At 55.2% G+C, this 46530-nt stretch carries 33 protein-coding genes and 3 tRNA genes (1 of these 36 cut by a window edge); 25 read left to right on the top strand and 11 right to left on the bottom strand.

The features are described from left to right. Window positions 1-405: 405 nt before the first annotated feature. Window positions 406-478 (bottom strand) — tRNA-Ala (locus tag C5Y96_RS11755). 48 nt (window positions 479-526) lie between these two features. Continuing rightward, a tRNA-Ile gene (locus C5Y96_RS11750) sits at window positions 527-600 on the bottom strand. 299 nt (window positions 601-899) lie between these two features. Here C5Y96_RS11750 and C5Y96_RS11745 point away from each other — a divergent pair. Both C5Y96_RS11745 and C5Y96_RS11740 read left to right on the top strand, forming a co-directional pair. Then, complete coding sequence (locus C5Y96_RS11745; RefSeq protein ID WP_233198926.1) at window positions 900-2807, top strand: redoxin family protein; 1908 nt, start codon at window positions 900-902, stop codon at window positions 2805-2807. Between the two features lie 168 nt (window positions 2808-2975). Then, a complete protein-coding gene (locus C5Y96_RS11740) occupies window positions 2976-3257 on the top strand; it encodes a hypothetical protein (RefSeq protein WP_105353328.1) in 282 nt (93 codons plus the stop codon). Window positions 3258-3275: 18 nt separating this feature from the next. On the opposite strand, the gene C5Y96_RS11735 is transcribed toward C5Y96_RS11740, so the two are convergent. Continuing rightward, window positions 3276-5213: a PQQ-binding-like beta-propeller repeat protein gene (locus C5Y96_RS11735; protein WP_105353326.1), complete on the bottom strand. Its 1938-nt coding sequence runs from the start codon at window positions 5211-5213 to the stop codon at window positions 3276-3278. A gap of 357 nt (window positions 5214-5570) precedes the next feature. On the opposite strand from C5Y96_RS11735, the gene C5Y96_RS11730 reads away from it, so the two are divergent. From C5Y96_RS11730 to C5Y96_RS11675, 12 genes are all read left to right on the top strand, one after another. After that, window positions 5571-6002: a hypothetical protein gene (locus tag C5Y96_RS11730; RefSeq protein ID WP_105353324.1), complete on the top strand. Its 432-nt coding sequence runs from the start codon at window positions 5571-5573 to the stop codon at window positions 6000-6002. 318 nt (window positions 6003-6320) lie between these two features. Continuing rightward, window positions 6321-7289, top strand: a complete 969-nt coding sequence (locus C5Y96_RS11725; RefSeq protein ID WP_158261194.1) for a BON domain-containing protein — start codon at window positions 6321-6323, stop codon at window positions 7287-7289. 319 nt (window positions 7290-7608) lie between these two features. Then, the gene (locus C5Y96_RS11720; RefSeq protein WP_233198925.1) at window positions 7609-8211 is read left to right on the top strand and encodes a hypothetical protein; all 603 of its coding nucleotides are present in this window, start codon (window positions 7609-7611) and stop codon (window positions 8209-8211) included. Window positions 8212-8474: 263 nt separating this feature from the next. Further along, window positions 8475-9260 (top strand): AraC family transcriptional regulator, encoded by a 786-nt coding sequence (locus C5Y96_RS11715; protein ID WP_158261193.1) that lies wholly within the window; start codon window positions 8475-8477, stop codon window positions 9258-9260. 158 nt (window positions 9261-9418) lie between these two features. Continuing rightward, window positions 9419-10084 carry a DUF1080 domain-containing protein gene (locus C5Y96_RS11710; RefSeq protein ID WP_105353317.1) on the top strand — a complete coding sequence of 222 codons (666 nt, stop codon included), beginning with the start codon at window positions 9419-9421 and terminating at the stop codon, window positions 10082-10084. A 356-nt stretch (window positions 10085-10440) separates the two neighbouring features. Then, on the top strand, window positions 10441-13392 hold the full coding sequence (locus C5Y96_RS11705; RefSeq protein WP_158261192.1) for a tetratricopeptide repeat protein: 2952 nt from the start codon (window positions 10441-10443) through the stop codon (window positions 13390-13392). 24 nt (window positions 13393-13416) lie between these two features. Beyond that, window positions 13417-14259, top strand: a complete 843-nt coding sequence (locus C5Y96_RS11700) for a MotA/TolQ/ExbB proton channel family protein (protein ID WP_105353386.1) — start codon at window positions 13417-13419, stop codon at window positions 14257-14259. Window positions 14260-14283: 24 nt separating this feature from the next. After that, window positions 14284-14703 (top strand): ExbD/TolR family protein, encoded by a 420-nt coding sequence (locus tag C5Y96_RS11695; RefSeq protein ID WP_105353313.1) that lies wholly within the window; start codon window positions 14284-14286, stop codon window positions 14701-14703. Between the two features lie 3 nt (window positions 14704-14706). Next, window positions 14707-16815, top strand: a complete 2109-nt coding sequence (locus C5Y96_RS11690) for a prenyltransferase/squalene oxidase repeat-containing protein (protein ID WP_105353311.1) — start codon at window positions 14707-14709, stop codon at window positions 16813-16815. 205 nt (window positions 16816-17020) lie between these two features. After that, the gene (gene tatA / locus C5Y96_RS11685; protein WP_233198924.1) at window positions 17021-17239 is read left to right on the top strand and encodes a twin-arginine translocase TatA/TatE family subunit; all 219 of its coding nucleotides are present in this window, start codon (window positions 17021-17023) and stop codon (window positions 17237-17239) included. A 92-nt stretch (window positions 17240-17331) separates the two neighbouring features. Beyond that, the gene (locus tag C5Y96_RS11680; protein WP_233198923.1) at window positions 17332-17682 is read left to right on the top strand and encodes a twin-arginine translocase TatA/TatE family subunit; all 351 of its coding nucleotides are present in this window, start codon (window positions 17332-17334) and stop codon (window positions 17680-17682) included. Window positions 17683-17746: 64 nt separating this feature from the next. Further along, window positions 17747-17820: transfer RNA gene (locus tag C5Y96_RS11675), tRNA-Val, on the top strand. Between the two features lie 120 nt (window positions 17821-17940). Here C5Y96_RS11675 and C5Y96_RS11670 read toward each other — a convergent pair. Both C5Y96_RS11670 and C5Y96_RS11665 read right to left on the bottom strand, forming a co-directional pair. Continuing rightward, window positions 17941-19239 carry a DUF4910 domain-containing protein gene (locus tag C5Y96_RS11670; RefSeq protein WP_105353306.1) on the bottom strand — a complete coding sequence of 433 codons (1299 nt, stop codon included), beginning with the start codon at window positions 19237-19239 and terminating at the stop codon, window positions 17941-17943. A gap of 11 nt (window positions 19240-19250) precedes the next feature. Then, complete coding sequence (locus tag C5Y96_RS11665) at window positions 19251-20081, bottom strand: AAC(3) family N-acetyltransferase (protein WP_105353305.1); 831 nt, start codon at window positions 20079-20081, stop codon at window positions 19251-19253. 322 nt (window positions 20082-20403) lie between these two features. On the opposite strand from C5Y96_RS11665, the gene C5Y96_RS11660 reads away from it, so the two are divergent. Both C5Y96_RS11660 and C5Y96_RS11655 read left to right on the top strand, forming a co-directional pair. Then, on the top strand, window positions 20404-21420 hold the full coding sequence (locus tag C5Y96_RS11660; RefSeq protein ID WP_105353304.1) for an alpha/beta hydrolase: 1017 nt from the start codon (window positions 20404-20406) through the stop codon (window positions 21418-21420). Between the two features lie 281 nt (window positions 21421-21701). Beyond that, window positions 21702-27764, top strand: a complete 6063-nt coding sequence (locus C5Y96_RS11655; RefSeq protein ID WP_146115631.1) for a hypothetical protein — start codon at window positions 21702-21704, stop codon at window positions 27762-27764. On the opposite strand, the gene C5Y96_RS11650 is transcribed toward C5Y96_RS11655, so the two are convergent. From C5Y96_RS11650 to C5Y96_RS11640, 3 genes are all read right to left on the bottom strand, one after another. Continuing rightward, window positions 27761-28621 (bottom strand): transporter, encoded by an 861-nt coding sequence (locus tag C5Y96_RS11650; RefSeq protein WP_105353292.1) that lies wholly within the window; start codon window positions 28619-28621, stop codon window positions 27761-27763. The genes C5Y96_RS11655 and C5Y96_RS11650 overlap by 4 nt on opposite strands. 148 nt (window positions 28622-28769) lie before the next feature. Further along, the gene (locus C5Y96_RS11645; RefSeq protein WP_105353290.1) at window positions 28770-30146 is read right to left on the bottom strand and encodes a DUF1552 domain-containing protein; all 1377 of its coding nucleotides are present in this window, start codon (window positions 30144-30146) and stop codon (window positions 28770-28772) included. Window positions 30147-30184: 38 nt separating this feature from the next. Then, window positions 30185-32443 (bottom strand): DUF1592 domain-containing protein, encoded by a 2259-nt coding sequence (locus C5Y96_RS11640; RefSeq protein ID WP_158261191.1) that lies wholly within the window; start codon window positions 32441-32443, stop codon window positions 30185-30187. A gap of 835 nt (window positions 32444-33278) precedes the next feature. On the opposite strand from C5Y96_RS11640, the gene C5Y96_RS11635 reads away from it, so the two are divergent. The 7 genes from C5Y96_RS11635 (at window position 33279) to C5Y96_RS11610 (ending at window position 42366) form a co-directional block, all read left to right on the top strand. Then, window positions 33279-36206 (top strand): ribonucleoside-diphosphate reductase subunit alpha, encoded by a 2928-nt coding sequence (locus C5Y96_RS11635; protein ID WP_105353286.1) that lies wholly within the window; start codon window positions 33279-33281, stop codon window positions 36204-36206. A 130-nt stretch (window positions 36207-36336) separates the two neighbouring features. Then, window positions 36337-37398 carry a ribonucleotide-diphosphate reductase subunit beta gene (locus C5Y96_RS11630; protein ID WP_105353283.1) on the top strand — a complete coding sequence of 354 codons (1062 nt, stop codon included), beginning with the start codon at window positions 36337-36339 and terminating at the stop codon, window positions 37396-37398. Between the two features lie 108 nt (window positions 37399-37506). Continuing rightward, the gene (locus C5Y96_RS27345) at window positions 37507-37644 is read left to right on the top strand and encodes a hypothetical protein (protein ID WP_158261190.1); all 138 of its coding nucleotides are present in this window, start codon (window positions 37507-37509) and stop codon (window positions 37642-37644) included. Further along, on the top strand, window positions 37641-38243 hold the full coding sequence (locus C5Y96_RS11625; RefSeq protein ID WP_105353281.1) for a hypothetical protein: 603 nt from the start codon (window positions 37641-37643) through the stop codon (window positions 38241-38243). Before C5Y96_RS27345 ends, C5Y96_RS11625 begins: the two co-directional genes overlap by 4 nt. Window positions 38244-38300: 57 nt before the next feature. Continuing rightward, window positions 38301-39902 (top strand): hypothetical protein, encoded by a 1602-nt coding sequence (locus C5Y96_RS11620; protein ID WP_105353279.1) that lies wholly within the window; start codon window positions 38301-38303, stop codon window positions 39900-39902. A gap of 199 nt (window positions 39903-40101) precedes the next feature. Beyond that, window positions 40102-40623 carry a hypothetical protein gene (locus C5Y96_RS11615; protein WP_105353277.1) on the top strand — a complete coding sequence of 174 codons (522 nt, stop codon included), beginning with the start codon at window positions 40102-40104 and terminating at the stop codon, window positions 40621-40623. Between the two features lie 90 nt (window positions 40624-40713). Next, on the top strand, window positions 40714-42366 hold the full coding sequence (locus C5Y96_RS11610; protein ID WP_105353275.1) for a leucine-rich repeat domain-containing protein: 1653 nt from the start codon (window positions 40714-40716) through the stop codon (window positions 42364-42366). Window positions 42367-42408: 42 nt separating this feature from the next. Here C5Y96_RS11610 and C5Y96_RS11605 read toward each other — a convergent pair whose 3' ends face one another. Then, window positions 42409-43584 (bottom strand): serine/threonine protein phosphatase, encoded by a 1176-nt coding sequence (locus C5Y96_RS11605; protein ID WP_105353273.1) that lies wholly within the window; start codon window positions 43582-43584, stop codon window positions 42409-42411. 194 nt (window positions 43585-43778) lie between these two features. Between C5Y96_RS11605 and C5Y96_RS11600 the strand changes: the two genes are divergently transcribed. Next, window positions 43779-45230: a neutral/alkaline non-lysosomal ceramidase N-terminal domain-containing protein gene (locus C5Y96_RS11600; RefSeq protein WP_105353271.1), complete on the top strand. Its 1452-nt coding sequence runs from the start codon at window positions 43779-43781 to the stop codon at window positions 45228-45230. A gap of 34 nt (window positions 45231-45264) precedes the next feature. Continuing rightward, window positions 45265-45663: a hypothetical protein gene (locus tag C5Y96_RS11595; RefSeq protein WP_105353269.1), complete on the top strand. Its 399-nt coding sequence runs from the start codon at window positions 45265-45267 to the stop codon at window positions 45661-45663. Window positions 45664-45712: 49 nt separating this feature from the next. Here the strand turns inward: C5Y96_RS11595 and C5Y96_RS11590 are convergent, their stop codons facing one another. Both C5Y96_RS11590 and C5Y96_RS11585 read right to left on the bottom strand, forming a co-directional pair. Further along, window positions 45713-46105 (bottom strand): hypothetical protein, encoded by a 393-nt coding sequence (locus C5Y96_RS11590; RefSeq protein ID WP_105353267.1) that lies wholly within the window; start codon window positions 46103-46105, stop codon window positions 45713-45715. Between the two features lie 77 nt (window positions 46106-46182). After that, window positions 46183-46530, bottom strand: the 3' portion of a protein-coding gene (locus tag C5Y96_RS11585) for a hypothetical protein (protein WP_105353265.1). 222 nt of this gene lie beyond the right edge of the window; 348 of the gene's 570 nt are visible here — the last part of the coding sequence; the start codon falls outside the window, past its right edge; the stop codon is at window positions 46183-46185.

The raw sequence follows: 46530 nt of genomic DNA, 5'->3' as shown, positions 1-46530 counted from the left end.
GGCACTGCTTTAGATCTCAGCGAACTGAGAATCGTAAGTAGCACACTTTGGTAATAACCATAACTCTATGAAATTGCATCGTTTGTGTCGCAACAAAGCTTCCATCGAACTCTCAATCTGCCAGTGGCAAATTGAAAATCGAGATCCACTTTGCTACGCAAAATGCCATCTACCAACCAAATTGTCAAAGATCATTTCGACTCGGCTTGAAGGCCTTGTCGTCTTCCGCTGAGCGGAATGAAAAAGAGTTCAATGAACTCCGTTTCATTGCGGTCAGCTGAAGATGTTTCCCACTGGGGAAGCGTCAAAGTTTACTCAGCAAGTTTGCTTTGTAAAGGGCCCCGCGAAAAGTTTCGCGAGATTTTTTCGAGGCCGCAAATCGTGTCGATTATTGGCCTTGAACAGTGGAGCTGACAGGGATCGAACCTGCGACCCTCTGCTTGCAAAGCAGATGCTCTCCCAACTGAGCTACAGCCCCTTTTTCTTGGGATCGACTACTCTAGGATAACTTCCTGGAGTCGTCTAGTGGGCGTACCAAGATTCGAACTTGGGACCTCGTCGTTATCAGCGACGCGCTCTAACCAACTGAGCTATACGCCCTATCGAGGCAAACGCCCCGAGTGGGAAGTAGCAAATTCTATCGGGCGATTAGGATCTGTCAAACCGGGGTGGCCGCTTTTTGGCAGGAACCGTCCAAATATCATCTGCGTATAGAGAGAACTTCATTGTTCAGGACCCCTGCGACAGGGAAATGTTCGGGGAAAGAACGCCTGTGGGCAGCAAAAAACTGATGGTGATTCCATTGCCGGTTTTGTGGATAATCATCCGCAGCTATCGCAAGCAATGAAGAGTTGCTGCCACAAGCATTTGCTGCATTTTTTGAGACAAGGATGGTTGGAATGAAGAGTCATAAGGCTCGTTGGGCGATGGCCCTGGGTGTAGGCATGGTTTGTGGGTCGTCGGTACTCGCTGCCGGACCTACCGCAGAACAGGCTTTGCAGTTGAAGCCGATTCAGGAAAACGTCGAATATCAGACGCCTGATGCGAATCAAATTCCCAAGTGCAATATCGAGGCGGAAAAGGTCGGCCAGGCTACCGGCTGGGTCGTTACCGGACCTAATGGAGAGCGTCTGCGGGTATTTCTCGATACCAACGACGACAAAAAGGTCGATTTCTGGGCCTACTATAAGGATGGCGTCGAGGTCTACCGCGACATTGATACTGATTTCAACGGCAAAGCAGACCAGTATCGCTGGCTCGGTATGGCAGGTACCCGATGGGGCCTCGACAAAGATGAAGACGGCCTGGTTGATCAGTGGAAGGTGATTTCCGCCGAAGAGGTCTCGGCTGAACTGGTCGAAGCCGCCAAAACGGGCGATGCCGATCGCTTCGCTGCCCTTTTACCCAATGATGCTGAGTTCGCGTCTCTGGGGCTAACTGGGGATCGTGCTGAAGAAGTTGCCGACAAGATCGACAACGGAGCCGATCAATTCGTCGCTTGGGCTCGTCAGCAGAAATTGATCGATAAAGGCACCAAGTGGGTGCATTTTGGTGCGACCCGGCCTGGGATTGTCCCTGCAGGGACCGATGGTGTGACGAAAGATCTTGTCGTCTACGAAAATGCCATCGCCATGCTAGATAAAGGGGGCGAACACGGTCAGCTCGAGCTCGGTACGCTCGTACGGATTGGTGATGCTTGGCGTTTGATCGGTGCTCCAGTTGGTGAGCCCGGGGCAGCCGATGTGGCCGCCAACCCGCAAGGCTACTTCTTCTCGGTCAGTTACAGTGGCAATTCCGCTGCTGGTCAGTCCGGAATGGTTGCCGGGGGCGAGATTCAGGCAATTCTGACTTCGCTGGAAGAACTCGATCAGAAGATGGCCCAGGCCGCTTCGGCAGATCAGCGCGAAAAGATTGCGATGGAGCGTGTCGAGGTCATCAAGAAGGTGATCGCCGCCGCCAACGACGACGAAATGCGTGAGAATTGGATCAAACAGCTTGCCGACGCTTTGAGCGGCGGGATTCAAACCGGCGAACTGAGCCAAGGTCTCGATCAGCTTCAATCTTTGGCCGATCAGGTCGAAAAGCGAGCTCCGAAGAGCGATTTGGCTGCCTATGTTCGCTTCCGCGAAATGTCGGCTGGTTACACCCAGCAGTTCCAGGATCCGAAGGCCGATTACGCCAAGATTCAGGAAGCCTGGTTGGCTAAGCTCGAAGGCTTCATCGACACTTACCCGAAGAGCCCGGACGCTGCCGAGGCCATGATGCAGTTGGCCATTGCCCATGAATTTGCTGGAGAAGAAGAGGACGCGAAGAAGTGGTATGCCCGCATTCGCACCGATTTCTCAGGCACCATCCTGGGTGACAAGGCCAATGGAGCGATCCGCCGTCTGGATGCCGTCGGTCAGCCATTTGTTATCCGCGGCACGACGGTTGACGGAAAGAAGCTCGATTCCTCAGGTGCCAAGGGGAGTGCCCTACTGGTCCATTACTGGGCTACCTGGTGCGAACCGTGCAAGGAAGACATGGACGTCATTCGCCAGATGCAGGCGAAATATGGTGCCCGTGGGTTTCAAGTGGTTGGCGTTAGTCTAGATGCGAGCCAAGACGACGTGAAGCAGTTCCTCGGAGCCAAGCGTCTGGCATGGCCACAGCTCTACGAAGAGGGCGGTCTTGATAGTCGCTACGCCCTGGAAATGGGTGTCCTGACGCTGCCGACCATGATCCTGGTTGGCCCAGACGGCAAGGTCATCAGCCGCAGTCTCCATATCTCGCAGCTCGATACCGAGTTGGGTAAGTTGATCAAATAGTTTTGGTCGATGGATGACGATAACAAGCAAGGGCACGTCACGTGGTTCGTGACGTGCCTTTTTTTATCGATGTGCGACCGGATTCGTATTTGGGAAATGGCCGAGCTTTAGTAAAACTTGGCCTTCTCGAAAAGAATTCGAAGAATGCTTCCAAGGATTGGATCGCGGATGTTTCCCTTTCATATGCCATCGCAGGTTTGGTGGTTCGCCGCCCTGCTCTACCTATGTGCCATGCTCAGCGTGGTCTGGGTTCGCTTTGCTCGCGAGTCCGCAAACGTACAACTGGCACAGTTTACCTCGGTGACGTGCTTCCTTGTGCTGACGGTGCACCTGGTTCACGAGATCACCAGCGGCTCAGGCTTTTGGCTCGGTGGTAGCATTGTCTACGTTGTTCTGGCCGTGACCTGTGTATTCGAGCCTAGTGCTACCAAGCCAACACGGCAGATCTGATCCGGCTTCGGTGCAGGCTCAGCTTGCGACCCGGATCCATCCCTTCATCAAAATGACACTCGCCCAATAGAAAACGGTGAACGACACCAGGTGCGAAGTGATTCTTGCTGCGGCTGGGTATCTTACCAGCTGACCCTGCTTGCCTCCCCACGCGAGAGCCATGGCCAATGGAACCGCGGCGACCGGCCCTGCCAGAAAAGCCCATTCGGTAGCCATGCCGAGCATTCGGCAGCAATGAAAGTAGATGCCCCCCACGGCGACGAAGATGATGAGCATCCCCCGTGCTCGCCAGGGAGACGGCCTTTCGGAGCGATCATTGGGGGCAACGACGTACAGTTCGGCGGTTCTCTGCATGGCAGCCCATACCGCGAGTGGCCAAGTGAATAAGAAGCCACTGATCAGCGGGTTGATGATCCCGCTGGTCACAGCTCCGGCGATGATTAAGGCAAGCCAATATCCGATCGTCGTCCAGTCTCCCTGGCCGTCGAACCTTCGCAGCACGGCGAAAACGCCAGCAACGACGATCAGCAGGGTCATATTCGCCAGATACCATAGCTGAAGTTCCTGCCAAGAAGGCGTCGCGGCGGGAAACTCCCGTTCGCCACCCAGCAGGACGGTCGGATTGAAGCGTCCTGGACCGCGGATTGAAGCCAGTGTTGCGGTCGATTCGTTGGGCACCGGCGAGTTGGGGGACGTTTCCGAGGTACCAACTTGAATGCAGACGGCCTGTTGATGGGTACGCAGGAAAACACGCCCATTGGAAAGCGCTGGAGGTGTCCAGCAGACGTCATCCGGGAAAACGCTGCAGCGAGCCAATTCCTCATACCGATCAGGCGTCGCGCGACATAGGAGTAGTTCTCCGCGATCGTTGAACATCAAGAGTTTGCCACCGGCGGCGATGATGTTGGCGTGACCCGGTTCCTGGGAATTCCAGGCCTCGCTGCCATCTTGCCAACTCAGGCAGCGGAAGTGCCCGCGGCTAGGGCGATGCAGTCGAGACTGTGGTTCACGAAGGTCAAACCCGTACAGGTGGTCGTCCACCAGCACACTGGACGCGATGTCGTTCGACATCTCCTTCGCGAACCACTCGATCTTCATGCCCAGCTTTGCCCCGTCTTCGACCGGGGAAAGCTGGTACTGCGTGCCACCGCTGCGAAATGGGCCCGAGGTAAATAGCAGCGGCTCGCGGTAGATCGGCGCGGAGGAATGCTCGTCGTAGCCGGACGAAAGGTCCTGCTCCATCAACTTGTGTCCGGTCTTGGCGTCGGCCAGAAGCAGCGAGTTTTCTAACGGGGCAACCACGATGTGGCGGTCCCCAAGCGGAACAATGATCGGCGTGGCATAGCTGGCAGGCTGGCTGCCGCACTTCCAGACGACATCACCCGTTGCGGCATCGACGGCAATCAAGCTCGCCTCTTGTCCGCCCACCGGTAGGATGACCATCGACTGCCAAACGACAGGAGAAGCCGAGACACCAAAGTCGGTTCCTTTGCCGTCGAATTCTTCCTTGTAATTCCGTGACCAGATTAGCGTGCCGGTCGCGACAGAAACGCAGCCGACCAGACCATTGGGCCCCATAAAATAGACGCGGTCTCCGTCGACCGTAGGCGTCGCGCGCGGGCCTGGGTATAGCCCACCACCTTCGTGAGGCCAGCCGTAACGATAGCTCCACAGCGTCTTGCCGGTGTCGGTATCCACGCAGATCAGTGCCTGGTGGTAGAGGGTCTGCTCCTGGGTGAATGCTCGATTGCCAACGACGACAAAGCCGGAGTAGCCTTGTCCGATCGAACGCGACCAGACGACCGCCGGACCAGCTTCCGGCCAGCTATCCACCAGCGTCTCGCCAACTGCCAGTCCGTCATGCGTCGGGCCACGGAAGTTGGGCCAATCCCCTGCGTCCGTAGACGTAATGGCCGTGAACATCAGCAAGATGAGGAGAGGTACAGATCGTTGCATTAGGGTTGGGGCCCGTAGAGTATTGGCTGCTGAAAGCACACCCTAGACGGTGCGTAATCGGCATGCAAGCGAAATGCGTGCTTGCGCTGGCATGTGCTGATGGCCAGTGATTAGCCAATGAAAAAAGATACTCGTTCGAGATGCTGTTCCTGCCGGACCTTTCCCTCAGTAATTGCCCTACAACTGTCAGAATTGGAAAATTTCCTACTTCTAGACGCGGCGTTCTGCCGAAACACCCTCTAGGTCAATTTATGTCTATGACCCGAGCGATGGTGTGTTGCTAGCCGAATCGGCGGTATGTGCTCCTAAAACGCTCGGTATCGCGCAAACATTGCCGCGCACTATCGGGAGAATGCGATGCGTTTGTCGGTCTTACAATTAGCGTTGGTGCTAGGTGCCTTCGCGTTGCCTGCGACGGCCATGTCGCAAGAAGCCATGCCGCAGGCCGCCGGCCCGCAGGCCATGCCAGTTAATTATGGCCAAGCCATGCCGCATCATGCGTACGCACCAGCTGCTTATGGCCAGGCTTACTGCCCACCGGGCTATGGTCACCACGGAATGCATCACCAGCCACGGCTGCCCGGCTATCAAGGTCCGGTCGCCGGAGGCAACCCACACTTTGGTGCAGTCGATTATCCGAAGACCAATGCCCCAGCAGTTTGGCCATACACCGGGATGTACTATCCCTATCCACAGATTCCGCCAGGCTGGAAGCATGTCGCCCTGGAATGGGATGACGGCTACTGGTACCTCGACTTCAAGTCGGCCAAGAGACCAAAGCACCACTAAGCTTTGGTGGATCCGCAAAACCGAGAAGCCTGCACCCATAAGTGCAGGCTTTTTTAATGCGCTGGTGGTAACGGTTAGGTAAGCTTTGGGATCGAGATTCGGGCCTTTTAACTCGCAAAATCGAAAAAACACTGCCTTTTGGGCCAACCGTTAGCCGAATGAAGGGAAGGCAGAACCGTTGTGAACGGTATCTGCGCTACTACAAGTAGATCCCGTAGATTGAAAACAGATTCCAGCTTCGGCCGCTTCCCGTTGCGGAACCAATCGCTGGATAGCAGTAATCAACGCGTGAAGATGAATTTCCTAGGAGGGGGGACGATGTCACGTCTAATTCATTTGGCGATCATTGCGGCTTTTATGGCCGTGCCTGCGATCGCGATGGGTGGGGATACCGAAATTGCCCAGTCCATCGTTAAGCAGCTGCAAGCCAAGAAGTCCGAAGGGAGCCTGAAGGGCTTCAACATTGGTTTGCGAGTGGAAGAAGGGGTCGTCTGGCTGGAAGGCCACGTATCGAACCCTGAGCAGCATGATCTTGCGATCGATATCGCTCGTCGTGTTTCTGGTGTTGAACGCGTTGTCGATGGTGTCCGCATCGAAGGCAACGTGGTCGCTCAGCCGGAAGCTACCGAGCCGGTTTCCGCTCCGCGTGATTTGGCTGCTGGCGACCTGAGCAAGCCTGCTCCACAGTTGCAGGCCGCACCGATGATTCAGGAAGTTGCTCAGCAGGTTCCTGCCGTCCCGCAGATCATGGAAGAGCCTATGCTCGAGCCACAAGGCGGATTCAGCTTCTCGCCGGTCCAGCCGGTCAATGCTGAGGCACCTAGCGAAGACCAAAGCGTTTTGGCCAACCAGCCAACGCCAGCCGCTCCGCTTCGTCAGCTGAAACCAGTTCCGGCTGGTCAGCCACGCCCGATCCCAGCTCAGACGCCTGCTTACCAGGTTGCTGCGAACAACAATGCTGCCGCAGCCAACACCCATATGGCTCAGCAGCCGATGGCGGCTGTTGCTCCGCCGGCATACTACCCAGCACAGTACGGATACGGTTACTACCGACCAGCTCGGTACGACCACCCGCACATGCCTGGCTACGCTTGGCCTGCCTACGCGGCTCACCCAAACTACGCGGCTGTTGTTTATCCGCGTCAGTACTCGCCGCAAGCCTGGCCATACATCGGCCCATTCTATCCTTACCCGCAAGTTCCACTGGGATGGCGTAAGGTCGAAATGGAATGGAAAGATGGTTGGTGGACGCTGGACTTCAAGGCCCGCCGTCACAGCTCCTTCTAAAGAAGATGTCTGTCACGCTCGCAGCTCTGCGGGCGTGGCATGACCTTCGAGGACCCCCTCAAGCCTTCGCAACTTCGGCGGAGGCTTTTTTTATGCACTGCCTGCATTGCTCGCCGATCGCGCAATTTGCGAATTGGGTGTGCTAGCGGCCGCATTGCTTGAATTTTCGAGCTAGGCGGAAAAAGCCGCAAGTTTGTTACAGCTTCACACGATAACTAGTTACAGATAAGCGCCCACTTCATGGAAGAAGTGGTTATCCGGTGGGTCGGATTGATAGGGGCCCAGCCCTATATCGCCCTGGAAGGCATTGAGGAAAACGATGAAACGAAGCATTCTTAAGCTCAGCTTGATCTTGGGTGTGGGGTTGTCAGCATTGAGCAGCACCGGTTGTACGACCCAGGGCCCCTACTTGGGCCCACTGCTGTTCCCGATTCCTGTGTCCCCATACTACATGGACGCCAAGGAAGACGAGTTCCACGATCACGAACGTTATGAGCGGGCTCCAATCCTGCCGCCGATTCCTCCGGGAGCTCCGCATGTTGCTCTGGATCCGCCAAGCGACGACGAAGTGATGCAGGCCCTGGAACGTGCTCGCCCAGTTGAAGGTGGCCTGCCGTTCCTGCACGAAGTTCAACGCAACAACGTGCGTATCACAAAGCAAAAGATCGCCGACTACGTCGATCCTCCACGAGTCATGCCGCTTGTTGGCCCAGTTCAACTGCACCATGCTCACTACAAGTGCACGATCTACTACACCGAAGTGAAGCGAATTGGTTGGCCGATTCCACACACCCTGCGAGATGAAGACACTCGCGAAGTGATCTACATCGACCACAACCACCTGCACCGTGTGGGTAACATCCAGGAGGACCTGCCGGGTCCGGTTGGGCCAACGCCTCACGCACCGCAAACGCCGCTGTAAGCCGCAGCAGGCCTCTAGCGAACGCTAACTAAGCGTCGGATCCTTCCCGGGTCCGACGCTTTTTTTCGTACACTCAGAGATTTATCTTGATGTTTTCGTCTGCCCGATGTTTCACCTATCGCCGAATCTGGGTTATAGTAATGCCGATTTGAGTTAGGTTAGGGAGCGTTTCTCCCCTTCGAGCCAACCTTGGGCCCATGTTGAATTTGACGCCTTCACTGACAAATCGCGCCTTGGAAGAGACCCTGCCTTCGTGGGGGGTCTTGATACTCGAAAGTCACCACGGCCCCGACTTCGAGATGGAGTTTCGCGTCCACGACTTTGTGAAGGTGCTTTACGTTATCTCGGGTAGCGGTCACGTGCATGTCGCGGAAGATCGCTACGAGGTCGGCTCACGTGATATGGTCGTGGTGCTGCCTGGTCGTAAGAATCGCGTCGAAGACTCCCCTAACTCGCCGATTTCCTGCTATGTGCTGTGTGTGCATCGCTCGCTCCTTTCGTTCGACCCGCAGGCCGTCTCGGCTTTGCCACTGGGACTACTGCCGCGTCAGTCGCATTTTGCCCAGCGTATCGAGCGCCGTTTGCGACGGCTGCTATACCAGCAGCTTCAGAATAGTCCATTAACGCCATTGGCGATGGTTTCTAATGGGCTGGAGATCCTCTCGCTGATTTCCAGTCACCGTGTCGACAAGTCGGAAGGCTTGACCGATCTGTCGCAAGAGCCCGGTGTCGACGAAATGGTGGCCTATATTCGCCATCTGGATACCCACTTCTTTGAAGCGACAACAATTGACGAGGCCTCCAGCAGTATCGGGGTCCCCCGTCGTCGCTTCACCCAACTATTTCGTGGCGTGACTGGTCAGACTTGGTTGAACTACGTGCAAGAGCTGCGTGTCGAGCATGCCTGTAAGCTGCTGGAGACCACCGATCGCCCGATTACCTCGATTGCGTTCGAGTGCGGTTTTGCCGAGCTTTCGACTTTCTACCGTGCATTTCGCAAAATGCGCGAGGTAACGCCCAGTGCCTGGCGTCGAGCCCGCGCCGACTGATTGGTCAGCCATTGCCTTTGGGCTGTCAGTTAAAACGCGCGTTGAATGGTTTAAAAATAGATCGCTTTGTGCTTTGACGCGCGCTGATATCTCGCGCAAAATGATATTTCTCAATTTGACCCACCTCTATTTTCACACCTCCTGACGAGAATCACACAATGCGAACGCTTCTGGCTTCCCTTCTGTTGGGCTTGTTGATCGTTGGTCCGTCCGTTTCTGTTTCCGCTGCCGAGCCTGAGGAAGGCTTCGTTTCGATCTTCAACGGCAAGAACCTCGATGGCTGGGTTGGTAACACCAAAGGCTACAAGGTCGAAGAGGGGTGCATTGTCTGCGATCCGAAAGCAGGCGGCGGCAATCTCTACACCGAGAATGAATACGCTAACTTTGTCTTGCGATTTGAATTCAAGCTGCCGCCAGGAGCGAACAATGGCCTTGGTATCCGGGCACCACTCGAAGGAAACGCCGCCTACAACGGGTACGAACTCCAGATCCTGGACAACACTGCCAAGAAGTATGCAACCCTGAAGCCGTATCAGTATCACGGTTCGCTCTACGGCCTGGCACCTGCCAAGCGTGGTCACCTGAAGCCCGTCGGCGAATGGAACGAGCAGGAAGTGACTGTGGATGGCGATCTGGTGAAGGTCGTGCTCAACGGCACCGAAATCCTGAACGTCAACCTGGAAGAGATTCGCAACAACCCCACGCTTGACGGTAGCGAACACCCAGGCCTGAAGCGTTCGACTGGGCACATTGGTTTTCTGGGACACGGCGATAAGGTTGAATTCCGCAACCTGCGTTTGAAGTCGCTGCCTGAGAAGAAATAGTCTCTCTTAAAGCAGAACATATCGAATCAACGAACCCCTTTCATGGAAATGGAAGGGGTTTTCTTTTGGCGGCAATGCATAGGAGCGGCTTGATGTATTTGGGGCGTGTTGCCCAATGAATTTCGTAATTTGCCGCTAGCAGCGAATCGGAATTCCCGACGTTCTTTGAAATCGCCAGTGCTTGCGCTAATTCAGGTAAACTCCGTCGTTCAGGCAGGACGATTTTCTTATGGGAGACATCGTGGTCCGTTCGCATGAGTTCGGACCGCTCTTCACGTGAAGCGATGCTTGCGGATATGATTTCCGCGACACACTCCCAGTTCTCAAGGATCGAGACTGCTGCACGGGTTCAAGGAATGAGACCCTCTTTTCAAAAGCTATGGCTTGTTGTTGTATTCGCCCTGGTCGCGACCGGGGGTGCTATGGCCCGAGCGGAACAGGCTACCGACCAATATCGGATTGCCTCGTTCCACTATGCGCGGGGTGATTGGCAGCAGGCGATCGATGCATTCGATCAGTTCCTGGCCCAGCATCCCGATCACTCGCAGGTCGGCATCATTCACTTTTACCGCGGCGAGTCGCTCGTTCAGTTGTCGCGCTGTGATGAAGCGTTGCGTGCCTACACGCTCTTTCTGAGCAAGCTGCCAGATCATAGTTTCGTGGAACACGCGGAGTTTCGCGTTGCCGAGTGCTACTTCCTTTCCGGACAGAATGAAGCAGCCAAAAACGCATTCCAGATCTTCCAAAGCAAGTATAAAACCAGCAAGCTGATTCCCCACGCGTACCCTTACCTCGCCGAGATCGCAAGCAAAGAGAAACACTGGGACGAAGCCATATTGATGTATGGCAAATCGGTGAAAGCCGCGGCCACGCCAAGCATCGCCGTGGAGTCTCGCTTGGGATTGGCCCGCTGCTATGGTCAGACTGGCGACTGGAAAGAAGCGGGGCTTGCCTACGAACAGTTGCTGATCGATTTGAAAGAGCATCCCGGAAAATATGCCGCCGGCAGTATTGCCCTGGAGGCTGGGATCGCGGAATTCAAGGCCGCCAACTACCGCCGTGCCGTCGACCGCTTTGAATTAGCCGCCAAAGAAGAACCCAAGCTTGCCGATCAAACCAGCTTCTGGATTGCCAAGACGTATTACCAGGTGCGCGACTGGCCCAACGCCGTCGAGCGTTTGCAGCAACTCAAGACAAGCAAGTCCTTGCCTGAATTCCAGGACGAAATCCACTACCTTCTGGGCAAGACATCGCTCGCTCAAGGAAACACCGAGGATGCCATCGCTCTGTTTAACGAACTGAGCGTAGCCTGGTCCGATTCTTCTTGGACCGACGAGGCCCTTTATCAGTTGATTACGATTCATCTGGAAAGTGGAGACCTCGCCGCCGCTCAGGTTGCCTGGCAGCAATTGTCTCAGCGAACGCAGCCCAGCGGATTGACCGTTCGAGCCCAGATGAACCTGGCCGCCCAGCTACAAGCAAGCGACGCACACGAGAAAGCTCTCGAAGTACTGCAGCCTGAGTTTTCCAATCTCGATGCCGAGGTCGCCCAGGTCCAACGCCGCAAGTATTTGATGGCCGTATCCCTCTTTGCGTTATCCCGTAAAGAGGAAGCGAAGCAGTTGTTGGAAGCTCCCGAGGCAATGCAGGCCGGCACCTACCGTGGTATGTCGCGCATGCTGTTGGGACTGATCTACAGCCAGAACGAAGATTGGATCAAAACGATCGATGCGTTGGATGGCGCGTTGAAAGACTTGACGGCAACCGAACAACGCAACCAGGTTCAGCTCCGTCGCACGACTGCCCTGCTCCACTGCGATCGGGTGACAGAAGCAAAGGAGGCCTGGCAGCAGGTCGATCATCGACGGATCGCCGATGCGACCTACCTGAGCGAAGTGGTGCAGATTGCTGGGGCCGCTTACCGAAACGGTGAAATCGCTTGGGCCAAGACGCTTTACGAGGAATTGGCCGCTAAGGACAATGCCGAGAAGTTTGTCGAGCAAGGCCTGGCTGGTCTGGCCTGGTGCCAATTGGCAAACTCCGACGCCGCTGCCGCTACCAAGACCCTTGATCAACTGCTGGAAAAGAATCCCAATAGTGCGCTTGCTGTTGGTGCAATGTACCAACAAGCCCAGCAGATGGAAGAATCGGACATCGAACTGGCCATCGGTCGCTACCAACAGTTGGCCAAGCATTATCCCCAGGATCCTTTGGCGGCTCATGCCAAACTGCGATGTGCTTCGCTGCTGGATCAACTTCAGCGGGACGCCGAAGCGGAAGCCATTTTGGTGGAATTAACCGAAAGCCAGCCTGACGTACTGCCGGTTGAGGACCTCTGGTATCGCCTGGCATGGGTTCGCATGGACCAGAAGAAGCAGGACGAAGCGTTGGATGCGTTCGAGCAGATCCACCAGCGGTTCCAGGATAGCGATTTGTGGGAAGACTCGACCTATCGCATCGCTGAAGCCGCACTCAATGCCGGCGACATCGAGAAGGCACGCCAGTATCTGCAGAAGCTGCTTGAGAAAAAGGGACAGAGCAAAGTCGCCATGTTTGGCCGTTACATGCTGGGCCAGGTCGAAGTTCAGGCCGGCAACTGGCAGGACGCGATCGGGCACATGGACGCCGTTGCCGAGCATGTCGCCGACGAGCCCCTGCATAGCATGGCTATGTTCTGGGGTGGCGAAGCTCGTTTTCGCAGCGAGAAGTTCGACGATGCCAAGGCCAAGTTCGAGCAGATGTTGACTGACAACCTGGGACGCGATTTAGAAAGCTTGCCGGTTGCCGAAATGCGGTTGGCTCAAATCTTCGCCCATCAAGACAACTGGGAAGCCGCATACGAGAAGGCGTTGGAAATCGAGAACGATTATCCCACCTTCTCCCAGGCCCACGAGCTTGATTACCTGATGGGACGTTGCCTCGCTCGCCAGGGCGAATTCCAGAAGGCACGTGCCGCTTACACGAAGGTCATCCAGTCGCCAACTGCCCAAAAGGGAGAAACGGCTGCCATGGCTCAGTGGATGATCGGCGAGACCTTCTTCCATCAAAAGAACTACGATGCGGCCGTTCGGGCCTATGCCCAAGTCGCATCCAATTACGAAGCCTTCCCCAAGTGGAAAGCGGCCGCATTGCTACAGATCGGCAAATGTCACGAGATTCAAGAGAACTGGGAAAAGGCGACGCAGTACTACACGGAAGTACGTACTGACTTCGAGAACACGCCTTTTGCCCCCGAGGCGGAGACACGCTTGAGCGTCGTGCGTCAGCGCACCTTGCAAGCTCAACGGGAAGGGACAAGGACCAAATAAATGATCAGTCATGGGGTAGAATGGATGCTCACCTCACACTTTCGTCGATCCTTGGCCTACGGTGCGCTGCTGACAATTGTCTGGGGGTGTTTGACCTCGAGTCTGCTTGCACAAGGAGCGGTTGAGCCTGCTCCTCTTCCGCCCGGTTTACCAACATTGGGTGAAGACAATCCCATCCCGACGAAGAACCTGTTGCAGGTTTTTCATGACGGTGGGCTGCTGATGTATCCGATCGCACTCTGCTCGTTTATTTTGCTGGTGTTCGTCTTTGAGCGAGCCATCAGCCTCCGCCGCGGACGCGTGATTCCACGCCCCTTCGTAAAGCGATTCATCGAGCAGGTCAAAGACGGTCGCATCGATCAAGATCAGGCCCTCGCGCTGTGTGAAGAAAACCAGAGTCCCGTCGCCGAGGTCTTCGCGGCCGCCGTGAAGAAATGGGGTCGCAGCTGCGTGGAAGTTGAACAGGCCATCCTCGACGCCGGCGAACGCGTCACGTCGCGACTTCGCCAGTACCTGCGACTGTTCAACGGTATCAGCACAATCAGTCCCCTGCTGGGGCTGCTGGGGACGGTGCTTGGCATGATCAGTGCGTTCAACGCAATTGCCGCCAACGGAGAAGCAGCCGGCCAGCGAGAACTTCTGGCCAGCGGCATCAGCCAGGCACTGCTTACGACCGCGGCTGGTATGACGGTCGCTTTGCCGGCGCTGATTGCCTACTTGTTCTTCTCGGGCCGAGTCGATCGCTTGATCATGGAGATCGACCTGCACAGCCAGGAAGTCGTCAACGCGATTGCCTCGGATGGTTGGAAAGACAAGAAAAAGTCGCCATCTCGTCGTGCGTCACGTTCCACCGCGAAAGCGGCCTAGTCACACCCAATCAGGGAGACGGTCATGCCGCTGAAAACGCATCACGAAGAAGCTCCGGCACTGAACCTGACGCCGATGATCGACATCCTTTTTCTGTTGATCATCTTCTTCATGGTCGGATCGAAGTTCACCGAGATGGAACGCTCGGTCGACCTGGACGTGCCGCAGGTAAGCGACATGGGGGCGCTAACCGCCGCACCGGAAAAGAAAGTCATTAACATCTTTCGCGATGGCCGCGTGATGCTGGGAACCCAAGAGGTCAACCTGGAAGACCTCAAGACGCATCTGGCCGCTTCCCAGGCCGAATACAAGGATCTGGGGGTTCTCGTACGAGGAGACAGCGACGTTCCGTTCCAGCAGGTTGCCACGGTGCTCACGACGGTGCGCCAGGCAGGGATCGCCGAGATGGCCATTTCGGTTCGCCTATCGAACGAGCGGAGGTAGCCCATGACTGCTGCTTCGTTCGCTTTCCTCGCGGAGCTGAGTCAATCGACGTCCCAAATTGTGTGGGGCGTTCTGTGGGGTGGTCTGGCATTCATCACCCTGTCGCTTTTGATCCTCATGCAAACACGCTGGGGGCAAGCTCGGCCGGTGTCGAAGTGTGTCGTGCTCTCGATCTTCGCTCACTTGCTGCTGATGACCTATGCCCAGGTAACCGACTTGTTCGCCCCGACCGGTGTCGGTAACTCGGCACCGGTAAATATCCGCCTGAGCCAGATCGACTTCCAACAAGAAGACCAGTCCGAATCAAACAAAGAAGTCAAACCGTGGGACCAACTGGCCATGTCCCCTACGCCGGTCGACGGCCTGATGACACCGCTCGAGCGGATGGAAATGCCGTCGCCTGACATGCCGATTCCCTCCATGCCGCAGCCGCCGATGCCCAGCCTGCTGCAGCGAAATTGGGATATCCCTCAGCCGGAATTGCCGCCGGAACAAGTCGTCGAAAGCCAACTGCCGGCGACCGGACCGCAGCCTGAAATGGAGATGACATCCACTCCGGTTTCGGCCAAAGAGATGGCACCTCCAATGCCTGCCGCGGCAACGGCGCAAGTTGCCAAGCAGGCAGCGCCGCTGCCGATGCCTCAGCTCGATCGGGCAGATCGTAGCATGCCCCAGATTCGCAGTGCCCCGCTGCCCACGCGAGTGGTTCGCGATCCGTCGAACGACGTACAGATGCTACGCGATACAACAGCGAACACCGATTCGGCCGATGCGCTGCCAGGCGAACGAGATCAGCTTTTGGCTTCGACGAACCAATTGGAAGCGATGGCGATCGGCCAACGAACGTCGCAAAGTTCGACCGCTCTGGATGCGACTTTGGCCTCGTTGCATGGAAACCAGATGCAGGATTTGTGGGCCAGCCGGATGGCGGCTCGTAATCTGCCCCTACCCCGAGCGACACGTACACGCATGGATGCCCAGCCGTTGCCACTGATCATGCAGGCCCGCGTGGTCGAGGACTCCGGGGCATGGATCGAAATGATGGGTGGCTCGAAAGACATCGAACCGGCTGTGAACTCGGCGCTTGAATGGCTGGTCGCCAACCAGGAAGACGACGGCCGCTGGGACGCCGTGGCCCATGGTGCCGGACAGGAAACGAAAGTCGCCGGGCACGATCGCCAGGGGGCCGGTAACAACGCCGACATGGGAATCACCGGCCTGGCGACGCTGGCGTTTCTGGGCAAGGGACATACACATCTGGAAGGGAAACATCGAGTTGCCGTTCAAAAGGCGCTCGAGTACCTGGTGAATCACCAGCATCCCGACGGCTGCCTGGGTGGTCAGGCCGGTACCTACGCCAAGATGTACTGCCACGCGATGGCCTTGCTGGCGATCAGCGAAGCGTACGCAATGACCAAGGACGAGCGCATCAGGCCGTTTCTCGACCGCGGGCTGGCTTATACGATCTCCGCACAGCATCCACGCATGGGTGGTTGGCGGTATCATCCCGGCGACCGTGGTGACATGAGCCAGTTTGGTTGGCAGGTCTTGGCGCTGCACAGCGCGGCCCTGTCTGGCATCGAGATCGACAAAAATACGCGCGAGCTGATGACGCGGTTTCTGGACGAATCGTCGGCAGGTCCAGCTAAGGGGCTCGCCGCCTATCGGCCTGGTGAGAAAGCAAGCCCTACGATGACGGCCGAAGCGCTGACGTGCCGTTTCTTTCTCGGGATCGAAAACTCTCCGAAACAGATCGAAGAAGCGACCGAGTTTGTCATGTTAAACGAACCAAACCGTGAGGATATCGACTTTTACTACTGGTACTACGGAACCCTGGCCATGTACCAGATGCAGGACGAATCGTGGAAGCGATGGGCCGGCAAGCTGCAACCGAAGCTGCTCGAATCTCAGGTAAAAGGGGGAGAATTCTCCGGAAGTTGGGATCCAAAGTGTCGCTGGGGGGGCTATGGGGGCCGGGTCTATTCAACGGCCATGGCGGCACTTTCCCTGGAAGTTTACTTCCGTTACTTGCCTATCTACCGCGATTTCGAGGCCGAAATGCCCCGAGTCGCCGAAAAACCGGTACCATCGGTAGCGATTCCCCGCTACTAGGCAGGCTCCACCAAATTGAGACCCTTTGACATCACGCCCGGTCTGCATAGAATAGAGAGTCGGAATTCAATCTAACACGTTCCGTTTTTTATCTTGGGAACCGCACGAGTTTGGTTCTGGTTAGACCCACCCGGGTGCTGACTCGCTTTCGCCGACTTGTTTGCGTGTATTTTCAATGCTCTAAATTTGAGTGTGAGGATATAGCATGATCGGTATGAATGATTTAGCGTTAGTTGGCTTTGGTATGCCCGGTATCCAGGAAATGATTATTATCCTGGCGATCTTCTTGCTGCTGTTTGGTTCGACCAAGCTGCCTGGTTTGATGCGTAGCATGGGCCAGAGCGTGAACGAATTCAAACGCGGAATGAACGACACTTCGGACGATTCGTCCGACCACGACAAAAGCGAAGCCCCCAAGGCGTAACTCGCGGCAAGTCGCAAGCGTTCATTTTCAAGCAGATTACCTGGCAGCGATGACTCTCAAGTCGCTGCCCGATGGAGTGAAACATTCTCGCAATGTTGCATGAAATAGGAACATCGTCGGCACTTCTCGGCTTCTTCGGCAGTATGGGCATGCAAGAGATGGCGGTCATTGGTGTGATCGCGATTCTGCTGTTCGGCAAAAATCTGCCAGGCGTGGCCAAGACCTTCGGAAAGTACTACGGCGACTTCAAACGGGGCCTCTCCGACATCCAGTCCGAGTTCCACAACGCGACAAGGGAGGTTGAGGATTCCGCGAGCAGCGGGTATAGTTCCAAGAGTTCGCCCGCACAGTTTGATGATTACGACGACTTCGAAGAGGCCAGCGCTCCGAAATTCGAGCCCCCGCCCCAATCGTCGACGCCGGAGAAATCGGAACTTGCCTGATTCAGGCGAACCTTTCGGCCCGTACGTCCGACCTATAACAGTGGACTACGTCGGTTTGTAATTGGGGCGATTAGCTCAGTTGGTTAGAGCACTGTCTTCACACGGCAGGGGTCGTTGGTTCGAATCCAATATCGCCCACTCAAAACACCTCGTGAAATTCACGAGGTGTTTTTTTTGTGGATATTCAGGCCAGAAGATGGCCAAGGTCTGTGGATAAGGAATTCATATTGCGTCTCTGGGAGTTCGGTCATGGCTTGATCAGTCGTATTCGAGGAGACCTTCTGCGGCTAAATTGTCAACATGCTTGCGGAGTTCCCAAGCAGGCGCGTCGATGATCTCGCCTATTTCGAGCAGGCTTTTCGTTCCGTCACTGTAGGCGAGGAGATTCATCATTTGCCGCACGTGATTGGCACTCCCCTTCATGCTCAAATCAGGATACAGGCCTCGTTTCCCTAATTGAGGCTCGCAGGGAGTCGTCGCTTTCGGAACACAATCTTGCTCAAGGACTTCCAGGCATCGGATCAATGCCATGTAGCCACCGAAAAGTCCTTCCGGCGAAATGAGAGACAGATCATCGAGAGACGTATGGTACTCTGGATACATTCCGTACTTTGTCCGCATGACAGAAGCCACAGGCAAATCTATCCCAGGGCTGCAATATTGACGTTCGTCACTGCCGCGATCCAAAAAAGTATACTGCTTATAATCGGGAGCCATGTGCCGGAGAACATGTTGCCCAACTCGATCAGCAACGGTATTTCCCGCTCGGGAAGGGAGAAAGGAATAGTCGCGATTATCTCCAACACACGAGATATTGAATCCTGCAATAACACCTTTCTGCATTTCTTCCTTGTGAAGACTCAGGTACGCAATCGAGCCAATCGTTTCAGGGATAAACACGATCCGGTAACGATAACGTCGACTGTGAAGTTCCTTGATCCATTTAGCCAGGAACGTGGCCACACACGGTCCCGACAATTCGTTGTTACCCATTGATGGATGACAGACGTAGGTCGACAAAAAGACTTCTTGGTCCGATGATCCTGGCAGCGAAATCTCACCATAGGAGAGACTTCCCTGGGTCAGTTCGCTGTCAATTTTGACGTGATACTCGCCAGGTTTCAGGCCTTTTCTTTGATGGTCTGTCAAGCAAAATCCCCAACGCTCCTTGTAGTACGAGGTGACGTAGGGGATCGCGTTTGGTTGTTCTGGCACCGAGTATAGATGGGATTGCAACTCGTCCAGGGACATTCGCTGATCAACGGGGACCGAATAGCCCATAACGTGCAGATTCGATCTTTTAAAGTCAACGATCTTCTCTCCTGAAGGATCGCATATCCAGGCATCACGAATGTTCCATTCTTTGGGAATTGTCCAGTCAAAACACGGTGTGCCCGTTGGGATCTCATGGACTTGCAGTTCTGGGATTTCCTGTTGAAGTATGCCCAGGGTTTCACGGACACCGTTACCCGTAATGCTTCGACAAATCGGAAATAGCTGCTCAGCTAACTGGTAGATCAAATCGCCATTGGGCAATGGCTTGCCGAGGTAATTCATGGAACGCTTTTTTACTCAAAGTCAGATAAAAGAAACCTGCGGCCAAGTCGCTCGTATTCCGGGACTGCCCAGGCTTTCGTAGCTTCATCAAGCAAGTAGAACGGATCTTCCTCCATCGCTTTAACCCAGTAGTCCATCAGCTTTGACGCTGAGACGACTCTGGCAACTACTTGGCTGTCTTGTCGGAGTTCCGTAAGAATCCCCTCCGCTTCTGCCTCTGAAATAAGACGTGGCCAATCATAGTCGAGGTGTTTTCCCATGGGACGGACGTGATAGATGTACTCAACGCTACTAGATTGACCAGAAGCATCGATGACCTCGCCAGAAAAGCTTTTGTCGTAGCGATAGATCGGGCTACCGGCTAAAGACTCCGCGAAGTGAATCATCGTGATTGATGAAAAAGGAGCGCCGTAAAACAAAATGCTGCCATCGCGACGATACAACTCAGCGAAAATACTTTGGTCGCCAAAGGCGTAACATTTTCCTGATGGACTTGTTTCCACGGCAACAGAGCCACTGCCGCACGTTGAAAAAATAGGGTCAGGGCTACGCCATACATTTTCTAGTAGTCGTCGAAATTCTCCTAATGGACCAACTTGACAAGGGGCCTCTCGTAAGTCGACATAGCCACTTTTGGTAAAATCATAGTTAAAGCACGGTGTCCACAGATCGCGTTGACCAGCGACTTCGTGCAGGACACCAAGATGATTGGTGAGCAATTCATTTCGTCCTTTCGCTTTGTCAATGAAGCATCTAGTTTTCAGCATGTCGGAATGAACAAACAGCGGTCCATCGCTCATTGCGTCGATCATCGCTGCTAGATCGTCACGTGGATGAGTCATGAGAGTTAACCTAATCGAAATTGCTAAAGATCAATCATGCTAAACGAACTTGGAGGATGCTGTTGTGAATCACATTTGCTGTATCTGTTGATCCCAAGGAGTTTTGCGGAATCTTAACTCGTTGACTCAAGAAATCTTGATCGACCGCTAACGCTGACATGGCGATTCTCGCCGTTAACGTCTTTGGATGAGAAATCCCCCGGCAAGCATCGCCGGGTTTTTTTGTCCCTCATGCGAGTTCTACTGGCACACTGCTTTTGAGGGGTGTAGGCTGCAGGGAGGTCAAGATTCCATTTCTCGACGAGTGAAAGTGGAGCCAGGCATGTCTGAGAATACGTCGAGTTTGCCTCATCAATCCGTACCGGTCGATGCTGGCACACGGTTGAGCGTTACCTACTCATTTCACGAGTCGATCTGCCCCGTGAGCGATAGGATTCTGGTCGTGCATCATGGGATCCTTCACACGCGAGAGCATTTTCGATCTTTCATCGCCGAACTGAACGCATTGGGTTTTCATGTCGCGATGATTGACCAGCAGTCGGAATCGGCTTCCTTTCGCAACTGGATCGGGCTGGGCTCGTATGCGACGGGGATGGCTGCGGCCTGTCGACGGATCGAAGAGCAGCAGGGAAAGTCGATCGGTGGTTTTATCTACCATTCGATGGGAGCCGCGATTGGGGAGAAGATGCAGGGACGCGCCGAGAACCAGGCGATGCGCCTGCCAACGGTATTCCTAGCACCCATACCTGTGCTGGGAGCCTGGCCGATCTTTACGCGTCTGCTGTTTGCCCGGCCTGGGGATCTGTTGTGGGCCGTCTTGATGCGAAGTGTTCTGTCGTTGGCACAAACAGAGGAAGACGTTCGTAAGCTATTCTTCGATGAGGAGGCACCGCTGGAGCTTGTCCACGCGTGCCAGAAGAACTTGAAGCATTCTCCTTTTTATGCGTACCTGCAATTGACGTTTCGCTTCATTCGAGTCTTTCCTATCCGGCATAACGAACAGAAGAATATGCTGGTTACCAGCGATTCCGACTACATCTTCAATCCGTCTGAGTACCCGCGGACCTTGAAGCTGTATCGAGCCGGTGAACAGCATCCCAATGGGGGCCAATGGCTAACGATGGGCAAGATGCCTGGCGGGCACGATCTCTTCATGGCATACCCGCAAGAGGCCGCCGATTCGATTGCCATGTTCTTCCGCGATGCCTGGGGCTTGCCCGCTCCGTCTGGCAGGCAGACACGGGTTGATCAGCCGCACAAGGGGCTGCCCAAGCCAAATGAGCACGCCGAGAAGCACCAAGCCACTTCGCAGCAAGTCGGTGGCCGTGGCGAGTCTTAGCCGCAGGTCGTACTTTACGGCACAATAAGTATTTGTGATGTTTGCCACGTCCCTCCAACTCTTGCATTGACCCGTGCCTTCATGGCTTTTAAGATCGCTGCATGCCTCTCTGTTAGGGGATATGCAGTCCGCCTTGCCGGTAGGGTGTGTCTTGGCTTCGGTTTGCCCCGGTATGTCATCTTCCTGGACGGTTGGGCAAGCGTTGGCGACCTTGTCTCGTCTCGATGCTGAAGTGATAGAGGGCTTCCCTTCCCTCTGCCGTAGAAAGATTCTTGCGTAGTATGAGCACCTTCTGGCGAAGCAACCAGCGGAAAAAACGTACCGGTCGAGCATCCCAATTGGCAGGATCGTACCTGCATCACGTTCAGCATTTGGAATGTCGCCGCATGCTCTCCGGCGATCCGGTGGTAGAGAATAGTCCACCGACGGTGGGTACGCCGTTGTACGATATGGTCGTCAATTCGAGCTCAATGCCTCGGTTAATCGACTTGCAGCATTTGTTCGTCGATGACGACGATGTGATGATCTCGCTCGATTCGTTTACCAATCCCGACGTCGTCACGCCGTTTGTTTCGGGAGAGCAACTACTGCTTGAGTTCTCTGGGACGCTGGGCACGTCAGTTGTCACGCTGCGCGGGACGGACTCGCTGGGAGAATCTGTCGTCAGCAGTTTTCAGGTGAGCGTCCGCCATGGCAACAGTTCGATCGCGGCGACTGTTTCCGATGTCACATCCATCAAGCCGGTGGGAACGGTAGAGCATGTCTTGTCGCCGCCAGATACCCTGCACGAATGGGAACCGGCTGCGCTGGAGATCTGGTACACCGTCGGCAACGATACACCGGATGAACCGTTTGATTTCGGCATTCGCTTTCAAGCCCTGGACAGCTATTTCGAGCAGCCTACCGCGAACGCCACGCTGGGCAGCGACATGACCATCGAGCACGAAACGCTCTATGGATGGCACTCGACCTTCGCTCAAATCCACGATCTCGATCTGAGTTCTTACCTATTGGGCGATAAGGTACTGATCGCCAGTTTCGTTTATCCGCTGCCTGCCGAGTCGAGCGGCGGGCTTCCCAGCGAACAAAATCCTGAATACGCCGGGCCTCATACCGACCCATTATTTCGTGTCACCGAAGCTGTTTTCATCGGTAGTAAGCTTGCCGTGATTGAGCCCTACGTTGCCAGCCAGATCGCTCCGGTCGTGTTTGATGCCAACGATGATGGACGCGTGGGGCTCGTCGACTTCGCCAGGTTCATTCAGAGTTATGGCAAGAAGAACGATGGGCTTCAATATTCGGTCAATTGGGATGCGATTCAATTCGACTTCAACCGAGACGGTCGAGTCGGACTGGCTGACTTTGTACTGATGCTAGACGCCTACGGCGAGAAGATCGGCAGTGACTTCGGCGTCGATATGCCAGGGCTAACGACTCCGATTTACTCTGCCGATCCAGCAACGGCATTGCCCAGTAGTGTGATCCCGATCACAGGTACGGTGGACCAGGTCGTCGACCCAGTCAATGGAATACTTTACGTCTTGACCAGCAGCGGACACTTGGAGCGATGGGATTACGAGAACCAAACGCTTCTTGATCGCTACGAGGATATCGCCGGATCGCCAAGTGCCCTGGAGATCGTGCCAGGGGGCGAGTTTGCGATCGTTGGAGAAGGAGTCGATGAAGGGCGTCAAGCAATTCTCTGGTTGGTCAATTTAGCCGATGGCACGAAGACACGCTGGGCGTTTAGCTTGGACTCTGGAGAGTTAGGAGTTCAAGACATTGCCATGGCGGCCGATGGCAAAATATTTGTAACGACCAGCGCATATCCAACGCACATTAACCCAATTCGGGTCATCGATTATCAAACGAACTCAACCACTAAGATGATGAGGGTTTTGGCAGAAAGCGGGGTCACTCGTACGTACGATCATTCGCTGATCTTTTTCCAAGAGAGTAATGGAGCTGAGACTTCGTACGACGCGACTTCTAGCAGCTTTGTCCCGATTGTCAGTGATTTTGATAATTTCGACTTCATTCGCACTGACCACATGGCGATAAGTCCGCTGGATGGCAGGTTCTTTATCTACCACGCTCTTCATGCGAGCGATTTACAAAGAGAGCGGATCGGGCGTAGTTATGTTTACGCGCCCATTTTCGACAATCACCGGCCTCTGCTTTATGCGGTGGATGTTGAGACGGATGAAGTTCTGGTGATGAATGGAAATAGCCTCGAAATTCTTCGGCGCATTCCTATCGGGGCAGACGTCACGGTCGATGTGAAAGTGTCGTTGTCCAGTGATTCACGGTACTTGTTTGTTAGCACTGAGACGGATGTTCGTCAGTTGGTAACAACCGTACCGGGAGCGAGCCTGGACGATCTCTTGTCCCCCACCGGTCATATCTTGGAAGGTGCCTCGGAGGATGTGCCACCCTGGATTACGATTCAGTTCGACGAGCCGGTAAAGGGGGTGACGCTCGATGATCTGACGCTTACTCAGAATGGTGGCGATAATCTGATTACCGGCCACGAAAAGTTGTTCACGATCGATGGTGGACGGACATGGATTTTGTTGGGCACCTACGACGCCATGTCCGCTCCGGGCAGCTACGTTCTTCATCTCACCGCAATTGGTGCCAATATTACCGACCGGGGCGGCAATCAGCTTGCCACTGACCTGCACCAGGTCTGGACCCACGCTACCGATTCACCTGGCAATTTGCCATTTTCCTTAGTCGGAGTACGTGATCAGCATTTTGACGAGACCAGTGGAGTCCTCTACATCACAACCGAGGACGGAACGTTGCATCGATGGGATGTGTCCAAGCAAAAGTTCTTGTCGAGCATTAAGAATGTTGCCGCACTTCCGGCGGGACTCGATACCACGCCGGATGGACGTTTTGCCTACGTGGGTGAAGGGCAGATCGGTAATCTTACGGGATTCATCTATAAGATTGATTTAGAAGATGGCAGCAAGACTTCCTATTCATTCGATAACGAACGAGTTGATAAGGGAGTCTTCGACCTGGCCGTTGGTGCTGACGGGCGTGTCGTGTTCACGGTCTATTTTTATGGATCTGGCCTTACGAAAGTGGGCTTCGTTGATAATGGGCTCGTAAGCTTTACACCGAAGTTTCTGGTGGACAACAAGCATCTTGTTACACGTAATCATGATCGTAGTACGATTTACTTTTTCTCAACGGACAAAGGGGCCGCGCCAACCATTACCTACGATGTTGGTCAACGTGTGTTTATTGAAAACCCAAACCACGATTTGGCGATTGGGGAGTCGGCCTACGGTGTTTCCGATCCGACTCGAGACATCTACTACGCGGTCGATTTTGAAACCGACGAAATCGTTGCCTACGACGCGGCTTCGAATTATCCGATTATGAGCTTTGCGATTGGGGAAAACGTCACTCGCGATACTTATAAATCGGAATTTCAAATTGGCATCAATGAAGACGGTAGTCTGATCTTTGTTATTAATGAGCACAGATTGCGACAAGTCCCCATTTCGGTGCCGCTCGGAGATCTCGTGCCTGCGGTCGGTGAGTTTGTAGGCGTGCTTCCCCGCGAACGGTACGACGGCGTCGGTACCGTTTTCGTTGCGTTCAATGAAGTGGTCAGCGGAGTGACTTGGGATGATCTTCGGCTGACGCTGGGCGGTGTGCCAATCGCATTGGATGACTCGGTAAGTATTGCCTCTGCCGACGGCGGCTTAACGTGGAGTATCGATGGACTGGCACGTTTCACCGATGCGGTGGGTGACTACCAACTGCAAATCGTTGCCAGCGGTTCTGACATTTTCGATGAGGCCGGAAATCACCTGTTTTGGGATGTCATTACGGAGTGGAAGGTGATTACGCCTGACATGGGCGGCTTGTATTTGCCATTTACTGACATAGCCGATCACCACTTTGATCCAGCGAGCGGACTGTTCTACCTCACCACCAATGACGGATCGCTGCTGCGCTGGGACCCGGTATCTCAGACGGCACTGGAAACGTTCGTCGACATTGCTGAGAGTCCCCGTGGATTAGATGTCACGTTGGATGGCCAATACGCGTATATCGGTGAGAGGTTCATTCGAGGTAACTCCGGTACCGTCTGGAAAGTCGATCTGACCGACGGGAGCAAGACAGCGATCAGGTACCATTTGGATAGTTCGCTGGAAGAAGGGGTGTACGACGTTGCGATCTCTGCCGACAACCAGGTATTTTTTACCACTACCTTCGCCGGCTCTGGGTGGAATCCACTACGCACGATTGATATTACTACCAATCTGATCACGAAGGTAAAGGATGTTCGGCAGAGTACCAGCATCGACCGAAATGCTGACGGAACGTTGCTTTTCTTTCAGGAGGCGGATAGTTCGGACGGTCCGATTTTCACTTACGACGCAGTAGGCCAAGCCTTCTCTTCTTCGGTGAACACCAACCGGTTTGTAGGTGGGCTTTCCGCAGCGGTGAATCATGATGGAACCCTGATCGCTTTTTTTGATTCGGTTTTGAACGAAAGTGACCTTTCGGTTGTATCGACCGGGGTACCTAATGTCGCAAATCTGGCGTTCGATCCGATTCGTAATATCCTGTACGTCGTTGACTTCCGTTCTCTGGATATCGTCAGCTACGATCCGATTACACTCACAGAGTTCACACGACGACCAATCGGTGAACAGGTGCCGGTCAGTTCCGAATTGTCGGTCAATGGGGATGGCAGTATCGTATTCGTCGTGAATTACTATGGCGTGTGGCAAGTGAACTTTCCCGTACCGGAAGGAGACGCTGTTCCACCTTTCGCCGTCATCGAGGATGTTTTGCCCGTCGAGCGACATGACGAGGTGGAGGCGATCACGGTTCGTTTTGATCAGGTTGTTACCGGTGTCACAGCCGACGACTTCCGGCTCACACGCGACGGTGGAGCAAACTTGCTCACCGGTTCCGAAACGGTTAGCACAACCGACGGCGGACTGACCTGGATTGTGGAAGGCCTCAGCGGAGTGACTGGCAGCATCGGTACATACGAGTTCATGCTCGTTGCCGAAGGGGCGGGAATCGAGAATCTCTCGGCGTACCCATTCATTTGGGATGTGGCCATAACTTGGGAAACCATTGACCCAAATATAAGTGGGTTCTTACTGCAGTTTACTGATATTCAAGATCAGATGGTCGACCCGGTTTCTGGAATCCTCTACGTGACCACGCTGGATGGTTCCTTGCACCTGTGGGACGCCCAGGCAAATAAGCGACTAGGTAGCTTTGAAAACGTAGCTCAGCGTCCTAGTGGTCTCGATACGTCCCCTGATGGTGCGTTCGTTTATGTCGGAGACGCACTAACGGAGTTAGGCCAAGGCTTTGTTTGGAAGATCGATCTCGCTGACGGGTCCAGGACGCGGTTTGCCTACGATTTAGGTTCCAGTGGAAGGGGCGTATTCAGCTTATCGGTTGCGATGAATGGAGATGTATTCTTCACGACACTGGGTAGCACTGGGGCGGCCATATATGAGATTGATTTCGCCACTGGTGAAATAATCAACCATCAGCGTGCCTACCGTGAAACCGAGATTGTTCGAAGTGCGGATCGAAGTGTACTGCTTTTCGGTGAAGATCGAAACAGTTCCGATAAGGTATTCACGTACGATGCCACGACCGAGGAATTCTCTAGTAACCTGACGGCAAATGCTAACGGAGGCGGAAAACCGGCCGCCGTCAACCGTGACGGAACCATCGCGGCCTTTCAGTTCGAGATACGTTCGGGGCTCGATTTCGCGTTTGACGGGGTGATTCGACTGGAGAACCAAGCCGGTTATGTTTTCGACCCCACACAGGATATTCTGTATGTCGCCGACGTACGCAACGACGTGATCGTTGCCTTTGATCCAATCAATCGAGTGGCAATGGGCACGTATCCAATCGGAGAAAACCTGTCCGGCTATGTCGATTTATCGATTTCAAGGGATGGCTCAGTCGTTTTTGTAACAACTGAGGAGGGTATTCGCGGAGTTCCTGTTGCCGTGCCGGTGGCATCTGCGATTACAAATAGTGCATTAGAAGGCGAGCCCGTCCGCATTGCTGCCTCATATGAGTCGTCGTTTCTGCAAACGCAAATTCCCATCGTATCGGGCTGGGCATCCTCGACAGCGGAGCAGGCATTAAGCCGCTTGATATTGCCGGTAGGCCCCCTGCCCTATGGCATTACTGAAGACGACTGGCAGCGTCAGTTGGGTGATCTCAATGAGACATCGATGCCTACAGACGTCGACGAGGACCAATACGCATGTGACGTCGATGACCTGTTCGACGAACGAGAAGATTCCGAACTGGAACTGCTGCTCGACTAATAACGCAGGCCCACACCCACATTGGTGAAGAAGTTGGGCGATTGGTCGTTGAGGCCCCAGCCGACGCGGACGCCGATTTCGAAGTCGGGGTTAATCAAGTAGTGCACGCCGGGGCTGATGAAGTGTTGCGTACTTTCCTGTTCGCGCCCTTCAGTGAAGATACCAAAGTATTCGACGTGCCCTTTCCATCGCTCGCAGAAAGGGACTTTGAGGACCGTCGAGGGGGCCCAAACGTTGAAGTGGTCGTGTTCTTCGCTACTGGTACTGTAACGGATGGCCGAGTCCCAGACCCAGTTGTTGGCCAGCTTCCAGCCGCCGACATAAGCCATCGAAACATTGCTGTCATTCGCTTCGCCGCTGGTTGGGGTAAAGCCCTGGACAATCAACGAACCCTCAGGCGTCCAGCCGCACTGCTCGGTCAGAAGGAACTTGGCCCCGTAAAGCAACTTGCTTTCTCGCTCGAGTTCGCCACCGTCGTCAAACTGATCAGGAACGTTACCCGAAATCGGATTGCCGGCTCCCCCGACTTCGTAGTTCCAACCCAGGCGTAGTTCGATGTTTTCGGAAATGCCGTAACGCGTGATGATTTCGGGGTAGCTGTGGGTCTCGGGGACGCCACGGTTATCGACAATCGAATAGGCCGATTCAAAGACGAAACGCCCTGTTCCCACGACCGATGTGGATGGGGTGAACGAGTCGCGATCGGTTTCGATCTCGTCCTCTTCCCCTTCATCCTCGAATTCAAATTCTTCGAAGGCGTCTTCGGCGATGCTTTCCATGGGGAACTGCGCATGGCCAACGCGAGGAGCAACCACGACGATTGCCACGAAGGTCCAGAGTATCCACAAACGAGCCATGGGTGTTAGTCCTGCACAAGCCGAAATCACGCTAAGGGCCCCCACGAAAGTGCCCCTTTATCTGAAATCGACTGTCCGAAGACTACCGATGAATCGTTCTCGGGCGACTGGCAAATTTGTCGCAATCGAAGCAACCAGGAATGCCGTGCTAGCTCCAGCCTTCCAGGTGGCCGGTACTATCGCCAAAGCTTTCGGCTTCCACTCCCATGTGACGCAGCAGCGAGACGTACATGTTGCACAGCGGCGTCTCTTTCGGGGCGGAAATGCGGCGGTTGGTTTTGAAACTGCCGCCCCCCTTGCCTGCCAGGATCAGCGGAAGGTCCTTTTCCGTATGGGAATTGCCATCTTTGATACTCGAGCCGTACATCACCAGGCTATTGTCCAGCAGCGACCGGCCTCCTTCGTCGAGGCTGCGCATTTTATCGATCAGGTAGGCATACTGGGTCAGGTGCCACAGCACGATCTTCTCGTATTGCTCCCGTTCTTTCTGCTCGTTGCGATGGTGCGACAGACCGTGGAACGACCCTCGCACGCCGTCGAGGAAGCTGAAATTACGGCCGGTTTGGGCGTTGCCAAGCATGAACGTCGAGATACGCGTGGTATCGGTCCAGAAAGCCAGGACCATGATATCGAGCATCAGACGTACGTGTTCTTCGTGGCTCTCCGGGATGCCTGGCCCGGGACGTGGCAGGTCGAAACGTCCCTCGTTGATCCAGCGCTTCTGGGGTTTGAGCGAACCCTCGATACGTTTCTCGACACTGCGCACCGATTCGAGGTATTCATCCAGCTTCGCGCGGTCCCCTTCTCCGACTTTGCCGCGAAGCGATTTGGCGTCTTCCATCACCAGGTCCAGCACGCTCGCATCGTCGCGCGCGAGTGAGTCGGCCACGGCCTTTTGATTAGGATTAAATCCAGAGACAACCGGGCCAGCCGTGGTCGTGCGGAACAAACGATCGAACGCCAGACGCGGGACGATCTCTTTCGGAACCGGCGTATGAGGATCTCGCCAGGCAATGTGCGAACCATAGATGCGGGTAAAACCACCCCCGACGTTATCGACGCCCGTGTAAGCGGCATCGACCCCCAGTTCCAACGAAGGAAGCGGCGTCCGATCGCCAATCTTGCTGGCCAGAACCTGGTCGACCGAGATCCCCCCGGTGTTAATGTCGCGCCCGGAAGTGCGTTCGACGAACCCGCCTGAGAGCCACGCCGGTACCTTGGGCCAATGACCGTTACGACCGACCGTGTTCTTGTGCCACAGGTTCTCCAGCAGCGTGATCTCTTCTTTGACATCCTTCAGCGGCTGCAGCATGGGGGTCAGCTCGAAGCTGCCGTCTTCCGTTGCGGGCGGGTTCCACTGGTCGCTGCGAACCCCGTTGGGAACGAAGAGAAATGCCACGCGTTTGGGCGGCTCGCTCAGAGTTTCCGCTCCGAAGCTACGATGGCTCATCGATTCGAGCCAAGGAAGGGCTAATGCCGCGCCGGTACCCTTGAGCAGCGTCCGTCTTGAAATGGGCTGAGGCATCTTTGTCTCCTTCGTCGGGCAGTGTCGTATGGGGGAACTTAGTGGGCTTCGGGGGCAGGTGTTGGGGCAAGTTGGCGATAACCGAACGGCGTGCTGATCACAATTTCTTCGATCAACGTTTGAAAGCGGTAGTCATGCTCTTCGAGCGAAGTGACCAGCGATTCAATCGTACAGCTATCAGGGTCTTCCAGGCTTCGTCCTAAAGCATAACCTAAGACTTTTCGGCTGAAATGACGAGCGAATTCCTGCTTTCTTTCCAGCAGAATCTTCTTCAGTTCCGCTGGGCCGGCAAACTTCTCTCCGGAGGGGAGAGTCCCCGTGGCATCGAGCGGCTTGCCGTTCTCGGTCTTGTCGCGCCAACGGCCCAGTAAATCGTAATTATCCAGGCCGAAACCGATCGGGTCGATCAAGTCGTGACAGGCCGCACAGGAAGGGTTGTCGCGATGCTTTTCCAATTTCTCGCGGAAGGTCTTGGGGTCTTTCTCGTTCACCTTTTTCGGCAATGCAGGAACGTCTGCCGGCGGACTAGGGACTGGGGTTCCCAAGAGCGTTTCCAGGACCCATGCACCGCGTAAGACTGGGCTTGAACGCTGCGGGTAAGAGGTCACCATGTGGACGCCGCCTAGACCCAATAGGCCACCGCGCTGGCCGTTGGTGACTTCCACCTTGCGAAGCTCACGACCTTTGACCACAGGAAGATCGTAATGCTTGGCCAAGCGATCGTTGAGGAAGCTGTAGTCACAGTCGAGAAAGTCGAGGATCGAGCGGTTTTCCCGGGCAATGTAAGTGGTCAGTTGAATGGCTTCTTCACGAAAGTCGGCTGCCAACTCGCTGGAGTAGATGTCGCGGTATTCGCCGTTGATCGGAGAGACGCTCCCCCCGACTTCCTTCGTGCCCAGCCACTGCCCCGTGAACGTATTGAAGAAGATGTCAGCCTTGGGGTCCTTGATCATCCGCTGCACTTCCGCCTTGAGAACGTGCGTCTGGTGCAGCTTTCCTTCTTTGGCCAGGTCAAACAAACGCTGGTCCGGCATGCTCGACCACAGGAAGTAGGAAAGCCGCGTAGCGAGTTCGTAGTCGTCGATGCGTTGAAGTTCGGCCGAGGTAGGAGTGCCTTCGATGCGGAACAGGAAGTGAGGTGAAACCAGAATGCCCTTGAGAGCCAGTTTGACGCATTCCTCGTACGGATCTTTTCGGCTCACCGCTCGGTCGTACAACGCGAAGAATGGCTTCAGCTCTTCATCCGTCACGGGGCGACGAAACGCCTTGGCAGCGAAGCTATGGATCAACTGGGTGGCTGCGGCTCGGTCTTGGGCGTACTTGCCCTCTTGGGCCTGAAAGATTCGGTCGTGAAACTTCTGGGCATCGGCCGGACGTTTGATGCCCAGTTCTTTGACCTTCAAGCGAAGCAGTTCGATGCCAGGCTGTTCTTGGGGATTGTGAATCGCGATGGCATGAAAGCCACGATTCAAGCGGACCGTGGTGCTGAACGATTGCTCTTCGTACTTCGAGTCGAGCTTGAATCGATCGGCCGGCAGGCCATCCAGTTTCAAGACGAGCTTCAGGTCTTGCTTCGCGGTGTTACGGATGTCGATCGCGACTTCGTAATCGCCGCTCACATAAATCACGGTGCCAGCGGTCAAGTCTTGTCCTGGCTGTAGCTGGCGAGCACCATTGGACTGCGCACCGTCGGTAGGAATGAGTCGATCGCCGGAGAATTCTTCCCGCAAAGCTGGGGTGGCGATCGCGGCGTCGAGGATCTCTTGCGCCGCTTCGACGTACCGTTCCATCAACATTGGCGGAAGAAAGAGGGTCTCACCGTTGTTGTTGAAACCTTCGCCCCCACCACCATCGGTCGGAAAGGTCTCGTGATAGCCAAGCTCTGGACCGACCAGGTCGCGAATGGTGTTTTCGTACTCTAAACGATTCAGGCGGCGCGTCGTCACGTTGCCGGCATAGGAGCCCAGTTCGCAAGCGGTAGCTCGTAAGTAGTCGTCAATCCACTGGGCCAGTTCCAGACGTTCGTGTTCGCTGGGCTGATCTTCGTCTGGCGGAGGCATCGTGCGGTTACGAAGCTGCGCGGCGGTGCTTCCCCAGATGCCACGCAGGTGCTGAATATCAGCCGCCGTCTTGGCTTGGAGAAACTTGATGTGATTGTCCGCGTCTTCCGGGTCATGGCACGCAGCACAGTACGTTTCGAGAGCCGGTCGAATCTTCTTCTCGAAGTGGTCTGGGGATTCCGGCTCCAATGCCCAGCAGATACCAGGGAGCAGGACCAGCAGATGGCCTACAGCCACGAGAAGACCTTTTCGCGCAAGTGCGAAGTCGAAGCGCATAGAAACAGCAGGTGGGAAAAAGGAAGGGTTCGGAGGCAGGTGCTATCACTTAATCATAACGGCGATCGTCGTTCGGTTTAAGTTCGAAATCGGTCTCAACCCCGTGACCAAACGTGTCACGAACCTTCGCTATCTTGTGCAGATGGGATGAAGCCCAAATGAGAGGTTGATAAAGTCCAAAAATTTTTGGTTCGGCTTGCTGTGTTTGTCTCTGCAGGCACAAGATCTAGTGCTGTCGCGAGGCTGAAATGTCTAAGTGTCGTGTTTTCAGGCACTTGGAGTGCAAGAATCCGCCCTTGTAGCATCGTCCCCTCGTCGTAGATAGCACTAATTTGCTAGCGACTTGTGTGTGGAAAGATATGTCGGATGTTGGCCTTACCTATTGGCTAGCAACGATTTAGAGCATGTGAAGATAATGTGGTTGACGCGATCTGCTACCACGATATATTGGGCTCCCGTCACTGAGAATGATTCAATTCGCCCCCAACATCTGGCGATAACTCATTTTTAGCGACCCAGGATATTGTGCCTTGGCTAGCCAGCGATACAATATCTTGTAGTGGTGCCCACGAGGTAGCGCGGCATATAGCAGCCAAGCTGAGCGGGTGGCAGTTCCCCTATTGTTAGGGGATGAGAAGATTAGGAGTCTCAAGTTCTCGTCTGAACATTGTCATGGACGACCAGGCAAAACCTACACGGCTTGCTTGCGCTTGATGCTGTCAATTTTCGAACGTTGTCACCCACAGGAGTGAGGTCATACAAGGTTTGTTTTCAAGGCTGAATTAAGGCGACGGCAATGGAATCAAAGAAGAACCCGGCCGGCATGAAACCGGCTGGTAATCAGCAACCTGTAGGAGACGATGTCATGACGACAGTGACGACCCAGGTATCTTTGGACGTCCGCAAGCGGGATGGCCGAATTACTTCCTTCGAATCGGCCCGCGTCGAACAAGCGATCGAACGTGCCTTCCGTGCGGAAATTGGGATCGCCGATGGCCAGCCCATCGAAGCGGCTTTGCAGCAGCAGATCTCGGAAATCACGACGAACGTGGTCAACCAGATCGAGAATCGTCCGTTCAGCCGCGATGGCGTGGACGTGGAAACGATTCAGGACGCCGTCGAAATTCAGTTGATGCGTCACGGGCACTTCTCGGTTGCCCGCCGCTACATCCTTTATCGTGAACAGCATGCCAAGCTGCGTGCTCTGCGTGCTGCCGAATCGGATGGTTCGCTGCAAGCTCCACGTATTCACGTGAAGATGGAAACCGGCGAGAAGCAGCCGTTCGACGCGACTCGCATGCGTCGCCGGATCTACTCGGCCGTGCGTGGCTTGGAGCAAAACTGCTCGGCCGAAGAACTGGTCGAAGAGACCTACCGCACGCTGTACGACGGCATCACGCCCCAAGAAATCTACCGAGCCATGATCCTGGCTTCGCGTAGCCGCATCGAACGCGACCCAGATTACGATACCGTCGCGGCTCGCCTGATGCTGATGGTGATCTACAACGAAGCGTTGGGTCATATTCACCCGAACGAAGATCTGGCCGAAGTTTGCCAGCGTCAGTTCGAGGACTACATCAACGTTGGTATCGAAGCCAAGCGTCTGTCGGAAAAGCTGCGTGAGTTCGACCTGACCAAGATCGCCGCCGCTTTACGTCCTGAACGTGACGCTGCGTTCCCCTACCTCGGTTTGCAGACGATTTACGATCGTTACCTGCTGCACGTCGAAGGTCGCCGCATCGAAACGCCTCAGTACTTCTGGATGCGTGTCGCGATGGGCCTGGCCTGGAACGAAACCGACAAAGAAGCTCGGGCCATCGAGTTCTACAACATCCTGTCGACCTTCCGCTTCACTTCGGCCACGCCAACGCTGTTCAATGCCGGCACGCTGCATCCACAGCTGAGCTCGTGCTACTTGAGCACCGTCATGGACGACCTCGAGCACATCTTCAAGGTCGTGGGCGATAACGCCATGCTCAGCAAGTGGGCCGGCGGTTTGGGCAACGACTGGTCGAACATTCGTGCCACCAACGCCCACATCAAGGGGACCAACGGCCAAAGCCAGGGCGTCATCCCGTTCCTGAAGGTCGTCAACGACACCGCGATCGCCGTCAACCAAGGTGGTAAGCGGAAAGGTGCCGTTTGTTCGTACCTCGAATCGTGGCACTTGGACATCGAGGAATTCCTCGACCTGCGTAAGAACACCGGTGACGATCGTCGTCGTACGCACGACATGCACACCGCCAACTGGATTCCCGACTTGTTCATGAAACGAGTTCGCGAAAACGGCCAGTGGACGCTGTTCAGCCCAGACGAAGTCCCCGATCTGCACGATCTGTACGGCAAGAAGTTCCAGGAACGCTACGAGCACTACGAAGAGCTCGCCGACCAGGGCAAGATGCGGATGTTCCGTCGCATCAACGCTTTGGAACTGTGGCGTAAGATGCTGACTCGCTTGTTCGAGACCGGCCACCCTTGGATCACCTGGAAAGATCCGTCGAACGTTCGTTCCCCTCAAGACCACGTGGGTGTGGTTCACAGCAGCAACCTCTGCACCGAGATTCTGCTGAACACCTCGAAGCAGGAAACGGCCGTTTGTAACCTGGGCAGCATCAACATGGTCGCCCACGTGAAAGATGGCAAGCTCGACCATGAAAAGCTGCGTGAAACGGTCACCACCGCGGTCCGCATGCTCGACAACGTGATCGACATCAACTACTACCCAACCGACGAAGCGGGCAACTCGAACCGCAAGCATCGTCCGGTGGGCCTGGGCCTGATGGGCTTCCAAGATGCCTTGTACGCTTTGGGTGTTGGCTACGCCAGCGAAGAAGCGGTCGAGTTCGCCGACGAGAGCATGGAAGCTATTTCGTACTACGCCTTGCTCGCTTCCAGCAGCCTGGCCGAAGAACGTGGCACCTACCAGACCTACCAGGGCTCGAAGTGGGATCGCGGCATCCTGCCGATCGATTCGATGGAAATCCTAGAGCAGGAACGTGGCCTGCCGATCGACATCGATCGCAGCTCGAAGCTCGACTGGCAAGTCGTTCGCGACGCGATCGCCAAGCACGGTATGCGTAACAGCAACGTGATGGCCATCGCTCCGACGGCAACCATTTCCACCATCATCGGTGTCGCTCAATCGATCGAACCGACCTACAAGAACCTGTTCGTGAAGAGCAATCTTTCCGGCGAGTTCCCCCAGATCAACCGCCGCATGGTGCAAGATCTGAAGGACCTGGGCTTGTGGGATTCCGACATGATCGAATCGCTGAAGTACTACGACGGTGGTTTGCTCGAAATCGATCGCATTCCCGACGACATCAAGCAGAAGTACCTGACCGCATTCGAGGTCGCTCCGCAGTGGCTGATCGAATGTGCTGCTCGCCGCCAGAAGTGGCTGGACATGGGGCAATCGCTCAACTTGTACATGTCCGAACCAAGCGGCAAAAAGCTGCACGAAATGTACTTCCTGGCTTGGAACAAGGGGCTCAAGACGACCTACTACCTGCGAACGCTCAGTGCGACCCAGGTCGAAAAGTCGACCGTCGACGTCAACAAGTTCGGTATTCAGCCACGCTGGATGAAGAACCAGAGTGCTTCGGCCAACATCAAGGTCGATCGCGACAAGGCGGCCCAGTCCACCGAGCTGGATCAGCTTCCCGAACAACAACCGGAAGCCAAGGTCTGCAATCTGGACGGCGACTGCGAATCGTGCCAATAAGCACGCGTTGTCCCGGCCTGCCGGATTGCGGTGAGGCACCCGTTGAACATGCGTCGGCCCAGTGGCCTTTGCGGCCGACGCCCTTGCAAGAAGCAATTTACCTGCACAACTTTCCCTTCGGAGAAACACGATGTCTACTCCAAGCCTCGGCTTCGATACCGAAATGACTGGAACGCAGCGCGTTAACGCGAGTGAAAAGCGTCTGATCAACGCCCACCAGGTTGACGTGAACCAGCTGATGCCGCTGAAGTATCACTGGGCCTGGGAACATTACCTCAACGGTTGCGCCAATCACTGGATGCCAACCGAAGTTCCCATGACCAAGGACATTGAAACCTGGCGCAGCGACAAGCTGACCGAAGATGAACGCAAGGTCATCATGCGGAACCTCGGTTTCTTCTCGACCGCGGAAAGCCTGGTTGGTAACAACCTGGTGCTGGCTATCTTCAAGCACGTGACCAACGCCGAAGCCCGCCAGTACCTTCTGCGTCAGGCCTTTGAAGAAGCGATCCATTCGCACACGTTCCTATACGTGGTGGAAAGCCTGGGCCTGAACGAAGGCGAAGTCTTCAACATGTATCACGAAGTCCCCGCGATCACCAAGAAGGACGAGTTCGAGATGAACTTGACCCGCGAAGTGCTCGACCCGGACTTCAAGACCGACACGTACGAAGGAATTCAAACCTTCCTGAAGAACCTGATCGGCTACTACATCATCATGGAAGGCATCTTCTTCTACACCGGTTTCGTGATGGTGCTGTCGTTCCATCGCCGCAACCTGATGACCGGGATTGGCGAGCAGTTCCAGTACATCCTGCGTGATGAAACGGTTCACTTGAACTTCGGTATCGACCTGATCAACGGTATTAAAGAAGAGAACCCCGACGTCTGGACCGAAGAATTCCAGCAGTCGATCATCGACCTGATTCACGAAGCGGTCGAACTGGAAATCGCTTATGCTTCCGACTGCCTGCCTAACGGCATCCTCGGTCTGAATCGTGAATTGTTCCGCGATTACGTGCATCACATTGCCGATCGCCGCTTGGAACGTATTGGCCTGCCAAAGCAGTTCAACCAGGCCAACAACCCGTTCCCCTGGATGAGCGAAACGATGGACCTCGCCAAAGAAAAGAACTTCTTTGAAACGCGAGTTACCGAATACCAAAGCTCCAGCGGTCTCAACTGGGACTAGTCGGGGCTTTCTCGATCAAGGATTGTGTCTTGTAAAGGACTACGAAGGCGGGCTACCCTGGTGTAGCTCGCCTTTTTTCATGCGTCTCATCCAACTAGAATTCTCCCCATGCAGAATTTCAGGCTCGTGCTCGCCGCATTGGGCGGACGGATTGTTTTGTCTGGCCTCAAGGTAATCGTCATCGAATACGACATGAATGATAGCCACGACGTGTCGAAAGCGATCGGAAGTATTGGTTCGCGATGAAAACGGCTATCATCGGCTGGGGTTCCTTGCTGTGGGACGACCGGCCCCAATTCGATCAGCACCACGGCGCGTGGTATTTCGATGGCCCTCTGCTGCAGTTGGAGTTCTCGCGTATCTCCATCAGTCGCCAGCGGGCACTCACGCTCGTGCTGGAAGAAGAGCACGGAGCCCAGTGCCGCGTCGCCTATACGATTAGTAAGCGAGAGACCCCTGCCCTGGCGATCCAGGATCTGCAGATCCGCGAAAACGCCACGCTCGCCGAAGTGGGCGTCTACCAGCCGCATGCTATTGCCAACGATCCTTCATTACCATCTATCCCGCCAGCGATTGTCGAATGGGCCGACCAAACCGACTTCGATGCCGTTATCTGGACTGCCCTTCCCAACAACTTCCGCGACCTGAATGAACGGGGAGAAAACTTTTCCCCTGCATCGGCCATCGCCCACATCGAGTCGCTGTGCGAAGTAGGAAAATGGAAAGCGGTCGAGTACGTCCACCGTGCGCCCGAGTTCATCCGCACACCACTACGCAGCGAACTGGAATCGCTCGATTGGTTTGCCCAAATGTGGAAAGATTCGCAGGATTTACCGAAATTGTAATGGTCTGGTATGGTCCGTCTGCCTTGTCAAAGGGTGCTCTCCCCGAAGCGTTAAGTGATGCCTCGTCCGCTGAGTAAATTCGCCGTTCGCTCGTTGATGTTGCTACTTATGCTTGGCGCAATGGTGCTTTGCTTCTTGCTCGTTTTCGTCTTCCCTATCGTGCGGCAACACACGATCGCAGACCATCTAAATTCGCATGGGGTTAAGGTCGAATGGGAAACAAGCGGTTCACCCTGGGTTGAGAAGTACCTGGGAAGTTATTGGAGTACGGAAGTCGTGTCCGTCAGGGTGCGCGGCAAGGAGAATACTCAGGAATGGGTATCGTGGCTGCCAGGGCTACGGTCACTGCGGCAATTAACCATCGTGGGAAGCCGCTTGAAAGATGACGACCTGCGGTACGTTGCCGGACTCACCCAGTTGGAATGTCTGGATATCCAGGAAAATGCCATCACCGACAAAGGCCTGGCCTACCTGAAGAGTTTGCACAACTTGCAGACGCTCATTCATAGCGAGCCAGTCGGTAGGGACGGCATCGACATACTGGCGGCGTTGCCCTCTCTCAAAATGGAGTATCTGAAGGTCAACCAGGTTGCGGCTCACGATTTGAAGAGGTTCAAGCAACTTTCCGAGATTCGCCAACTCGACATCAGCCATCCGGTCGGCGACGACTGGGCGACGGCGATGGCTGTCTGCACGAATCTCCAAGCGTTGGATCTGACAGACGCGTCCCTTAGCGACCAGCAACTGATTGCCATCGTTCAGGCAAATCCCCTAACGATGCTTTACTTGACGGACGTTCCTGTCGGGGAGTCCATTTTGCCATTTTTGCATGGCAGGACGGAATTGACGCGGTTGGGACTCATGCGAACCGGTGTTTCGTACGAGAAGATGCTCGAACATCTTGGCACGAAGGCCGGTTACATTCTGCTGTCCGACAATGCGATCATGTTGTTGGACTATGGTGAAACGGGACGACAACTACATTGGGAAGGTGAACTGCCGATCGAAAAGATCGGTGCTCTTGAGTATTGCCAAGAATGCATTCATCTTCGTGTGCAAGGAGAAAGCTACCAGGGTTGCGATCTCAGTTTCCTGTGTGAAATGCCTTTGCTGGAAGGCGTGACTTTCGGGTTTCCATTGACCGATGAAGACTTGAAGGCCATTTCGCGAGCCTCGAAGTTGAAAGACATTCAACTCACTGGCCCACAGCAAGTAACCCCCCAAGGCATCGCCTATTTAAGGAATCTTCCGCAGTTAGAGTCCATGGACCTGTACGATGCAGGGCTCACCGATGCTCATTTCAAGGGCATTGGTGAGATACGTACCCTCAATCGTTTTTCTGTTTTCGTCAGTAAGATCACCAGCAATGGCATGGCACATCTTTGCCAGCTTCAGAGCCTAGAACGCTTGAGTCTCTATGATTGTGAGTCCCTTGATGATGCCGCGCTGCCGCATATCGCCAAGCTAAATTCGCTGTCCGGTTTGCAATTCAAGAACGTGCCGATTACGGACCAAGGGCTACCGTGTTTGTATGGCATGCCCAATCTGATTTACGTCAGTTTGGACGAAACAAACTGCACTGCGGAGGGTGAACAGGCATTGGATAAAATGCTCCCCTCGTACATTCATGAAGGAGATCCCTACTTTTTCGAGCCCTAGCTGGCCCCGCCATTTCGCCGCGGGGCAAATGATTATCATCAAGACAAACGATGGCGGCCCATTGGATGAATTGATCTTGGCAATCGAGCGGACGCGGAATCGTCAGATGACCTTGTTCGTGAGTAAACCAATACAGTAAGAGTTGAATACGAAGAGTTATCCGGTTCCATTCCCTGCGTCTTCATTCCCTAGGTACCCCATGCGTCCCGAAATGATCCAAGCCTTGCAGGAAGGTGTTTACCCAGTGACCACGCGAATCGCGATCGGGCGGTTTCCGGCTCCTGGGCGATGTGTTTACCTGTTGGAAAAAGGGTACACCCATATCCTTAACGTGAGTGATGCCCCGAGCCTGGCCTCGACGCGCAACTCAGGCTTCGCCGAAGTGAAGGATCTGCGGATTGATGACTTCATGCGGATTCCTACGCAGGACGCCTTGGACGCGGTCGGTTCGCTGTATGGCATGCTGAATGTGCCTGGTTCGCTGGTCTATCTCCACTGCATTGCCGGGCAGATGCGCAGTCCGACGATTCTGTGGTTGTACCTGGTGGGGCTAGGCATGAATGAAGATGCCGCGCGGCAGATGATTGTCGAGCACTGCCCCGATGCCCACCCTGGCAGCGCGACTCTGATCGACGCCAAGCTGATCGCCAGCGTCCAAGAGTGGGGGCAGAAACTGGGCTATATCGATCGTGCGTCGCTGATGATGCCAGCACTGTCGTAGCGGGCCGGTCGCTGAAAGCTTTGCGTGATCTTATTCGGTCTGCTAGGTTCAAGGGAAACCACTCCTCTCCCCTTCTGCGAGCTTTGCGTCATGCCTCGCTTTCTTCGCCAGTTCGGACTGCGTTCGCTGCTGATCTTCTGCACGCTGGCAGCTGGTTGCTTTGGCTTGTGGCGGTGGCACATGACCTGGGTCGACGAGCAACACGAAGTTGCCGCCCAGATTGCCGAGGCCCGAGGGGATGTTCGCTGGGGAACGTGGGGGCCCGGCTGGGTGCATCAACTATTTGGCAGCTATTACTTCTCGAATATCGTCGCCGTCGACTGGCACCACAAGCGTATCAAAGACGAGCACCTGCAACTATTGCGTCAGACGCCCACCCTGGAAGAACTATACATCCCCGGCACGCGAGTTACCGACGAGGGCATGGCGGTGCTGGAGGACTTGCCCAAGATTCGCAAGCTCGCGCTGTGGAGCACCCGCCTGACCAATGAGACCCTCAAGCGAGTCGGCAAGCTGAAGCAACTGGAAGTACTCGATATTCATCGAACCAAGATGAACGAAGAGGGGCTGGTTCACCTGCGAAACCATCCTCGTCTACAGATCTTGCGATACGACTTGGCGTTGACCGACGTCGGTATCAGCCACCTGGCTTCGATCCCCAACGTGTCGGTCGAAGTCCTGTTCGCCAAAGAGCTGAGTTTTGAAAGCTTTCCCCTTTTGCGTGATAAGCTCCGCTTCAATCGACTCTATCTCTTTCGCCCGAGCTACCACCAGTGGGCAAGCTACTTGCTCGGCCATCCCACGCTGGTCGAGCTTGAGGTTCGAGAAGCACTGATGACCGACGCCGAATTGCAGGCCCTGATTGCGACCAATTCCCTGGAAAGCATCGAGCTTAACGACGTGCCGGTGGGGAACAGCGCGATCGCGAATGCGCCGTTCGCAACGCGTCTGAAATCGCTACAGCTTTATGGGACGAACGTGACACCGGAAGGACTACTGTTGACCTATGGGCAGTACCCCAGAAACATCGTCGTCCTCAAAAACTGGATTCGCCTCAGCAATGCCGCGAACGGCCAGAGGGTCGACTGGATGGGGACGCTGACAGCGCAGGAGCTAGAGAATCTCAAGTATTGCCGCAATGCGACCTCGCTCCATTTTGAAACCGACCAGCTTGCCGGCATCAACTTCCAGTGGCTATCGCGTCTGGAAAAACTGACGTCTTTGCGGGTCGACTATTTCGGCAACGACCAACTGCTGCAAAGCATCGCGTCGCTTGAAGGATTAGAACGGCTCGACCTGGCAGGCACAAAGCAAGTCACCGCGGAAGGGTTGAAATCTATCGTTTCGCTCGATCAACTCAAGGTCTTGAGCTTACGAAGTGCCGATGTCTCTGACGACATGTTGGAGGTCATCGGCCAAATGAAACCGCTGGTACAACTGAATATTGCCGGCTCAGCCGTTACCGATCAAGGAATACGCCATCTTGCCGGACTGCAGAACCTGGTTGTGCTGCACATCTCGAATTGCAAAAGCCTTACCGACGAATCGCTCAAGTCGGTTGGTGAACTCAAGAAGTTACAGTATCTGTACGCCCAAGGAACGCAGTTCACCGACGAAGGCCTGCAGTACTTACATGAAATGCCCCGCCTGACGAATGTGAGTTTGTACGGCTCGAAACATACCAGGCACGGCATTCAGTTGCTGCGCGATGCGCTTCCGCTGAAGGGCATCAACATTTACTAGCCGCCTGGCTTTTGTCGCAGAAACGCGCTTCCGTGGAATCCCCTAGACCGGCTGAATGGGAAGCGAGAAGCACCACGCAGGATGATTCCACCAGGGCGATTTGCCTTCGTCCAGCTTCAATGGTGAGAAAGTCCGAACCGTCAATGTGACGCCATCGGGCTCGAAGGTGAGCAGCCGCATCCAGCCATCGCCGCCGTTTCCTTTTTCGGCGGAGCCACCACCCAGCCCTTGGGCATTGAACAGCATCTGATGCACCGGCATGCCTGCCGCGTTAGGATCGGTGCGGCGACCAACGTGGCTTCCCATTTCATGCCCGTTAAGAACCAGCTGAAACTGCGGGGCGTCATGAACGAGCCCTTGCCACAGGTCTTCCCCGTCGTGCGTATCGCCGTCGCGCCCGGTCGGGTAGGTGTGGGGGTTGCCACTTCGCTTGCGGTTGCCGTCTTGCCCGTCCCGCTGCGACTCTGGCGTCACGAAGTCGTGTACCAGCAGGATTCCGGTATGCTGCCGATAGCGTTCTTGCCCTACCAATTGCTTGGCCCAGGCAACCGCCTCGCGGCGCGGTCCCCATTCCAAAGCCACGATCAGCAGCTTGCGACCATCCGGCACGCGCACTTCGTAGGCGGCATTCTCCAGCGTTGGTTTGCCGGTGGCGTTTTTGCCGGCTTCGATCAGAATACCACCCCCCTGCCCGTCCGAGACCAGCTTGTTGTCGGTCATCCCGAAGTAATCGTTGACCTGCGTCTCGCGCGTTTCGGCATTGCGGATGCCGTAGTCGTGATTGCCGGTGGCGAAGACGATCGGCACGTTTCCTTCCAGCCGGCCGAGGGCTCGCTTCGCGCTTTCCCACTGCGACTGCGAGTGTTGATCACCCCAGCCGCGGCCACCCCCTTCGGCGATATTGTTCTGCTCGACGAAGTCCCCTTCGTGCATCACCAGGCCAATCCGCCAGGCATCCTGCTGCTCGAGCACCCACTGGCACATTCGCTCGAAGTTCTTCTGATTCTTACCGTACTTGGCGTAGTTCTGCGTATCGGGAAAGAGGGCGATCGTCCACCCTTCGAGAATTCCACGAGACGGATCCTCCGGCAGGTGAATCGGCCGCGGTGTTTCTGCCGCCGAAAGAGACGAAGCCATTCCCAACAGCGGCAGCGATGCCAGGCCACGGTTGAACGCACGACGCGAGAGAGAAGCGTAGGTTGAGCGAGAATGGGTCATGGATGCTCTCAGCCAGGCAGGAAGGGGAAGGAAACGGCAGGGCTTGCGCGGAAATGTATTTTCTCCCGCGAGCGTCAGGTCTGCAATCCGATTTCGCGAATGGTGGAAAATGAAATTGATATCACGTTCTACATTGCTACATTGTGAGAACCTGCCTTTTTGATTCCCCCGCCGACCAGAAAACGGAAATCACTATGCCTCGCTACGCCACGCATCTACTGCTTTGCCTGCTTATGGGTCTTGTTGCCGCTGCATCGTCAGCAACGGCCGCGGAAAAACAGCTTCTGGCCGGCGCGGCAACCAGCAACATCACGCCTCCGTTGGGGGAATTGATTGTCGGTGGCTGGCAGCCGATCCCGGCCAGGCACATTCACGACGAATTGCATGCCCGCTGCATTGTGCTCGACGACGGCACCACCCGCTTGGCGATTGTCCTGTGCGACAATGTCGGCATTCCGGAAGAAATATTCGACGCGGCCAAGGAACTGGTGGAAGAAGCGACCGGGATTCCGGCCGCGAATCAATTGATGGCCGCTACGCATACCCACTCGGCGACCACGGCCCGCGGCAAGTCGAAGCTGATCAAGGAAAGTGAGCTCTCGTCGTATCAAACGTTTTTGATCCAACGGATTGCCGACGGTGTGCAGTGTGCTGTGAATCAATTAGAGCCAGCCCAAATTGGTTGGGGCCGCACCGAAGAACCGAGCGAGGTCTTCAATCGCCGCTGGTTCATGACCGATGCCGCGCATCTGACCAATCCGTTTGGCGGTGTCGATCGCGTGCGGATGAACCCGCCTCGCGCAAACAGTTCGCTCGATCGCCCGGCCGGACCGGTCGATCCCGAAGTCTGCTTTGTTTCCATTCAAAGTAAGGAAGGACGCCCGATCGCGCTGCTGGCCAACTACTCGTTGCATTACGTCGGCGGCGTTCGTAGTGGAGACGTGTCCGCCGATTACTTCGGTTACTTCGCCAAGTACATCGAAGAGAAGCTCAACGCCACCGATCAGCAGCCGGCGTTCGTGGGTATTCTTTCCAACGGAACCAGCGGCGACGTGAACAACATCAACTTCACCGAGACCAACCCCAAGCGTTACGCCTCGTACGAGAAGATGCAGGAAGTCGCCCAGAAGGTGGCCAGCAAAGTGGCCGATGCCCACGCCAAGGTTGAGTTTCAAGAGTGGGTTCCCCTGGCCGCTGCTTACACGAAACTACCCCTGCAAGCACGCAAGCCGACGCCTGAGATGCTGAAGCATTTCGAGGAACTGGAATCGCGCGAGAAGGATGGTTCCCCCATCCACAGCCGCGAAAAGATTTACGCCGACCGCATTGCCAGGCTCAAGGATGCCCCGGACGTGGTCGACGTTCCGCTGCAGGTTCTGAGGATCGGAAACTTGGGGATCACGGCCATTCCTTTCGAGACATTCACCGAAACAGGCCTCGAGATTAAAGATCGCAGCCCGTTTATGGAAGCCTTCACGATCGAGCTGGCCAACGGGTCGTTCGGCTATCTCCCCACGCCCGAGCAGCACCGCCTGGGCGGCTACGAAACATGGCTGGGAACCAACTTCGTGGAAGAAAAAGCGAGCACAAAGATTGTCGAATCTTTAATGAAGCTGTCTAATTCTCTTCAGGAGCAGGCCAAGTAAATTCGTCGAGGCGACTGAAAGAGGCATCTTCGTTATGCCGGAGTTCTTGATCGTATTGCATCGTAAAGTGCCCGGCATTCCCGAAGAGGTGCCAGGCACGGAAATCGCTAAGTCCGAGATCTTTCTCGCCCGACTTGCACGCAAGCTGGGGGTTGTCTCGCTCAACGATTTCAAAAGCCAGTCCCCGGCAGTGACCGATGCGTTGGCCCAGATCAACGGCCTCGATCTGTCCGACGTCAAGCTCGATAAAGAAACGTGGTACGCGCCTGCTCAAGGACTGCAAACAGTCTCGGCCCTGCGAGACCATCTCAGGTCGCATCCCGCCGCGATCCCCAACACCAACCAGGTGCTGGAGGAACTCGACCTGTGGAACCATGTTCTGACCATGGCCACGAAGGAAGGCGTCCCCTGGCATTTGCTGGTGTCTATCTAGTAGGTCCCCGCGCGTGTCGCGGGGTGTGAAGCGTCTACCAGCCAATCCACTAGGGTCGCTTCAGAGGAATCTTGCCCATCAGATCAGAAACGATGACAACGCAGCCTGTGATGGCCATCAAGAAGGTGCCGACACCAAACACGCCAAGCATTGCCATGAAGAATAACTCGGGATAATACCCCAATCGCGAGACCACGAAACAGGCCATCGAGAGTATCGTCAAAACAAGCGGAAATGTCAGGAGCCAGTACGAGCGTGTGCCCCAGAGATCCCAAGCCAGATGACCGTCTCTGGCCAGGCTTACCAGTGCCATATAGGCCATCAACAGTGGGATGATGACACCCATGACTAACGTGAGAAGCCACGGGGCACCAACCAAATACACGAATGGTCCGATCGGCAGCGTACAGACGAAAGCAAAGCTAGGCGTCATTGGCTTCATGGCTAAACTTTCCCAAACGAAGAACTCACCCGTTCATCGTACACCCGTAGGGCCCGCTTGTCGCGGGTCGTGAATCCTTATACCGGCGAAACCAGCCAGGCAGTCCCGGCGATCAGTGCCAGCGCGGTCGCTGCCCACCAGGCAGCTTTCGAGTTGATCGGCGAATCCTCCTTCATCAGTTCCACCGGCGAGCCTAACTGGTGCCAAAGCCAGAAGCCGCTGGGAATCGCAAGCAGGCCAAACAGCCACATCGTCCACACAGGCGAACCAGTACGCAGAATCTCTTTGCAGTCGCCGACTTGTTCCAGTGAGCCAATCCCCAGGTAAGCTCCGTTGGCAATCAAACAGAAGCCCGCGAAGAACTGCAGCAGCCCTTTGGGCCAGACCCAACTGCGCGGGATCACGCTCCAGATCAGCAGTGGAAA

Source organism: Blastopirellula marina (assembly GCF_002967715.1).
Classification (GTDB): Bacteria; Planctomycetota; Planctomycetia; order Pirellulales; family Pirellulaceae; genus Bremerella; species Bremerella marina_B.
Note: the sequence above shows the minus strand (reverse complement) of the source record. Positions and strands in the feature narration are given on the sequence as shown.

What these genes read in the sequence shown, in the direction of transcription:
- C5Y96_RS11745 (WP_233198926.1), top strand. Translation starts at nt 900, where the DNA reads ATGAAGAGTCATAAGGCTCGTTGGGCGATGGCCCTGGGTGTAGGCATG.
- C5Y96_RS11740 (WP_105353328.1), top strand. Translation starts at nt 2,976, where the DNA reads ATGTTTCCCTTTCATATGCCATCGCAGGTTTGGTGGTTCGCCGCCCTG.
- C5Y96_RS11735 (WP_105353326.1), bottom strand. Translation starts at nt 5,213, where the DNA reads ATGCAACGATCTGTACCTCTCCTCATCTTGCTGATGTTCACGGCCATT.
- C5Y96_RS11730 (WP_105353324.1), top strand. Translation starts at nt 5,571, where the DNA reads ATGCGTTTGTCGGTCTTACAATTAGCGTTGGTGCTAGGTGCCTTCGCG.
- C5Y96_RS11725 (WP_158261194.1), top strand. Translation starts at nt 6,321, where the DNA reads ATGTCACGTCTAATTCATTTGGCGATCATTGCGGCTTTTATGGCCGTG.
- C5Y96_RS11720 (WP_233198925.1), top strand. Translation starts at nt 7,609, where the DNA reads ATGAAACGAAGCATTCTTAAGCTCAGCTTGATCTTGGGTGTGGGGTTG.
- C5Y96_RS11710 (WP_105353317.1), top strand. Translation starts at nt 9,419, where the DNA reads ATGCGAACGCTTCTGGCTTCCCTTCTGTTGGGCTTGTTGATCGTTGGT.
- C5Y96_RS11705 (WP_158261192.1), top strand. Translation starts at nt 10,441, where the DNA reads ATGAGACCCTCTTTTCAAAAGCTATGGCTTGTTGTTGTATTCGCCCTG.
- C5Y96_RS11700 (WP_105353386.1), top strand. Translation starts at nt 13,417, where the DNA reads ATGCTCACCTCACACTTTCGTCGATCCTTGGCCTACGGTGCGCTGCTG.
- C5Y96_RS11695 (WP_105353313.1), top strand. Translation starts at nt 14,284, where the DNA reads ATGCCGCTGAAAACGCATCACGAAGAAGCTCCGGCACTGAACCTGACG.
- C5Y96_RS11690 (WP_105353311.1), top strand. Translation starts at nt 14,707, where the DNA reads ATGACTGCTGCTTCGTTCGCTTTCCTCGCGGAGCTGAGTCAATCGACG.
- tatA (WP_233198924.1), top strand. Translation starts at nt 17,021, where the DNA reads ATGATCGGTATGAATGATTTAGCGTTAGTTGGCTTTGGTATGCCCGGT.
- C5Y96_RS11680 (WP_233198923.1), top strand. Translation starts at nt 17,332, where the DNA reads ATGTTGCATGAAATAGGAACATCGTCGGCACTTCTCGGCTTCTTCGGC.
- C5Y96_RS11670 (WP_105353306.1), bottom strand. Translation starts at nt 19,239, where the DNA reads ATGAATTACCTCGGCAAGCCATTGCCCAATGGCGATTTGATCTACCAG.
- C5Y96_RS11665 (WP_105353305.1), bottom strand. Translation starts at nt 20,081, where the DNA reads ATGACTCATCCACGTGACGATCTAGCAGCGATGATCGACGCAATGAGC.
- C5Y96_RS11660 (WP_105353304.1), top strand. Translation starts at nt 20,404, where the DNA reads ATGTCTGAGAATACGTCGAGTTTGCCTCATCAATCCGTACCGGTCGAT.
- C5Y96_RS11655 (WP_146115631.1), top strand. Translation starts at nt 21,702, where the DNA reads ATGAGCACCTTCTGGCGAAGCAACCAGCGGAAAAAACGTACCGGTCGA.
- C5Y96_RS11650 (WP_105353292.1), bottom strand. Translation starts at nt 28,621, where the DNA reads ATGGCTCGTTTGTGGATACTCTGGACCTTCGTGGCAATCGTCGTGGTT.
- C5Y96_RS11645 (WP_105353290.1), bottom strand. Translation starts at nt 30,146, where the DNA reads ATGCCTCAGCCCATTTCAAGACGGACGCTGCTCAAGGGTACCGGCGCG.
- C5Y96_RS11635 (WP_105353286.1), top strand. Translation starts at nt 33,279, where the DNA reads ATGGAATCAAAGAAGAACCCGGCCGGCATGAAACCGGCTGGTAATCAG.
- C5Y96_RS11630 (WP_105353283.1), top strand. Translation starts at nt 36,337, where the DNA reads ATGTCTACTCCAAGCCTCGGCTTCGATACCGAAATGACTGGAACGCAG.
- C5Y96_RS27345 (WP_158261190.1), top strand. Translation starts at nt 37,507, where the DNA reads ATGCAGAATTTCAGGCTCGTGCTCGCCGCATTGGGCGGACGGATTGTT.
- C5Y96_RS11625 (WP_105353281.1), top strand. Translation starts at nt 37,641, where the DNA reads ATGAAAACGGCTATCATCGGCTGGGGTTCCTTGCTGTGGGACGACCGG.
- C5Y96_RS11620 (WP_105353279.1), top strand. Translation starts at nt 38,301, where the DNA reads ATGCCTCGTCCGCTGAGTAAATTCGCCGTTCGCTCGTTGATGTTGCTA.
- C5Y96_RS11615 (WP_105353277.1), top strand. Translation starts at nt 40,102, where the DNA reads ATGCGTCCCGAAATGATCCAAGCCTTGCAGGAAGGTGTTTACCCAGTG.
- C5Y96_RS11610 (WP_105353275.1), top strand. Translation starts at nt 40,714, where the DNA reads ATGCCTCGCTTTCTTCGCCAGTTCGGACTGCGTTCGCTGCTGATCTTC.
- C5Y96_RS11605 (WP_105353273.1), bottom strand. Translation starts at nt 43,584, where the DNA reads ATGACCCATTCTCGCTCAACCTACGCTTCTCTCTCGCGTCGTGCGTTC.
- C5Y96_RS11600 (WP_105353271.1), top strand. Translation starts at nt 43,779, where the DNA reads ATGCCTCGCTACGCCACGCATCTACTGCTTTGCCTGCTTATGGGTCTT.
- C5Y96_RS11595 (WP_105353269.1), top strand. Translation starts at nt 45,265, where the DNA reads ATGCCGGAGTTCTTGATCGTATTGCATCGTAAAGTGCCCGGCATTCCC.
- C5Y96_RS11590 (WP_105353267.1), bottom strand. Translation starts at nt 46,105, where the DNA reads ATGAAGCCAATGACGCCTAGCTTTGCTTTCGTCTGTACGCTGCCGATC.